The sequence below is a fragment of the Rothia sp. HMSC078H08 genome, from assembly GCF_001808955.1.
Taxonomy (GTDB): domain Bacteria; phylum Actinomycetota; class Actinomycetes; order Actinomycetales; family Micrococcaceae; genus Rothia.
This window is the reverse complement of record NZ_KV795254.1, coordinates 57,672-103,402: the sequence shown is the minus strand read 5'-3', so window position 1 is coordinate 103,402 and position 45,731 is coordinate 57,672. Positions and strand designations below refer to the sequence as shown.

Here is a 45,731-nt window from a genome sequence, read left to right as displayed (position 1 = left end):
TTTTTCCCCCCCCCCCCCCCAAAAAACCCAGACATGTAAACCTTCAAACACGCGAGCGGCGACTCCTCCCCTACGGGAAGAGCCGCCGCCTATCTATACCGCGCATCTACGCGTGTCTATGCAGTGCCCCCACTGGGACTCGAACCCAGAACACAAGGATTTTAAGTCCTCTGTCTCTGCCAATTGGACTATGAGGGCGTATCCCGAACAGTTCGGGGCACAAACACCTATTATTCCACGAAAACGCACCCGAGCCTAAGCAGAAACACATTTCAAACGGCTCCTCACGCTCAGCCACAGCAATCACCACGCAAAAGCACTGGTGGGTGGCTAAACTGGGTAGCTAATGAGTTTCCGGGAACGCAAACGGGCGGTGCAGAAGACCGAAGTCTTCCACACCGCCCGTTACTTTATCTCAGGTGCACTATCTCAGGAAGATAGACCCCAAGTCAGGCTATTTTAGAGCTTTGCCTTCTGGCGTGCCGGTGCGGTACCGGTTGCTTCCTGGAATGCCAGGCGCGGGGAGCGCTGGTGGCGGATCGAGGAGGTGTCGCGACCGAAGATCTGGTTCAGAGCCCAGGTGGTCATAACGCGAACGGTGCGCTCGGTGGTGGGGATTGCAGAGCCGTGGTAGCCACGGTGCATGATCCATGCCAGCGGGCCGCCAATGGTCTTGCCCTTGAAGTTTGCAACGCCCTTCCACAGGCCCAGACCTGCCACAACACCAATGGTCTCGTGGTAGTAGTCGGTCAGGGGCTCGCCGCGGCGAGCAGCCAGCAGGTTCTTAGCCAGAACAACAGCCTGGCGGGAAGCGTGCTGAGCGTTGGGAACGCAGAAGCCGCCCACGCCGCCACCGGAGAGATCCGGAACAGCTGCGTTGTCGCCTGCAGCCCAAGCACCCTCAACCACGCCGTCGTCGCCGGTGACGCGCAGGTCTGCGCTCACGCGAACGCGGCCACGCTCGTCAATCGGGAAGTCGGTGTTCTTCAGCATCGGGGATGCTGCCACGCCTGCGGTCCAAATCAGGGTGTCGGTCTTGATCTCGCCTGCGGGGGACTTGTCAGCCATGTTAATCAGCTGCAGGTTACCATCGGTTGCGTCGGAGAGGGAGGTGTTCAGCAGGATTTCGATGCCGCGCGCACGCAGCTCTGCAACGACCTTCTCTGCACGGTCTGCGGGAACCTCGGGCATGATGCGCGGTGCAGCCTCAATCATGACGAAGTGCAGGTCGGAAACGGAAAGACGCTCGTTGCGCTCAACAGCAACGCGTGCCATGTCCTCGAGCTCGGAGATGGTCTCAACGCCAGCGAAGCCACCACCAACAATGACGAAGGTCAGGGCACGGCGACGTGCCTCAGCATCACTGAGCATGGATGCAACCTCAATGCGGTCCAGAACCCAGTTACGAACAGAAACTGCCTCTTCAATGGTCTTCAGACCGATAGCAACCTCTGCCAGACCCGGAATCGGGAATGCACGGGTCACAGCGCCTGCGCCGAGGACGATCTCGTCGTACTTCAGCTCGAAGGGCTCACCGTTGTCGGTGGGCTCCACAACAGCGGTGCGGTTTGCGTGGTCGATGGAGACAACACGGCCCGGAATCAGCTCGGTGTCGCGCAGGTGCTGGCGCAGCGGCACAGTTGCGTTACGGCCTTCCATGGAACCTGCTGCAACCTCGGGGAGGAAGGGCTGGTAAGTCATGTAGGGGTTCGGCTCAACGATGGTGACAACGCCACCGGTCTCCTTGATAGCCTTCTGAATCTTCTTAGCAACGGTGAAGCCGACGTAGCCGCCACCGACGATCAGGACGCGAGGACGGTCCTGTGCCACCTTAGTGAATGCCATTTTGTTACTTCCTAGTCTTTAGGTACCGAGGTTCGGTAGCCCCGGTAGGGTGGTATGCGTAACTTTCGGCTCGTTCCGAAAGCTCCCCTGACGAACAAAGCGGCCCGCTCTGGAAGTCCTTACGCAACGCGAAGTGGCTAGCAGCACGAGCCTGTCTATCACATACCTGTTATCTTCTATTTTACGCCTTTGTTTAGGTAATTTCGCACTTATGCCGTCTCAGGGCGCACCCTAAGTTAAAAGTTTTGCGCATCTGAACGGGGTTCACCCCTTAATGGTGGTTACGGTCAAAAACACCCTTTCCGATTTTTACGCGACGTGTTCGATATTTTCGTTTATTACTGCCTGTCCCGCCAGAACCCCCACCCCAAACAATAAAACCCGGGGCCAACTCAAAAGTCAGCCCCGGGCGAACATATAAAGCTTCCATGTAGGAGAAAAACACCAGCAAACAGTACTAACGAGAGGTCCGGCGAGCACTCTTCCGTGCAGCTTCTTGAGACTTCTTCGACACGCGGCGAGTACCCCGATGAGACCCCGGATGATGCGCCGCCGCACGAGCCATCCGCGTAGCCTGCCCCGCGCTCACATGCATCCTGTGCAAACGATGCACCGAACCAGCCGTAATAATCGTCAGCCACAACACCAGCGCCGCCAAAATCACCGGCGGCAACCAGCCACGATCCTCCGGAGGGCGACGCGCATCCGGCGCAGCCGCCTTCACAATGCTCTCACCCTCCTCATGGACCGGCGCAGCATCGCTAGGAGTCGGATCGCTCACCTGCTGCTTACGGTGCACAGCAATCCACTCAGAAATCGAACCCAACGGATTAGCCGTCACCGTAGGCGCCGCCAAAGCCATCGCATCCTGCGGATTGAAAATACCGTAACCATACAAAGGGTCACGGCCCGTCGCACCAGCATCATCAGCCGAAGCAATCAAACGCTGAGCCAGCTGAGCCGCAGACTCCTTCGGATACTTCTGCTTCAACAACGCCGCAACACCCGTCACCAGCGGGGCAGCAGCCGAAGAACCAGACCAAATCATGTACCCGTTACCCGGAGCAGCCGCAATCATATCCGTACTCGGAGCAACCACAGCAATCGAAATGCCCTGAGTCGACGACCCCTCAGCAACAGCCTTCTTCCGGTCAATACCGCCCACGGTCAGCACGCCAGGAATCGTCGCCGGAGCACCAACCTGCGTCAAGCCGCTACCGCGGTTACCCGCAGCCGCAACAATCAGCACGCCCTTCTGCTCAGCGTAGGCAAACGCCTCATCCCAGCTCTGCGGCCAGCTCGTCTTATTCGAGCCAATGGACATGTTAATAATCTGAGCCCCATTATCGACCGCGTAACGCACCGCCGCCGGGATCTGCTCATCAATACTCTTACCACCGGTCGTACCCATATTCAGCGAAATCGGCAGAATCTTCGCCTCGGGAGCCACACCAATCACACCGGTCGGCCTACCCGGCTGACCCGCAATCGCAGAATAGCCCTGCGTATCGTGACCGTGACCGGCAATCAGAGAAGCGACCTCCGTACCGTGCATCGGCTCAGCACCCAGGCCCTTCCAGCCGTCCTCGCTACCCACGCCCGAGGCGTCATAACCACGCAGAACATTACCCTCAAGATCCGGGTGAGTACCATCCACGCCCGTATCAATCACAGCAACCGTCACGCCCTTACCCGTAGCCTGCGACCACAAGGACGTAATACCGTACTCCTTCAGCCAATACTCACGCTGACGAACATCATCACCATTCGTAGTCGACGTGCCCTTACTCGGAGTCGCAGAAGTCTTCGGCACCGCAGTAGCCGACGGCGAAGGAGTCGCCGTCACCTCCCGCTTCGGGCTCGGGGAAGCAGAAGGGGTCGGGTCCGTCGCCCAAGCGGCAGGCGCCAGCGGAGTCCACAACGGCAGAAGAGTCAACGCGGCACTGGCACCCAAAGCTGCACCTTTACGGATGCGGCGAGTAGCGCCTCGGTCAGAACCAACCGAAGCGCACACACCAAATACACGAGACGCACAGGCGAAAGACGGCGCAACAGACCAGCCGGTCAGGGGTATACCTCGCCGACGCTCAGAATGGAACATTAAAACTCCTCAAGCTGAGCCGCGCCGTGAACCACCATCGGTTCACGGCGCGAGCGCTCAAGCCTACAGCTGGGACAGAGCGATACCGTCCAGAATGTCATGCTCGCTGACGGTCACCGAATCCACGGCACCATCAGTCATCTCATTCAGACGGGTCAGGATACGGGCGTAAATCGTCGCGCCGGCACCAATCACATCCACCCGACCGGGGTGCATGTAGCCGAGCTCCTCACGCTCAGTACGGCTCAGCGAAGCCAACCAGCGGGCAGTCTTCTGAACGGTCTCTACGGAGAAGCTTTGAGCGTTAATAGCCTCAGAATCGTAGCGGTCCAGACCCAGCGCAGCGGCAGCCACAGTGGTCGCGGTGCCAGCCACAGCCACCACACGGCGTGCATCCTGCAGGGGCACAGTCTTACGAGCCACCTCGAGAGCCTCGTCAGTATCAGCCTCAACACGGGCAATCTGCGAGTCAGTCGACGGGGCGCTCATCATGTGACGCTCAGTCAGACGCACACAACCAATATTGACGCTGCGGGAAGCCTTCACACCCGACTCGTCACCGAGCACGAACTCAGTCGAACCGCCACCCAGGTCGAACACCAGGGTATCGCCATCACCGTAACCGACAGCGCGCACCGCACCAGCAAAGGACAGAGCAGCTTCCTCATCACCGCTGATAACCTCGGGCTCAATACCCAAAATCTCGCGGATACCGTCCACAAACACCTGACGGTTACCCGCATCGCGAGTCGCACTGGTCGCCACAAAACGTACCGAATCAGCGCCGTGCTCCTTCAGCAACTGCGCGTACTCACGAGCCGCAGCGAAAGTACGGTCCAGCGCCTCCTGCGCCAGCCAGCCGGTCGCGTCCACACCCTGACCCAGACGCACAATGCGCATCTCACGCACAACGTCCTTCAGGACGGTCTTCTCGACCCCGTCCACCACCTCAGTAGTGGAATCAGCAATCAGCAGGCGAATAGAGTTCGTACCGCAGTCAATCGCTCCAACGCGCACGGTGGGTTCCTTTCAGGTCTTCAATACCAATCAGTGCCAAAGGCAACGCGAGCGCCGCAGGCGAAAAATTTTCGCTTTTCGGCGCTCTTTCTTCTATCTATTATGCGCCCGCACCGTCCTTCAAGACGATGCGGGCGCACCAGAATCAATATTTAGGCTTCTTCACGCCACGCGGGGTCGCAGGAGCAGACCTCGGGGGTCCACCACTCGGCGATAGCGTCCAGGCCGCGGTCACCCATCGGGTTCACGCCGCGACCCACCGACAGAGTGTGGCCGATAACAGCGTGCAGGCACTTCACGCGGGTCGGCATACCGCCGGCAGAGATACCGTCAATCTCCGGGACCTCTTCGGTGCCGCTGATCAGGCGGATGCGCTCACGCTCAGCCAGGTAGTTCTCGTGTGCGGCAGCGTACTGTGCCGCCAAGTCGGCGTCCTCAGCCAGCGAGTCGGTCATCTCGTACATCAGGCCGCCCGCCTCCAGGCGGGAAGCCGCAGCGGTAATCACCGGATGCGCCAGGTAGAAAACGGTCGGGAAGGGGGTGCCGTTGCTCAGGCGCGGCGCGGTAGCAGCCACGAGCGGGTTACCGCACACGCAGCGTGCCGGAATCTCAATCACGTCGCGGACCTTACGGCCCAGCTGCGCGGAGAGAACGCGGATGTCCTGCTCGGTGGGGGTCAGGGTTTCAACAGTTACGCCGAAGCCGCCGGGGGTGCGTGCCTTCAGCTCTTCAATGGTGTTTTCGGTGCTCATAATCCTAAGTTTCTGGAACGAGGGGTCACCTCGTCCGCTTATGCCGGGTGCTTGCCAGGGCGGGGGTTCCTGCCGGCAGCTGGGGCTAGTTCTTCTCGAGAGAATTCCAAACCTTCGTGGTCCAGGCTTCCTCGGGGGCGTTCTTCGCATTCGCAGAAGTACCGTCCGCCTTCGTGGAGTCCTCGGTAATGCCGGTGACCACGTAGGGGGTGTCGCCGGGGTTCACATAGTAGAGGCGGCTACGTGCCTGCTGGCGAACGTAGTTGTCGTCGTTCCACCAGGTCTGCTCCGCCTTCAGCTGGGCGTTCTCCTGTTGCAACTGGGAAATGTGCGCGTTGATCTGCTTAATTTCCCGATCCTGGTCAATGTAGGTGACCACCGGGTATGCGGTACCGAGCGCAATCACGCCCACCACAACAGTAGTCAGGAAGCTACGACCGGAGAACATATGAGCCGCCACGGGGGCGTCGTATCCGCCTTCTTCACTGCCCTGCTGGGCTGCGGCGCGGCGGCGGGCGCGCTCCTCACGGCGAGCCTGCGCCTGACGTTCACGCTCGGGGTGGCGCTGGTTCAAGCCCACGCCGAAGAAAAGGGCACTAGCCTTTTTCATCAGGGAGGTGCGAGCTTCCTTCGCGGCGCCACGCGGCGCATTGGAGGAGGCAGCTCCCTGAGCGGGTGCAGTGGAACTCGTAGAGTGCGACCGGGTCTGCTGGTTTGCTCGCTGGCTCATTGCTCTATCCCTCGTTCCGTTCTGTGCCGCTAAACGCTTCCTTCATATTCTACCGGGTTCGGAGGGCTTCCCCAGCTCTATGTTGCAAGCGATACATTCTACCCTGCCACGGCATACCTGAGCTGATAGATCGCGCACAGAGAAGGAGGCGGTGCCACTCCCCTACGGGGTAGCACCGCCTCCTTGACGTCTAACCGCTCACGCGGTCGGATGCTTCAGTAACTTATGCCTTGAAGCGGGGGAATGCGGACTTGCCAGCGTAAACAGCTGCCTCGCCCAGCTCTTCCTCGATGCGCAGCAGCTGGTTGTACTTAGCAACGCGCTCGGAACGTGCGGGAGCACCGGTCTTTATCTGGCCAGCGTTGGTTGCAACAGCCAGGTCAGCGATGGTGACGTCCTCGGTCTCACCGGAACGGTGAGAAACCATGCAACGGTACTCGTGGCGCTGTGCCAGCTCCATTGCGTCGAGGGTCTCGGTCAGCGAACCAATCTGGTTCACCTTCACGAGCAGAGCGTTAGCTGCGCCCTCTTCGATACCGCGAGCCAGGCGCTCGGGGTTGGTCACGAACAGGTCGTCACCGACAATCTGGACCTTGTCACCAATCTGCTCGGTCAGGGTCTTGTAGCCCTCCCAGTCGTTCTCATCCAGGGGATCCTCAATGGAAACCAGGGGGTACTTTGCAACGAGGTCAGCGTAGTATGCGCTCATCTCAGCTGCGGACTTCTTCTGGCCCTCGAACTCGTATGCGCCGTCGTTGTAGAACTCGGAGGATGCAACGTCCAGTGCCAGTGCAACCTGCTCGCCCGGCTTGTAGCCAGCCTTCTCGATTGCCTCAACGATCAGGTCCAGTGCAGCTGCGTTGGACTCCAGGTTGGGTGCGAAACCACCCTCGTCGCCCAGGCCGGTTGCCAGGCCGCGGTCGTGCAGCACGGACTTCAGGGAGTGGTAAACCTCAACACCTGCGCGCAGAGCGTCAGAGTAGTTGTCGAAGCCGATGGGAGCAATCATGAACTCCTGGATGTCAACGTTGGAGTCTGCGTGAGAACCACCGTTGAGGATGTTCATCATGGGGACGGGCAGAACGTGAGCGTTCGGGCCGCCGAGGTACTTGTACAGGGGCAGGTCAGCGGACTCAGCAGCTGCCTTAGCAACAGCCAGGGAGACACCCAGGATTGCGTTTGCGCCCAGCTTGCCCTTGTTGTTGGTTGCATCCAGAGCAATCATGGCTGCGTCAACAGCGCGCTGGTCGGAAGCCTCAATGCCGATGACCTCTTCAGCGATTTCTTCGATAACAGACTTCACTGCGCCCAGAACACCCTTGCCCAGGTATACGGACTTGTCGCCATCGCGGCGCTCAACAGCTTCCCACTCACCGGTGGATGCGCCCGAGGGCACAGCTGCGCGTGCGAAAGCACCGTCTTCGAGCAGAACCTCAACCTCAACGGTCGGGTTGCCACGGGAATCCAGGATCTGGCGTGCGTGAACTGCGGTAATAACAGCCATGAATTGTTCTCCTTATGAGATGTCAAGGATGTGAACGGCTCACCCGGTAGTGGACAAGTCGCGTCCCCTAAATTCTAGCAAAACTCCCACACAAACACACTAGTTGCCACCGCTTTTTTATTGCCTTATTGAAGGTCTAAATAACCCTTAGTCAGGCGCTACAAAGCGGAACAAGACCCACACTCCCCCACATTGGGAGGGTGTGGGTACTCGACCAAAGCACAACATGAGCCCAAATGCCGGGGCATGTGCCACGAGCATCCTCACGGCCGCCCAACACAACCCCAAACAAACAGAAGGCGCTTTGAAACCTCTTATTCCCTCAGAGAACAGATTTCAAAGCGCCTCACAGAAGAACTCAACCAGCGTGTCTAATAGCTCGGCTCATCATGCGTATGCTGAGCAATGTAACGGCGAGTGTACGAACGCAGGGCACGCTCCGGATCCAAACCATTACGCTGTGCGCGGCTCACCAACGCAAAGAGCAGCTCACCGAATTCCTCTTCAGTGTGCATATAGCGCAGGTCGTCCTCCATGCTCGTGGGCTCCGGCGGCAGGATAATACCCGCCTTACGTGCCTTCACAGCAGTCTTCTCAGCCATAGCGAGCGCCGGTAGATGCGGCGGAATACCGTCCAGCGCGCCACGGTCACTCTTCTCCTTCTTCTTCAACGCATCCCACGCCGCCTGCTGCTCAGCCGCGGTGCGGGGCGCCTCCGAAGAGCCCTCAGACTCAGCCGCAAACACGTCCGGGTGACGCGAACGAAGCTTCTGCACCAGGCCCTCAACCACCTGCACAATGTCGAAGCCCTGCGGGTTTGCCGCAGCAATATCGGAATGGAACACCACCTGCAGCAGCACGTCGCCCAGCTCCTCACGCAGCAGCGGCATATTCGGCTCGCCGCCGGTTTCTACCGCCTCGACAACCTCGTAGGCTTCCTCCACTAGGTAGCGGATGAGGGAGGCGTGAGTCTGCTCAGCATCCCACGGGCAACCGCCCGGTGCACGCAACAGCGCCATGGTTTCCACCAGGGTGCCAAAGGCTTCAGCCGCGCGGGCGGCAGTGTCATGAACATTCTGCGCCGCAGAAGCCTCAGGAGTATTAGGGGTATCAGTCATAACAATCTTCCTCATCGAAAAAAGGACAAACGTAGCGCGCCGCGCCGACCCCCACACGGGGAGCCGGCGCGGCGAACCTTACAAGGTTTTAGAGGTTCCAGTGCGAAAGCGCGCTCGTCATATGAGCCGGGATCTTCGAACCCAGACGCGGGAACATACGCAGCTCCTCAACGTAACGCTCAGCATCCAGCGGACGCGGGTAGGTGACAAACGCCTGCTCATTCGCATAATCGAATGCCGCCTGGACCGGTACGCCCGGGGTGAAGGTCAGGCTCATAGCCAGCGGCGAGCCCTCGCCCTCGCTGTACGAGTCGGTCTTCAGCGCCGGAATGTCCAACATGGTTTCGGGAATCAGCTCGAAGGTACGGACCTGCTCCCAGAAGCCGTTGCGGCGCACGTGGGTCAGGGCGTCGTAGTAGGAACCGAGGGCACGTACACGAATCAGCACGGTAGTGGCGTCCTTTGCCGTGCCGTTCTCGCCGAAGAGGTGCTCGACGACCGGAGCCAGGCGCTGAGCGACCTGAGCCTCCGTCAGAACCAGGTTGCCGGCTGCCAGCTGAGTCTCCGAGGGAACCAGCGGGCTTTGCACCGCGGCGGAGGGGATGTCCGGCTCAGCCACGATGGTGGGCAGCTGGTTGAGCTCGCTCAGCGCGGATGCCGAGATGCTGGAAGAGATACCTGCCGGGGTGCTCTCCGGCAGGGCAACCGAGGTGGTCGCCGCAGCGGGTGCCGCCTCTGCAACCGGTGCTGCAGGGGTAACCTGAGCGGTAGCTTCGGAGGCGGGTGCAACCGCTGCGGGAGCCTCAGCAATCTTGGCTTCGGGGGTCACCTCAACGGTCTTGAGCTCAGCGGCCTTCTCGGCGGGCTCTTCCTGAACGCCGGTAGCCTTCGCAGCGGCACCGGCGGTGCCCACTGCGGCAGCTGCGGCAAGAGCACCAGCCAGGCCGGGTGCCACAGATGCGCTCTCAGCGGCAGGCTCAACGTCTACGAGGGCAGGTTCCTCGGCGGGCGCTTCAGCGGAAGCGGCGGAGGTTTCCTTCTCGGGCAGCAGTTCAGAGTCGTCCAAGAACGCGGGCAGGGCGGGTTCTTCGGAGCTCTCTGCGACCGGCTCTTCTGCAGCTTCTTCAACGGGCTGGGTGCGGTCCAGGGTGAAGGACTCTGCGACCACGGGAGCGGCAGCCTTCTGCTCCTCGACAGCCGAAACTTCCTCAGCAGGTGCTTCCTCAGCGTCCAGCTTCTTCTGAGCGTTGGCAACGATGGCTGCCAGGGCGGCTTCCATATCTTCGCCGGGCTCATCAGAGTCCTCGGCGGATACCTCGGTTGCCTCAGCGGCGGACTCTTCAGCCTGCTCAGTTTCGGGTTCTACGGTAGCCGCGCCGAAAACAGGGTCATTCTCGTAGTCGTACTCGAACTCAGCTTCAACCGGCGCAAACTCAGTCTGGTCAGGCTGGACAGGCTCGTCGGAAGCTTCAACAGTTTCCTCTACGTCTTCCTTCTCCTGCGCAGAAGCAACAGAACCAGCCACTGCAGTACCAGCAGCGGCAAGACCTGCAGCAGTCAGCAGACCCGCGGAGGCGCCCTCTTCAGCAGTCTCAACTACAGGCTCTTCAGAAGCTGCGGCAGCTGCCTCAGCCTCGTTCGCAGCCTGCTTCTCGGCGAGTTCCGCCTCAAGCTCACGCTCAATAGCTTCACGTTCAGCCTCAATCGGGTCAACACTCTGAACAGCAGCTTCCTGAGGCTCATCCTGCGAGGTAGCCTCAGCGGCCTCAGCGGTCGCAACGGGCTTAGCCTCAACGGCGGCACCTTCCAGCAGGAAGCTCTCGCTAATAGTCTGACCGTCCACAGCGCCCAGGTACGATGCGTGAACCTCCAGACCGTCACCCAGGCGCGGCTTCAAAGAGACAGCCGCACGGTTCCAGGTTGCGCCGACCTGCTGAGCCTCGGTGTACAGTGCCGCAACGGGTGCGAACCAGTCAACGCCGGGCACGACAATGCCGGTTTCAACCTCACGGCCGCGGTGCAGCAGACGGTAGTGCATATCCTCATCAACCTGGCGCAGTTCCAGGCTCATGGTGCCCGAACCGCGGGTGCGCATGAGCTCCGCGAGGCCGTGGAGAGCGCGCTGCTCGGGGAGAGCGGGCAGGGTTGCCGCACCCTCAACGGGCGCGCTCAGGATGATGGATTCAGCAACCAGTTCAGCCTCGTCTTCGCTGAGCTTCTGCTCAGTGTCCTTCAGCTCAGCAACGGGCTCATCAGCGGACTCTTCACGAGCAGCAGACTTGCGCTTCTCTGCTTCCTTCTTATCGATGCCCTCTGCGGTCAGCGCGACGCTCTGAGAGGTACCCTTTTCGGTCTTCTCCTCAGCCTTATCAGCCTTTGCGGCGGAGGCAACAGCAGCGGCAGCAGCCACGGGTGCAGCAACAGCGGCAAGAGCAGGAGCTACAGAGGAGCTCTCGACGGGCTCGTCGTCCTCAGAACCGGAGCCTTCAGCCGCGGAGTCCTCAATCTTGGTAGCAGGCTCTTCCGTAGCGGTTTCTTCCGCGGTGCTGTCCTCAACAGCGCTTTCTTCAACAGCGGAAGTGTCAAAGATCAGCTCTGCGGTGTTCTCTTCTTCAGCGTCGAAGTCCTCAGCCTCGAGCGATTCAGAGACGGACGCTTCGTGCTTCTCCTCAACGGATACAGCGGAGAGCAGCTCGGTCTCGTCAGAGACCGCGTCTTCTTCCTCAGTAAGTTCAGATGCCAGCAGTTCAGGTGCCTCAACGACAGCCTCAATCGGCTCTTCCTCACCAGCGGCAACAGGCTCTGCAACCTCTTCTACGCCTGCGGTAAGGTCAATGGTCTCCTCGGATTCGAAGTCTTCAGTAGCATCAGCAACAGGTGCGGGTGCCTCAGTGTCTTCAGCAGCTTCAGTGGACTCGGGTGCCTCAGTGTCATCAGCAGATTCAGCGGACTCTGCTTCCTCAGCAACTACCTCATCAGCGGGAGCTTCTTCAGCGATTACCTCATCGGAGGCGACCTCGCCGAAAGTCTCCTCTTCGCTATCGAGGGTGATGCCCAGGCGAGCAGCGTAGGCTGCCGCCAGGTCGTCCAGGCCGGCGTTCTGTGCCTCGGTGACAGCGGCGCGGGTGCGGGCAGTCTTCAGGTCTTCTGCGGTCAGGGAGTCTTCAGCACCTGCAGATACGTCCTCAGCGGCAGATGCAGAATGAGCGTTCTCAGACTTGTTCTCAGTAGCTTCTACAACAGCCTCGACAACCTCGGGCTCTTCGCTACCTTCTGCCTCGTCTGCAGTCTCCTCAGCGACCTCAGCGGCAGTATCTTCGACATTCTGGGCACGCAGAGCACGCAGGTGCTCTTCAAACTGGGAACGTGCATCCGCTGCGACGTCCTTAGGCTCCTGCGCCTCGATAGATGCGTCCTCAGCTTCGGACTCTTCATCATCGCGCAGGAACGCGGGGGTAGCGGGCTGAGCAGCCTCAGCAACCGGGGCGACTTCTTCTTTAACGTCCTGGTCCTCAGCAGCCTGCTCGACCTCAACAGGCTCCTCAGATTCCTGCGGGAAAGCACCAAGCGCAGCCAGCAGGCTACGACGCTCCTGCTCCTCCGCCTGTTCCTCGGTCAGCTCCTCAGCAGCGGAAGATTCTTCAACCTTCTCATCGCCGTGCAGGAGGGCACGCTTGAGATCCTCAACAGCGCGGTGCTCTTCATTCTGCTCTTCGTCGTGGTTCTGGTGGCGTGCGCTTTCAGACTTCACGAAGCGGCGCAGGGAGTCCTCCCACTGCTGCTGTTCCATAATCTTTTCGCTCAGTCGCGCGCTCTTAGGAGCGTCTTCGCTTGCCTGTTCTTTCTGAGCCTTAGCGGTTTCGGCGCTCTGTTCTTCGCGCGACTGTTCATCCAACTTCTTCTTGCCGATTCCAAAGAAGCTCATTGGGTGTCCTCCTCCGGCGTGCGCCGTGTGATGGTGCGCCATCTCCTTCAACCCCCGCAGGTGTGTGGGCACGGAGTCGGGAACATGACGCAGATGTCCTCATAATCCTTTTAATTCTATCGTGTGCATAGAGTTTCACCCCGCTACTCGGTGAGAGGTAACGGGGTGAAACTTGTACAGTTTTCAAGGCTTGATGCGGCTATATAGTCGTACTTTCAAGCCTGACTTATAAGCTTTCGAGAAGCTCTTTAGCGTGCCTCATCGCGGATGGGGTTCGCAGCCTTCGCAGCCTTCGCCAGTTCAAAGCGGACGGCGCGCAAGGCGGTTGCCGCCATGACGCGCACACCAATGCCGATTGCCTGCTCGCTCGGGGCGTAATCGCCCTGATGCAGATCATAGGTGGGGTCGCCGGGGGCACGGGTACCCAGGCGGAACATGGAACCGGGAACTTCCTGCAGCATCCACGCGAAGTCTTCGCCACCCATGGACTGCTCGACCAGCACGATGGAGTCCTCGCCCAGCTCGGCGCGGGCTGCGTTCTCGAGCATGGTGGTTTCCAGGTCGGTGTTCACGACCGGGGGCACTCCGCGGATGTGCTCCACACGCGCGGTCACGCCGAAGGGTACGGCAACCTGCTCGATGACTTCATCCAGCATGTTGCCTGCCTGACGCCAAACCTCAACATCCAGGCAACGCATGGTGCCCGCCAGGTAGCCCTCGGCGGGAATAGCGTTGGGAGCAACACCAGCACTGACCTGGCCCCAGGCGACCAGCACGCCCGAACGCACGTCGGTACGGCGGGTCAAGACTGCGGGAACCTGCACAGCAATCTGGCTCATGGCGTAGATGAGGTCCTCGGTCAGGTGCGGGCGGGAAGTATGGCCGCCGTGACCGCTCAGATGAATCTTGATGGTGTCAGATGCGCTGGTAATCGCGCCGATGCGGGTACCAATCTGACCCAGGTCCACCTTCGGGTCGCAGTGCAGGGCAAAAGCACGCGGAATGTCCTTGAGCAGACCCTGAGCAATCATCTGCACGGCACCGCCGGGAAGCTGCTCCTCAGCGGGCTGGAAGAGAATGCGGACGCTACGGCCCAGCGGGGTCTTCTCGTTCAGCTCGTGCAGTGCCAGCGCCACACCGAGCATGACGGTCTGGTGAATATCGTGACCGCAGGCGTGCATCACGCCGGGCACGGTAGAAGCATAGGGCAGGTCGGTCTGCTCAACAATGGGCAGAGCGTCAATATCGGCGCGCAGAGCCACAGCGAAGGGGCCGCTCCCGATATCTACGTAGCAGCCGGTACCTTCGCAAGCAACGGGGTTCATGCCGGCTTCTCGCAGTCGATTCATGAGGCGCTCAGTGGTCACCACCTCGCGGAAAGAAAGCTCCGGGTTGGCGTGCACTTCGCGGCGGAACTGCACGAGGGTACCCATCATGCGCTCCACCCAGTCATCGAAGACGGGGGTGGACAAATCGTAGCGAGAATTAGCAAAAACCATACACAGTAGAATAACGCCGCTCGCCGGGGTTTACCTACCCGTTCCCTCTTTCTGACAGCCCTCGAGAATATCTATGACTTTATGACAGATTGTGAAGAGTTTTTGTGCGCGCCCGAGCCCCCGAAAATGCTCTGCCCCATCATTTCCCTCAGCCCTTTTCTGTCAAACAATTCAAGCCGCCACCCGGTGTGGGTGACGGCTTGAATCGTCAATGCTGTATCAGCTGATACCGCGTACTCAGATTAGAGCGAGCGGCTCAGGATTGCCTGCTTCACCTCGGCAATAGCCTTGGTGATCTGGATGCCACGGGGGCAAGCCTCGGTGCAGTTGAAGGTGGTACGGCAACGCCATACGCCTTCCTTGTCGTTGAGGATCTCCAGACGCAGGTCGCCTGCATCATCGCGCGAGTCGAAGATGAAGCGGTGTGCGTTCACGATAGCGGAGGGGCCGAAGTACTGACCGTCGGTCCAGAAGACCGGGCAGGACGAGGTACATGCTGCACAGAGGATGCACTTGGTGGTGTCATCGAAACGTGCACGGTCCTCAATGGTCTGCAGGCGCTCACGCTCAGGCTCGTTCGAGTCGTTGATGAAGAACGGCATGATTTCGCGGTATGCCTGGAAGAAGGGCTCCATGTCAACAATGAGGTCCTTCTCGCAGGGCAGACCCTTGATGGGCTCAACGGTAATCGGCTTGGACAGGTCAAGGTCCTTCAGCAGGGTCTTGCAAGCCAGGCGGTTACGGCCGTTGATGCGCATTGCGTCCGAGCCACAGATGCCGTGTGCGCAGGAGCGGCGGAAGGAGACGGAGCCGTCTACTTCCCACTTGATCTTGTGCAGAGCATCCAGCACGCGGTCGGTGCGGTACATGGTCAGCGGGAATTCATCCCAGTACGCCTCGGAGGAAACTTCCGGGTTGTAGCGACGAATCTTGATGACCACATCGTACGTGGGGATGGAGTCGGAGTCGCCGCCGGTCATACCCTCAAACAGCTTGACGGATTCCGGTTCGGGGAGTTCGTTTTCAGCCATTTTAGTACTTACGCTCCTTCGGCTCGTAGCGGGTGTAGACAACGGGCTTGGTTTCGAATCGCAGGCCCTTGACACCCTCAAACTCGGATTCGGGGTCGAGGTAGACCATCGAGTGCTTCATGAAGTTGACATCGTCACGCTTGGGGAAGTCCTCGCGGTAGTGACCACCACGGGATTCCTTACGGTGCAGCGCGCCAACGGACATGACCTTTGCCAGCTCAATCAGGAAGCCAAGCTCAACAGCCTCAAGCAGGTCGAGGTTGAAGCGCTTGCCCTTGTCCTGGATGGAGATGTTCTTGTAACGCTCTTCCAATTCAGCGATGGTTGCCAGTGCTGCGCGGATGGTCTCGTCGGTACGGAACACCTGCATGTCAGCTTCCATAGCCTTCTGCAGGTCTGCGCGGATAGCGCCGACCTTCTCGGTGCCCTTGCCTTCGAGGATGCCGTTGAGCATGTTGAGAACGCGATCTGCTGCGTCGTCCGGAACCGGTACGAACTCAGCGGATGCTGCGTACTCTGCTGCCTTGCGGCCTGCACGCTTACCGAACACGTTGATGTCCAGCAGGGAGTTGGTGCCCAGACGGTTTGCACCGTGGACGGACACACAAGCAACCTCACCAGCTGCGTAGAGGCCGGGGATGGTCTCTTCGCTGTTGTGGTAGACCTCGGTCTCGTTGTTGGTGGGGATACCGCCCATTGCGTAGTGCGCGGTGGGGAACACCGGGATGGGCTGGTGGTGCGGTTCCACTGCCAGGTAGGTACGAGCGAACTCGGTGATGTCCGGCAGCTTCTCGTCGATGTGCGAGGGCTCCAGGTGGGTCAGGTCCAGCAGCACGTAGTCCTTGTGGGGACCGCAGCCGCGGCCTTCGCGCACCTCGTTTGCCATTGCACGTGCCACGATATCGCGGGGTGCGAGGTCCTTAATGGTGGGTGCGTAGCGCTCCATGAAGCGCTCACCGTCAGCGTTACGGAGAATACCGCCTTCACCACGAGCACCCTCGGTGACGAGAATGCCCAGGCCAGCCAGGCCGGTCGGGTGGAACTGAACGAATTCCATGTCCTCCAGGGGCAGGCCTGCACGCAGTGCGATAGCCATGCCGTCACCGGTGAGGGTGTGTGCGTTGGAGGTGGTCTTGAAGATCTTGCCACAACCGCCGGATGCGAAAATCACGGACTTAGCCTGGAAGACGTGGACCTCGCCGGTTGCCAGGTCGTAGGAGACGACGCCTGCGGGGCGGGGCTTGCCCTCTTCGTCCTTGACCAGGATCAGGTCGAGAACGTAGAACTCGTTGTAGAACTCCACATTGTGGCGAACGCAGTTCTGGTAGAGGGTCTGCAGAATCATGTGGCCGGTACGGTCAGCTGCGTAGCACGCGCGGCGCACAGCAGCCTTACCGTGGTCACGGGTGTGACCGCCGAAGCGGCGCTGGTCAATGCGGCCTTCGGGGGTTCGGTTGAAGGGAAGGCCCATCTTTTCCAGGTCGAGCACAGCGTCAATAGCTTCCTTAGCCATGATTTCTGCTGCGTCCTGGTCAACCAGGTAGTCGCCACCCTTGACGGTGTCAAAGGTGTGCCACTCCCAGTTGTCCTCTTCAACGTTAGCCAGAGCGGCGCACATGCCACCCTGTGCTGCGCCGGTGTGGGAGCGGGTGGGGTATAGCTTGGTCAGTACCGCGGTGCGAACTCGCTGGCCGGCCTCAATGGCGGCACGCATACCTGCGCCACCGGCACCGACGATCACTACATCGTACTTATGTACCTGCATGATGTTCTTTCTGTGTTTTAGATGTTTTCGTTTGTCTCGGATACGTCGCCGTTAGCGTGCCGAGCAGAAGCTGGGAAGCAGATTAGCCGCTGCGCCCGAGGGGCAGGGGTCGAATGCGAAGATGGTGAGGGTACCAACCAGCAGGACGAATGCGCATGCTGCGAAGAGGATGACCTTCAGCCAAATACGCAGGCGGTCCTTCTCAGCGTAGTCATCGATGATGACGCGGATACCGTTAGCACCGTGCAGCATAGCCAGCCAGAGCAGCAGCAGATCCCAGACCTGCCAGAAGGGGTTCGCCCACTTGCCGCCCACGAAGCCGAAGTCGATGGCGTGGATGCCGTCGCCGACCATGAGGTTGGAGAACAGGTGACCGAAAATCAGCACGACGAGTACAACGCCGGACAGGCGCATACCCAGCCAAGCGAACATCTCAAAGTTGTTGCGCTTGGAGGAGGAGCGGTTGTACTTCACACCGTCGATGCGGTTGTCACGCAGACGGGGTACATAGGTGCGGGACTTAAGCGGAGTAGCCATAGTTTAGTGACCTCCCATGTGCGAGAAAACGATCGGCAGGTGACGTGCGGCAAAGCCAGCAACGGTGATTGCCCAGAGGAAAAGCACAACCCAGAGAATCTTGATGTGCATGTAGGTTGCCTTCTGGCTGATTTCGACGTTGCCATCCTTGTTCTTCGCCTGGATGTGCTCCACGTGCGAGTTGGTTGCCTTACCCCAGAAGTCAATGAGGATAATGCGAATACCGTTGAACGCGTGGTAGACGATGGCGGCGACAAGGGCGGTCTCGCCCAGGCCCATGATGGGGTTCTTGTACAGGCTCAGTACACCGTTGTAGGCCTCCGGGGAGATACGCACGACGGCAGTATCCAGGATGTGTACAAGAAGGAAGAAGAAAATCGCGATACCGGTAATGCGATGAGCAACCCAGGACCACATGCCCCAGCGGCCGCGGTAGAGGGTTCCTTTAGAACCATTCAACACTGAATAACCTCCTGCTGCGACGGCGAGCGTCTGGGTTCTGGTACCGCATTTTTAGGCTCCAGCTTCCAGGCACAGCTGTGTGCTCACCGACTGCTTTTTGTTCGTCTGTTACTTCCAAGATATCAGGTAAATTCACAGCTTACTGACACCCTGTTTAGGGTTTTTTTACAGGTTCTAAAAGGGAATTAGAGCATGTTTTTATTGCGATATCGCCTACTTCCCTGTGTTTGTGCGGGACTTACCTTAACCTAACCTCAAACATCGCCTAAATGAGAGCCATCTGACACTTTTTGTTTAAACCCTAAAAGAATTCGATATATGACAAATTGACCCGCTATTCTTGAAGCGATGAATACTGCACTCACTCGATTCCGCCCGCTTATTCCCGCCGGCGGTGTTGGCTCGCGTTTGTGGCCTCTATCCCGCGCGCACGCCCCGAAGTTCCTGCTCGACCTCACCTCGTCGGGCAATTCCTTGTTGCGTGACACCTACGACCGTCTCATCGATCTCAGCAATGGTTCCGTCATGGTGGTTACCGGTACTTCGCACGCCAATGCGGTCACCCAGCAGATTCCTGAACTGCGTGCCGCTGACCTGGTACTGGAGCCCTCCCCCAAGGATTCGGCTGCAGCTATCGGCCTGGCTTGCGCTATCATCCACCGCCGCGAACCGGACGCCATCATTGGCTCCTTCGCAGCTGACCACGTGATCAGCCCCGTGGATGAATTCCACCGTGTGGTGACCGAAGCTGTCATCACCGCGGCAACCGGCAAGATTGTCACCATCGGTATTACCCCCACCGAGCCCTCCAGCGCGTTTGGCTACATCCACGCCAGCGAGTCCCTGGGTATTGAGGACGCCCCCAACGCTCAGGCTGTGGACACCTTCGTGGAGAAGCCCGATGCCGCTACCGCACAGAAGTACCTGGACTCCGGTGAGTACACCTGGAACGCAGGCATGTTCGTGGCACCGGCGGCTCTGATGCTCAAGCACCTCGAGGCGAACGAGCCCGAGCTGTACGCGGGCATCATGGAAATTGCTAACGCTTGGGACACCCCCGAGCGTGAGGCTGTTATGGACCGCGTCTGGGAGACCCTGCCCAAGACCGCTATCGACTACGCTGTGGCTGAGCCCGCTGCGGCAGCGGGCGACGTTGCAATGGTTCCCGGTTCCTTCAGCTGGGACGATGTGGGAGACTTCGACGCTGTGGCACGCCTGAACACCGAGAAGAGCGGCGAAGAGCTGACCATTCTCGGCGAGAAGGATAACGTTATCAACCACGGGTGTTCCGGCATTATTGTCGCGAATACCGACCGCAAGATCTCTATCCTTGGCCTCGACGATATCGTTGTGGTGGACACCCCCGACGCCCTGTTGGTCGCTCCGCGCTCCAAGGCACAGGCTGTCAAGGATGCAGTGGGTGAGGTCAAGGCGCGAGGCCTGAACAACCTCCTCTAAGTTTTTAGCCCTAAATGTTTAGCTCCGAGTAGGCGCTTGAACCCTACTCGAGCAAAAGACACCTCTAGAAACCGGCTCTCTTCTTTTCGGAAGGGAGCCGGTTTTTTATGCCCTGATGAGCCATTTCGCGAGTCGATTCAAGGCTTTCACCTAGTGGGGGCACAACAGGACACTTCCTTCGGCTGGGCAGGGGCAGAATACCTTACACACCCCGCGCAGATTGCACTTCCAGACTCTGATACGAGCCAAGGATCAACCACTATAGAGAACCATTCTCATGTTAATCTTGGTACATGCACATGACCCGTAAGTTTTTCCTCACCCGTGCCGGCGCACTCGGCGCAGTAGCCGCACTCGCCCTGACCGCATGCGGCTCCCAGACCACCCAGAACGCCCAGACCAGCCCCAGCGCCTCCACCTCCGCGAGCGCAACCCCCGCCCCTATCACCGAAGGCAAGGGCGCGGCAAGCCGCGTCGCCATCACCTACGACGGCGGCGTGCTCGTTTACGACGCCAAGGACATGAAGCTGCTCGCAGACATCCCCAAGGAAGGCTTCCTGCGCCTCTCCGACGCTGGCGATAACCGCCACCTCGTCGTTGCAGACGGCAACAGCTACACCTTCCTGGACACCGGCGTATGGTCCGTAGCGCACGGCGACCACTCGCACTACTACACCACTTCCCCGTCGCTGTCCTCGCTGTCTCTTGCAGCTGACCACACCGGTCACGTCATCAAGGACAACGGCAAGGTCGCGGCATTCGCCGACGGCACCGGCTCCTTCGCCGTGTACGACCCGGCGAAGCTGACCCACGACAAGCGCACCGCCTCCTCCCTGGAGACCACCACCGTCACCCTGCCGAAGCCTCACCACGGCTTCGCAATCCCGCTGCCCAATGACCAGTACCTGGTAGCGGTCGGCGACTCGAAGACCCGCACCGGCGCCGCTGTTGTGGATGCGCAGGGCAAGACCGTCACAGAGAGCCCCGCCTGCCCCGGCGTTCACGGTGAAGCCATCGCTAAGGACGGCGCGTTCTCCATCGGCTGCACCGACGGCGCGCTGGTCTACAAGGACGGCAAGTTCACCAAGATCACCAACCCCGAGGACCCGTACTCGCGCTCGGGTAACCAGGCCGGTAAGGCTGACTCCCAGTACGTTCTGGCGGACTACAAGACCGACAAGGACGCTAAGCTGGAGCGCCCCGAGAAGTTCTCCATTATCGACACCGTTGCGGCAACTCGCACCGTCTACTCCCTGCCTTCTGGCGTGAGCTACACCTTCCGTTCGCTGGCTCGCGGTCCCCAGGGTGAGGCGCTGCTGCTGACCACCGACGGTAAGCTGCGCGTCTTCGATCCGGCAACCGGCACTGAGCTGGGATCCGTACAGCTAATGGAGGCGTGGACCGAGTCTGAGACGTGGCAGGATGAGCGTCCGGCACTGTGGGTGGACGGTAAGACCGCCTACGTGACCGACCCGGCGACCAAGAAGCTCATTGCGGTATCTCTGTCGAACCCGGCAGCGCCGAAGGAGCTGATGAGCGTGGAGCTTCCGAAGACCCCGAACGAGATTCTGGGTGTCTCTTCCTCGAACGCTGCACCGGTTGAGGCTGAGGCACACGGCGCTGAAGCGCACGGCTCTGCTTCCTCCTCGGCTTCCGCTGATGCGCACGAGTCTGGCGAGGCTCACGAGGGCCACTCCCACTAGGGATCTCACGCTGAGATAAACCTAGTGAAAGCATAAAGAGAGATGCGACCGATAACCTATCGGTCGCATCTCTCTTTATGTTTTCCAGGTTGATACGCCTGCTCCTAACGCAACGGCAGAACCGTCATCTCTTCCCAGTCCTGCCCGTCATAGGAGTAGCAGTGTAGGTGATCCACGGTGAAGGTGCGCTGCTCGGCGGGCAGAGCATCAAACACCTCACGGGCGTTCGCCACCTGCTCTTCCGTGAGCCCGTGACCCAGGGTCACGTGCGGCACATAGGGGAAGGACGCCGCGCCGGCACCGAATAGCTCAACCAGCTTCTGGTGAATCTGCTCGAACTCGGCCCTACCCGCCTCCAGGTTCAGGTACTCCACCTCGGTGACCGGGCGGAAGGAGTGTACCGAACCCCAGCGCGCCTCAAAACGCGGCGTGTCCAGCGCCTCGCGGAACTGCGGGGAGTGCACCTCAGCCATTAGAGACTCGTTCAGCTCCGTCAGGTACACGGTCACGTGGGTGCTGATAGGCGCCACCGCACCACCGGCTACCGCGCGCTTCCACTCTTCCAGGCGCTGAACATTCTCACCGCTCACGTGCGCAATAACGCTCAGGTAGCGGCGACCGGGTTTCAGGGTCGGGGATACAGGAGCCGTCGTGGGGCTCGAAGAGTTCTCTTGTGCTGTCATCTCAATCGTGCAGGTAATGCGGCGTCTCAGCCGGGCAGGCTGAACAGCGCGCTAGATTGCGGCGGCAGGCAGGAAGCCAACCTTCTTGTACACGTTCTCAATGGTGACGGTAGCGATCTCGCGGGCAGCGGATGCGCCCACAGCCAGCAGGCGGTCCAGCTCGGCGGGGTCGTCCATCAGCTCGAGGGTACGCTCACGCACCGGGGTGAGGCGCTCCACCACAATATCGGCAAGGTCGACCTTCAGGTGGCCGTACATCTTGCCCTCGTAGCGTGCCACGATCTCGTCGATGCTCTCGCCGGTCATTGCCGAGTAGATGGAGAGCAGGTTGGAGACGCCGGGCTTAGCCTCGCGGTCGTAGGCGATGACGGAGCCGTCATCGGTCACGGCGGACTTAATCTTCTTCTGGGTGACCTTGGGGGTGTCCAGAAGCTTGATTAGGCCCTTATCGGATGCCGCAGACTTGGACATCTTCGAGGTCGGGTCCTGCAGGTCGTAAATCTTAGCGGTTTCCTTCAGAATCACCGGATCGGGCACCACAAAGGTCTCACCAAAGCGGGAGTTGAAGCGCTGAGCCAGGTTACGGGTCAGCTCCAGGTGCTGACGCTGATCCTCGCCCACGGGCACGCCGTCCACCTGGTAGAGCAGGATGTCGGCAGCCATCAGAATCGGGTAGGTGAACAGGCCCACGGAGGCGTTCTCGGCGCCCTGCTTCTGGGACTTGTCCTTGAACTGGGTCATACGGGAGGCCTCGCCGAAGCCGGTGAAGCAGTTCAGAACCCACGCCAGCTGGGCGTGCTCGGGCACGTGCGACTGCACGAACAGCGGGGTGCGGGTCGGGTCAATGCCGGAGGCGATATACTGCGCCGCGGTCAGGCGGGTACGCTCACGCAGCTCCTCGGGGTTCTGAGGAACGGTGATGGCGTGCATATCCGGGATAAAGAACAGACATTCGTTATTCGGGTCGTCCTGCAACGCCACCCAGTTGTTCACGGCGCCAATGTAGTTACCCAGGTGCATCGAATCAGCCGACGGCTGCGCACCCGAGTAGATACGTGCCTTCTGCTGAGAGGCGTTAGGGATGAGGGACTTATCCTGCTTCTTTTCGTCTGCCATAGTTATTTCCTGTGCAGTTCTTCCTGTGCGGTGCTGCGGACGGTGCAGCACATCTTCAAAAACTTATCTGTAGGTGGGTCCGCGTCTTACTCACCGATGCGGTAGTCAACCACGAGCGGCGCATGATCGCTGAAACGCTCATCGTAGCTTGCCGCGCGGTCCACGACCGCCTCCACGGCGCTTTCGGCGAGCGCCGGGGTCGCCATGTGGTAGTCGATACGCCAGCCTGCGTCATTATCGAACGCCTTACCGCGGTAAGACCACCAGGTGTAGGGGCCGGGCACCTGACCCGCCAGCTCACGAGCCACATCGCGGTAGCCGATATCGCCGAAGAAGCGGTCAAAGTAGGCGCGTTCCTCCGGCAGGAAGCCGGCACGCTTCTGGTTAGCCTTCCAGTTCTTAATGTCCAGCTCGGTGTGGCCCACGTTCAAATCGCCCACGATGAGCACGTGGTCCGAGTGCTTTGCCAGTTCAGGCATGCGCACCAGCATGCGCTCCAGGAAGCGGTACTTATCGTCCTGCTTCTGGGTGCCGACCTCACCGGAGTGAACGTAGGCGCTGACCACGGTCAGGGTCTTACCGTTGGGCAGAACGTAGTCCGCCTCAACCCAGCGGCCCGAATCGTCAAAGTACTCTTCGCCAATATTCGAGCGGGTCGCCACCGGCTGATTCTCCAGGACTTCACCGGCCGAGTTCGGGGTGCGGCGGGTCGCCACCAGTACACCGGCGCGGCCCTTCGCGGCAGCCTCCGCGTGCAGAATATGCCACTGGGATTCGTCCAGCAGCTCACGCACGATAGCGTCGGGGGCGCGCACCTCCTGCAGGCAGAGAATGTCGATGTCACGGCTCGCCAACCACGCCGCCATATCCTTCTTGTAGGCGGCTCGGATACCGTTCACATTCACGCTCGCCACGCGAAGCAGACCGCTCGGGCGCGGTGCAGGGGTGTTAGAAAAATGCATAGTCTTAATTATGCCAGTTTGAAGGAAGAGAAATTTTCACTCGTGCGCGTTTTTTCTCTGGCTGAACGGTAAACTATTGGGTGATGAATTCACACTCCTCACAGACCACCGACCACGGTACCCCCTCACATTCTGCGGGCACCTCCGCCTCCGAAAGTACCGCTCACAACACTGAGAGCCGCTACGAGCTACCCCCGATTCCCGGCCCGAAGTACGAGCAGGTCATCCACTACATTGAGCAGCGCTACATTATTCCCGGCAAGCCCGGCGATAAGCTGCCCACCGAACGTATGATTCAGCAGAACTTTGGGGTGAGCCGCCAGACGGTTCGTAGCGCCCTGAAGGTCCTGATTGAACGCGGCCTGCTCTACAACGTGCAGGGCTCCGGCACCTACGTTGCCGAGCGCACCGACGCCACCTACATTCCGCGCGTGGACACCTTCGTTGACGATATGCGCCGCCGCGGTTTTGAGGGCTCCACCCGCATGATTGCGACCCGCTGGGTGGACGCCACCGAAGAGATTTCCACCCACCTATCCGTGCCGGTGGGTGAGCAGGTGCTGTTCGTGCGTCGTCTGCGTCTTGCCAACCACGAAGTCATCGGCTTTGAGCGTTCCTACTTTGTCAAGGCCGCCGCAAGCAGCATCCTGGACGCCATGATGGCGGAGATGTCCGGTGCGATGAGCTCGCTAGACCAGCTTGCCGACACCCCCAACGCGATTAAGCACGCCCGCGTACGCACCAGCGCGGCGCTCTTCACCGACGCCGACGCCGAGGCGTTCAACCACCAGGTTCCCGTGGGCGAGGCGGCGTTCAAGGTCTGCGCGACCGGCTACACCGAAGAAGGTAGCCCCGTAGAGTACGCAGAGACCCTGTACCTTGCCGATGCCTACTTCTACGAGATGATTCTCTAGCATCTGCCTTTTCTTGTGATGACAGTGTGAAGGGCGGTGCCCCGGTAGATTGTTCTACCGGGGCACCGCCCTTTTGAGTTATCAGCCCTGAAATGTTGCGAGCCTTACGCCGCCTGACGCTCCGCAGTCTCAACCACGTTCACCAGCAGCTCCGCGCGGGTCATCGGGCCCACACCGCCGGGGTTCGGGGAAACCCAGGACGCCTTCTGCGCAGCCTCCGGGGAGACATCGCCGAATAGCTTCTTCTTGCCGGTCTCCGGGTCCTCAGCACGGGAAACACCAACGTCCAGCAGGATTGCGCCGTCCTTGACCTGGTGAGCCTTCAGCACGTGCGGAACACCCACAGCGGCAACAATGACGTCAGCCTCGCGCAGCACCTCGTCCAGGTTCTCGGTACCGGTGTGCGCCAGGGTTGCGGTTGCGTTCACCTCGCGGCGGGTCAGCAGCAGACCCAGCGGGCGGCCCACGGTAATGCCGCGGCCGAGCACCACAACGTTCTTGCCGTTCCAGTCGATGCCGTGGCGCTTGACCAGCTCAATGACACCGTTGGGGGTGCAGGGCAGTGGGGAGTCCAGCGGCTCAGAAACGTTCAGCACGAGCTTGCCGAGGTTGGTCGGGTGCAGGCCGTCAGCGTCCTTCTCGGGGGCGATGCGCTCCAGCACGCGGTTGGTGTCCAGGTGCTTGGGCAGGGGCAGCTGCACAATGTAGCTGGTGCACGCCGGGTCGTTGTTCAGCTTGTCGATCTCTGCGTCGAGCTCTTCCTGAGTGATGTCACCGGGCAGGTCCACACGGATGGAGTTAATACCGATCTCTGCGCAGTCGCGGTGCTTAGCGCCCACGTACGAGCGGGATGCGGGGTCGTCACCGACCAGCACGGTACCCAGGCCGGGGGTAATACCCTTAGCCTTGAGCGCCTCGACGCGCTCCTTCAGCTCTTCCTTGATGGCTGCGGCGGTTGCGTTACCGTCTAGAATCTGGGGCATTGTTTTTCCTTCCATAGATTGCGGCGGGTTCGCCGAAACGAATGGTCTGTGTGTTGAGTTCTAGGGTGTGTGCCTAGAGGCGCCACTCCCCCGCTACGTCCCTCAACGGATGTAGCGGGTAGAGAGGCAAAAAGTAAGAGGGCGAAATAACCCCGCCCGCTCAGCACCCACGAAGGGATGTTGAGCGAACGGGGTCATTCATGGGTCTACCAGTTCTCGCTGCCCTGGTAGAGGGGGTACTTGGCGCACAGTGCCTCAACGCGGGCACGCAGCGCAGCGATGTCCGGGTTCGGCAGCAGTACGGAAGCGATAATGTCGGCAACCTCGGTGAAGCCCTCGGCGTCGAAGCCGCGGGTCGCCAGAGCAGGGGTACCGATACGCAGACCGGAGGTCACCATCGGCGGGCGGGGGTCGTTCGGCACAGCGTTACGGTTGACAGTAATACCGGCATCGTGCAGCAGGTCTTCTGCTTCCTTGCCGTTGAGGGCGTGGTTGCGCAGGTCAACAAGCACCAGGTGAACGTCAGTACCGCCGGATGCGATGGAAACGCCGGCGTCCTTCACATCCTGCTGCAGCAGGCGGTTCGCCAGGATCTGTGCGCCCTCAACGGTGCGCTTCTGGCGGTCCTTGAACGCGTCAGATGCGGCGACCTTGAACGCGGTAGCCTTCGCGGCAATCACGTGCATGAGCGGGCCACCCTGCTGGCCGGGGAACACTGCGGAGTCAATCTTCTTCTTCAGCTCCTCGGTGCAGAGGATGAAGCCGGAGCGGGGACCGCCCAGAGTCTTGTGTACGGTGGAGGAGACCACGTGTGCGTGCGGGACGGGGTTCGGGTGCAGACCCGCAGCCACCAGGCCCGCGAAGTGGGCCATGTCCACCCACAGGTACGCGCCGATTTCGTCAGCGATCGCGCGGAACGCAGCGAAGTCCAACTGACGGGGGTACGCGGACCAGCCGGCGATAATCAGCTTGGGGCTCTCAGCCAGCGCCAGTTCACGCACCTGCTCCATGTCAACGCGGCCGTTCTCGTCCACGCTGTAGGCGACAACGTTGTACAGCTTGCCGGAGACGTTCAGCTTCATGCCGTGAGTCAGGTGGCCGCCGTGTGCCAGGGACAGACCCATGATGGTGTCGCCGGGGTTCAGCAGTGCATGCATGACGGCGTTGTTCGCCTGCGCGCCGGAGTGGGGCTGAACGTTTGCGTGCTCAGCGCCGAAGAGTTCCTTCACGCGGGAAATAGCGAGGGACTCAACGATGTCAACGAATTCGCAACCGCCGTAGTAGCGGCGGCCGGGGTAACCCTCAGCGTACTTGTTGGTCAGCACCGAGCCCTGGCTTTCGAGGACGGCACGGGGGACGAAGTTCTCGGATGCAATCATCTCGAGGGTGTTCTGCTGGCGCTTGCGCTCCAGCTCAATGGCTTCTGCAACCTCGGGGTCGAGGTCGGCGAGGGGCATCTCGAGGATCTTCTGCTCGGACATTACGCTCCTGGGAGTGTTTTTGCGTTATCTTCGGTCGCTCATCATCGGGGTTTCCGCGGCGTATGCCGGGCGTTCTTCAGGAGGCGGCGGGCGCCTCCAACTGAAAACCCCGAATGAAAAAAATATGAGCTACACCTCATAATACCGTAAAGCCCGCTTTCCTTCGAGAAGGAAAACGGGCTTTACCAAGCATCACGATGAAGTTTTCACGGTGTCTGCGCGAGTCCGGCGCGGGGCGCACAACACACCCCGGCGGGCTTATTGGCGGCAGTTTACGCAGGTCTGTGCGCCCTACGCCTGACGCAGAATAGCGGAAGCGTACTCCAGGTACGCCTCGCGAGCGCTCTCCTTCTTACCGCCAGCCACCAGCTGGGTCTGCACCACGTAACCGGTCAGCACCGACAGCACCGCGGCACCGATAACGGTCAGCCACTCTTCAAGCTCTTCTTCGGTGAAGTCCAGCTCAGCGGCACCCCAGGCGCGGTAGCGTTCCAGGGACTGATCGCGCAGGTAGCTCAGCTGTTCAGACACCACGGTCGCCAGCTGCGGCATTGCCACAGCCTCGCCCCAGGTGACGAGCAGGTGACGGCGAATCTTGGGGGTGTCCAGCACCTTCAGGCACCCGAACACGTAGTCCCAGGGCTGTTCGGCGCGGATGCGGTCGAAGGGCGCCATGTCCATGCGGGCTGCCGCCAGGATAATCTCATCCTTGGAGGAGAAGTGGTTATAAATCGCTCCAGCAGACAGGCCAGTGGCCGCAATAATCTCGCTCATCGAAGCCTTCTGATAACCCTGCTTGATGAAGCATTCGCGGGCGGTCTCTACAATCTGAGAACGCCTGTTCTTTTTGTATTCTTCGCTGACTTTAGGCACACCCTAATCCTAGCGAACTTTTAGCCAATCCGTGCGCATCCTGGTCGCTGTTGACGCGCCCTCATGCGCAAATCCGGCGCAAAATAGAGCAAAAATTCTATAAATACGACTGCCCACAATACGGATGCTCCACCGCAGATGTTCCAACACGAATGTCCCAGGTGGAGAGTATGAAAAAGCGGGGCATCCCAGGCTCACCAGAAGGTTCACCCTAGAATGCCCCGCTCACAGCGGGCAGCTCAGCGCAGGCTGAGCCCGCTACACATTTTTAGTGGAAGAAGTGGCGGGTACCGGTCAGGTACATGGTCACGCCAGCAGCCTTAGCCGCCTCGATAACTTCCTCGTCGCGGATCGAACCGCCCGGGTGCACGACGGCACGCACGCCGGCGTCCAGCAGCACCTGCAGGCCGTCAGCGAAGGGGAAGAACGCGTCGGATGCGGCAACCGCACCGCGGGCACGCTCGTTACCTTCACCGCCGAGAGTGTTCGCGCGCTCCACCGAAAGCTTGCAGGAATCCACGCGGTTCACCTGGCCCATGCCGATGCCCACGGCGGCACCGTTATCGGCAAGCAGAATAGCGTTGGACTTGGGCGAACGCAGTGCACGCCACGCGAACTCGAGGTCACGCAGGGTTGCCTCGTCAGCCGGCTCACCGGCAACCAGGGTCCAGTTCTTCGGGTCGTCACCCTCAGCCTGTAGGCGGTCAGCCTCCTGGAAGAGTGCGCCACCGGAAATGGGGCGGTACTCGATAGCCTCGCGGGCAAAGTTCTCGGGCAGAACCAGCAGGCGCAGGTTCTTCTTCTCACGCAGGATCTCCAGCGCCTCGGGCTCGAAGCCGGGAGCCACGATCACCTCGGTGAAGATGCCCTTGACGGTCTGAGCCATAGCGGCGGTCACCGGGCGGTTAGCGGCAATCACGCCACCGTATGCGGACAGCGGGTCGCAAGCGTGCGCCTTCGCGTGAGCGTCCGCAATCGGGTCAGCCGCGCCGGGGGTTGCCACAGCAATACCGCAGGGGTTGTTGTGCTTGATAACGGCAACAGCCGGCTCGTCGAAGTCGTAAGCGGCACGCAGAGCGGCATCAGCATCAACGTAGTTGTTGTAGCTCATCGCCTTACCGTGCAGCTGCTCCGCCTGAGCAATGCCGGGGGCAGCGGCGGGGTCAACGTACAGGGCGGCACGCTGGTGCGGGTTCTCGCCGTAACGCAGGGTCTCGCTGCGCTCGAAGCCCAGGCCAGCGTACGGGGGCCAGAAGTTAGCGTCCTCATCCTGCAGGAACTGGGATGCAGTCCAGGTGGCCACAGCGGTGTCGTATGCGGCGGTGTGGGCGAATGCGCCGGCAGCAAGGCGGCGGCGCTCGTCCAGGGAGAAGCCACCGTTCTTAGCGGCCTCAACGGTGCGCGCGTAGTCGGCGGGGTCCACAACAATAGCGACGGCGTCGTGGTTCTTCGCGGCAGCGCGAACCATGGAGGGGCCACCAATGTCGATCTTCTCGATGATGGCGTCCTGATCGGCACCGGAGGCAACGGTCTCAACGAAGGGGTACAGGTTCACAACCACCAGGTCGAATGCCTCAACGTCCAGCTCTTCGAGGGTGTCGATGTGCTCCTGCTTGCGGCGGTCCGCCAGAATACCGGCGTGGATGCGCGGGTGCAGGGTCTTCACGCGCCCTTCGAGGCACTCGGGGAAACCGGTAACTTCGGTGACCTCGGTGACGGGTACGCCTGCTGCCGCGATGGTGGATGCGGTGGAGCCGGTGGAGACCAGCGCGACGCCAGCCTCGTGCAGGCCGCGGGCGAACTCCTCCAGACCGGTCTTGTCGTAGACGGAAATGAGGGCGCGGCGCAGGGGCACGCGATCGAGCTCAATGAGAGACACAAATACTCCGATGCTTTAGACGTGCGCGCCGGTTCTCGACGGCACAGCTGGTGGATGGACGTAGCCTGCCCGGATAGACAGGATATGTGTGGGGGTATTCCCCGCCGCTGTGCACCTTCCCCTCAGGGGTACTCGGGTGCCACAACGGAACGTGTGTGGGCGGCGGGGTTTGAGCTCGGCTCATTCCGCCGCAAAAAATTTAGTGGGCGGAATTAGCTGTCAGATGCAGCGCCGCGGGATTCAGCGCCGTCAGATGCAGCACCGTGGGATTCAGCGAGAGATGCGATGGTCTGCACGAGCAGGCGGCGCTCCTGCACCTTAATGCGTTCGTGCAGGGTCTCTTCGGTATCGTCGTCCAGAACGGGCACTGCCGCCTGGGCGAGGATGGGGCCGGTGTCAACGCCCGCATCCACAAAGTGGACGGTCAGGCCGGTAATCTTCACACCGTGCGCCAGGGCGTCACGCACGCCGTGCGCACCCGGGAAGGAGGGCAGCAGGGCGGGGTGGGTGTTAATAATGCGGTTGCTGAAACGCTCGACCAGCTGCGCGTCAACAATGCGCATGAAGCCGGCGAACACAATGTAATCGGGGTCGTAGGAAGCGATCTTTTCTTCCAGCGCGCGGTTCCAGGAGGAGCGGTCGGCGTAGTCGCCGGGCTGAACCAGGAAGGTGGGTACACCCACCGCCTGGGCACGTTCAATGCCCAGACAGGGCTTGTCGGCGCCCACTGCCGCAATGTCGAGGGGAAGCTCGCCCGCTGCTACAGCGTCGAGGATGGACTGAAGATTCGTTCCGGAGCCGGATACCATAACCACAATTCGCACCCGACTAGTATAACCCGTCTCACACCCTTATCCAAAGGGGGTAAGAGGTTCACAACGCACCCAAAGGCCAAAGGTGAGCACAAAGAAACCCCGGCGGGACAAATCCTCACCGGGGTTCACTGGAGTTCATGGGGGTTCATGGGGGTTCACCGGGGTTTGCTGGGCGCAAACTCAACGGGTCACGAACTCAATAGGCCGCATACTCAATAGGTCGCGGGCGCACGGGACGGTACCCTTATAGGTATGTCTACTCCCCCGCAGAACACTCCGAACGACACCCCGCAGCAGCCCACCCCGAGCAACGGTGCACCGCAGAACCAGCAGGTTCCGCCGCGAGCGCCGCAGCAGGCACCGCAGAACATGATGCCGCAGCCTCGGGGACCTCAGGGCAAGAAGCCGCGCAAGCCCATCGACCCCGTCGAACAGCAGAAAGCGAATATTCGCACCTCGCTCATGCTGATCGTTGCCGCGCTGGTGATTTTTGCGGCGTCCTCCTTCGTGCTCTCCACGATGCCGCTCTTCTTGGCGCTCTTCCTCTTCGCGCTCGCCGGCATCACCTTGAGCATTATTGCGATTGTGCGCACCGCAATCTACCGCGGCCCCTGGTTCTTCTACATTGCCGCGGGCGTCAGCATCATCTACGGCGCCATGACTCTGCTCGGCGGCATTGGCATCGCCTTCATGCCCGGCGCGCAGGAGTACCGTGAGTGCCGAGCCTCCGCGCTGACTCAGACCGACATGTCCACCTGCGACGAGAAGTTCCAGGGCACGATGGACAAGCTCACCGGCGCGTCCAGCTCTTCTTCCCCTCGCTAAGAATGCAGTGCGCTAGTTCTTCTTACGCGGGTTAGAACCCTGGGCGCTAGAACCCTGGGACTTCGAGGAGATGACATCCAGCGGGGGCAGCTCCACGGTAGACGCCTCATCGGTCACCAGCGGAAGCACACCGGTCTGGCTACGAACCTCAAAGATGCGCTTCATCGCCTGATCAGCAGAGAGGACATCCAGCTCGCGATCCACAAAGTCGCGCTCTGAGTCCTTCTTCTGCTTCTTGCGTGCCGCCTTAGCTGCCTTCTTCACCTCGCGCTTCTGCGCACGCTCACTAGTACGATCATCGCCGGCGCGGTCCTGCACGGCGGATTCAGCGCGGGCGGCATCAGCCGAGTTATCCTGCGTTGATTCATCCTGCACTGAGTCATTCTGAGCTGCGGCGGGCTGCTCAAGACCAAAACCGAAGTACGCCATAATGCGGCTCGCGCGGCCCTTCGAACGCGGTGCCTGCTCTGCGGGCTCTTCGACAGCGCCCTCACGCTCAACAGGTTCAGCAGCTTCGTAGACGGGCTCCTGAATCAGCTCGCGGGTCTGCTCATCGGAGGGGTCGTGAGCGTACAGGGCGGGCTCATAAGCAGTGTGTTCGTATGCAGCGTGCTCGTTGGAGGCAGGCTCAACAGATGCTTCGATACTCTCGTAATCCTCAGCATGCGCAGAGTCAGCGTGGGCAGAGTGCAGGTAATCGACCTGCTGAACGGCCTCAATCGGCTCGTACTCCTCAGCGGAGCTCTCTTCAGTAGTAGCTTCTTCGGAAACAGACTCCTGAGTAGCGTCCGCAGTGGATTCTGCTACTACAGGCTCTTCAGCCGCCTCTTCGCGCTCTGCAACAATCTCAGCGAAAGCATCCGCCGCCGCACGCTGCGCCAGCTGCTCAGTCGCCTCCACCGGGACGGCAACCACAGGCTCCTGCGGATGCACCGGAACGTGACCGGTCGCCACCTCAGATACAACAGACTGCTCAGATGCTACAGACCGCTCGGGCTCAGCAACGTGCTCGGAAGCCTGCGCACGTGCCGCCTCCTCAGCTTCACGCTCAGCGGCTTCACGCGCAGCCGCCTCTTCAGCTTCACGCTCAGCGGCTTCCTCAGCCTCACGCTCCATACGCTCCGCACGCGCCTGTGCACGCTGCTCACGATGCTGTGCAAAGCGTTCGCGGCTCTGGGCAAAACGCTCACGGGTCGAGGCAGTAAAACTCATCAGACGCTCACCCAGGTTCGGGCGCTCATCCGCAAAACGAGGCAGCTCACGGCTGCTATCCGGCACCAGGGCGCGGCTCAGCAGCATACCGAAAGTCACGCCGGCACCCACCGTCAACGCGGTATGCGCCGCAAAAGTCAGCGGCTCAGCACCAACCTCCGTAAAACGACCAATACCCAGAGAGCCGTACGAAATCCAGCCCAGCCACAGGGCACCAAACGACGTCATAATACCGGTCATCACGCCCAGCACCACCGCAGAAATCAGCGCAGACAGCGGACGGAACGGAACCTTCAGGGCAACCCACTCATCCAGGTGATCCTCGCCCTCACGCAAGAACCACCAGCCAGCAATCGCACCGGCACCCAGCGGCACCAGCAGACCCACCAGACCAAACGAGCCCATCGACTCGGGCACAGCACCCAGAATCGGAAGCATCGGCAAAGTACCAACATCGCTACTGGTCAAGCCAACCGAGGTACCCGCACCAAAGGAGAAACCGGCACCGGTCGACCACGCAATCGCATAAATCACCAGGTTCGGCAAGAAACCCAGCTGCAGCAAAGTCACCGCAGTATCACCCACAGCGCCCGCATGCAGCTCCTGGTAGGTGGCAACAATCTGCGACCAGCCCGCCAAAATACCGATACCCAAAAGCACCGCGCCCAGACCGACCAGCGCCACAAAAGCAACCACCGCGGCACGCACCACAGCCCAGGCATACGAACCCGCCCACCGCGAATACTGACTCATCTGCGAAATCTGCTCCGCAGTATCAACACCCACCATGCGCGAGAGCGAACGCGCCTCACGGTAGCCACCCCACATCAGACCAGCCACCACAATACCCAAAGGCACCAGGGCAGCATTCAACGCCTGAAGAGGCTGCGGATGCGGGCTCGCCCAACCGTACATCGCCGAACTAATCAGCGCATAGGTCACCGAACCGGACAGCACCGGAATCAAAAACTCACCCTCATACGAGGCGCGCGCCAGGCGACGACCCGAACGGTAACAGAGCAGCAGAGGCAGAATACTCAAACCCAGCGGCACCAGCGTCATCGTGCCGGCAGAAGCACCAAAAGCAGCCGCAAGATCCAAAGGAACACCGTGAATCAGAAGCCACAGGTGCGCCGACATGGCGGCCACGGAGGAGAACTCCATGTCGCCAAAACCCTTGGTCGCCCACACGGCAGACATCGCCGCAAACACAGCAAGCGCAGAGAACAGGGCAGTAACAATTAGCTCAACAACACCCTGAAGCCACAGAGGCATGGGCATGGAATAACGCGAGATAGGTGAGGTGCTTTTCATCGTCCTTCAATCATGCCACGAATTAACGACGAAACCCGCCTCCGATTAACACTCGAAAGCGGGTTCTCACAACTATTCACACAGGTATTCATCCAGACGCGCACGCGAGGGCGCGTATCAGGCGAAGTTTTACTGCTCAGTCCACGGGTTGGAAGCCTCAACACCCCACGCCCGGTACACCTGCGCCTTAGAAGAAATCAGCTCCAAATCATAGGCGCTCGCGCTCGCCGCCATCAGACCCTCCAGGGCGGCGGTAGGCAGCGGACCGGCATCATCACGACCCACGGCATGCACACCGAGCGGCGCCTGACGACCGGCCCACTCGAGGCTCACATGCGCATCCACATTAATAACGTGGTCGCCAAAGCGCTCAAGAAGTTCGGTAATCCAACGATCAGTTTCCGGGTAGGGGTACAGGCCCTTCAGCTCACCAATACTCAGCACGGAAATGTACATGTGTCGGAACGAGCGGCGGCGCAGAAAAGCGACCACGGCGGGATCAGGATCCGCCTTACGGATCTCCGCAAGAACGTCGGAGTCCAGGAGCATACCGGAGAAATTCATACCCCTAATGCTACGCTACGCGCAGACCGGCGTACTGAATAGCGGGGATGCCCTCGGGGTTCGGCAGAAGAAGGAAGTTCAGGAACTCGTCGCGCTTAGAAGAAATGCGGGAGTAATCGTCAATGCTGACTGCGGTGTATCCGCCTCGCGCGGGGACAGCTGCGGCACGCAGGCTTTCCTGGTAGGAGCGGGAGGGGTTCAGAGAGATTGCTGCTTCGGTTGCAGAGCCGTTGTACATGTGACAACCTGCGCCGTGAGTGGCGCGATCCTTTCGCGTTGCTCTTGTCTGTACCAATTACCACCGGTTATTCCGGTGGTGAATACAAACCGCTTCGTCATCCGAGCCACCCGTGAACATGGGGTTGGCGTTCGACCATAGTCGGAGCTTATCAGTCGAAACTCTTGAAGCTGGGTTTAGCTTACAGCATTTTCTCAAGTTAAGTAAAGCGTTTTTTGAAAGAGATTTAGATTATTAGCATTTTGGCTTGTGGGAAAGTTTTAAATGGGGTGAATTTTTGATACTGCGCGGAATATCTTATGTGAATACCGGTGTTTTTATGCGTTAAAAACTCCCCCACCACAAATACGGAATACACCCCAAACCACCGCTCAATAGTCGCTCCAGCAGCCAGTCTGACAGCCAGCCCGGCAGCCGCCAGCAAATGACCGGCGACAAGGCGCAAGCCCGCACAATACGCGATAATGAGCTGGTGAGCGCCAACAACCCCTTCCCCGAAATTCCCATCACCGTACCGCAGATTATTCGCCAGGCCGGGCACCGCACCTACCAGCGCGGTGTCGCCTACCAGCGCAACCGCGAAGTCATCCGCTACAGCTACGACGAAGACGAGCGAACCCTCACCGGGCTCGTCAACGGAAGCACCATCATCCCCTACGAAGTGACCATTCGCTTCTTCCCCGCCGTCAGCGGCTCCGCAACCTTCACCGCCCGCTGCACCTGCCCCGTGCTCACCGACTGCAAGCACGCCGTAGCGCTCATGCTCACCGCGCTCGACCGCGCCTCCGTAGCGAAAAAGGCACTCAGCGAACACCCCGGACCGGTCGGCGTACCCGGTGCCGTAACGAAGGCTACCGCTGCGAAGGGTGCGACAGACGCAAAGGGATCAGCAATAAAGGAATCCACAGATTCAAAGAGCGCGGACGTTGCGGAGGCGAAGAAGTCCGCCGACCCGCTCGCGGCGCTACGCGCCTCCGGTGCACTCACCACCGCGGCGAACCTACCCGCACCTGACGCGGAGACTGTCGAGCCCGAAAACCCTCAGGGAAGCTTTGCGCTCAACGAGCTAGGCTCTTCCCCCACCGTGCTCGATGGTTCCACCTCCAAGATTTCTGCCTGGCGGCGCGACCTCTCCTCCGTTCTTTCCGCACGTCAGGACCTTGCGGGCATTGATTCGATGCGCGTGAGCGGCGCCCTGGATTTCTCGCTGAGCGTCTCCGGATCCTACGCACGCGGCCGCAATATGCCCGGCGCAACCCCCAACATTAACCTGCTCGCCCGCCCGCTCATGGCGTCCAAAACTGGGCGCTGGATCAAGGGCGGCCTCAGCTGGGAAACCTTCGCCTCCAGCGTTGGCGGGCCCGTCGGACGGCACGAAATCTACCCCGAACACGAACGATTCTTCGCCGAGCTCTACTCGATTGCCCGCCCCTGGCAGAACATGTATTCCTCGCACCGCGACTGGATTTCGATTAGCGCATCTGCCTCCACTCTGCTCTGGGATGTACTCGCCCGCGCGGAGGATATTGGCCTGCCCCTGCTGATCAACGGTCGCGAGGTGAACTACGCCGTGCTGAGCCCGGCACAGGTGCGCCTGCACGCCAGCGCTGAGAAGCACGCAGAAGGCGCCGGCCTGCAACTTCAAGCCGCGCTCAGTTGGGAAGGACGCGAAGGCGAGCTGCTACGCCAGCTCTGGCTGCCCGCCGCGCACTGCCACCCCATCGGCACCCCGCGCACCGGCTTCTTTGCCCTGGGCGGGCTCGCCCAGCAGGAGTACGAGCAGGCGGCAAAGGCGGTGCACTGGAAGACCGCGCGCCCCGGCGCACTGGATGAAGTGGGCCGCGAATCTTTCGTGCAAAAGGACGCGCTGAAGGCGCCGACTGAGGAAGCCGAGAATAGCGCACCGACGATTGCCCCAGTACAGGGTGAGCGGGTGCGCTACTCCCCCGCCGTGCCCGAACTGCCCGAGGGCGTGGAGCTGGCGCTCATCCCCCTGGTCGAGCCGCTCGATGCCGCCTCCGAATCGCTCATTAGCGCCGGAACCGTGCACATTCCCGCCGCGGAACGCGCCACGTTCCAGAAGGAGTATCTGCCCGCGCTCAGCCGTTCCATTCCCTCGCTGACCCCCGATCCTGCGCTGGCGCTGCCGCGCGTGAAGCCGCCGCATCTGGTGCTTGAAATCAGCTTTGACGAGCAGGTACGCCACGACGCGCAGCTGAGCTGGCACTGGGAGTACCCACTGAACCCCTTCGCGGAGGACAGTGCAGAGGAGGCGAGCGCGCAGGATTCTGCGGGTGCCTCCGATGTGTACTCCCTGCCCGTTTTCGGTTACCCCGGTGAAGAGGGCGGCGAGATTCGTGATGAGCGTTTTGAGGCGCGCGTACTGCGTTCGGTGCGCGCCATTCTTGCCGCTCACCCGGCGCTTTCCGGGCTGGAGGAGCGCCGCATCGAAGGCTGGGAAACCCGCGAGCTGCTCAGCGCGATTCTGCCGAAGCTTCGCCGTGTTTCCGCTGTTCAGGTGCGTTTTAACGGCACCCCACCGGAGTTCGTGAAGGCAACCGACGCGCTGATTGAAATCACCGTGAGCGAGGGCAATTCTCGCGACTGGTTCGGCCTGGGCATTACGGTGAAGGTCAATAATTGGACCGTGCCGTTCGCACAGATTTTTGAGGCGCTCGACCGCGGGGCGGACCGTATTCTGCTCGGTAACGGCACCTATTTCTCGCTGCGTCGACCCGAGTTTAAGACCCTGCGCACCCTCATCGCGGAGGCTCGCGAACTCGACGATGCGGGCGGCGAGCTGCGCATTAACCGTCACCAGGCGGGGCTGTTCTCTGAGCTGGAGTCACTGGCGGCGAGCGTGCATACGACCGCACGCTGGGATGCTCAGGTGCGTTCGCTACTGGAGCTGGTTGAGGGACTGGAGGATGCCGAGGAAAGCACCGAAGAGAACTCTGAAAAGGGCACTGAAAAAGCACTCGACAAGGGCACTCAGGGGTTCCCCTCACCTCAGAAGGCATCCCGTCGGGTTATCGCTCAGCGCCCGGTACCCACCGGCCTGCAGGCAACCCTGCGCCCCTACCAGGTGGAGGGTTTCCAGTGGCTGTCGTTCCTGTATGAGCAGCGTCTGGGCGGTATTCTCGCCGACGATATGGGTCTGGGTAAGACCGTGCAGGCTCTCGCCCTGCTCGCCCACGCGATTGAGGAGCATCGTGCCGCCTCCGAATGTGCCGCCGAGCGCGGTGAGAGCGTCGAGCCGTTCGCGCCCTTCCTCGTGGTTGCGCCGACCTCCGTGATTACCAACTGGGCGGCGGAGGCGGAACGCTTCCTGCCCGAAGCGAAGGTCGTGACCATCACCGAAACCACCGCAGGTAAGACCCCGCTGGCTGAGCGCATCGCCGGGGCGCACCTGGTACTGACCAGCTACACGCTGCTGCGTATGGACGAGGACGCCTACACCGGCTACGCCCGCACGCTAGGCCGTACCGTTGACGATTCCACGGGCGAGCAGTCCGCCCCCGAAGGCTGGGGTGCGCTCCTGCTGGACGAGGCGCAATTCGTCAAAAACACCGGCACCCGCGCCTGGTCCATCGCCCGCGCGATGCCCGCCCGCACCAAGATCGCGATGACCGGCACGCCCATTGAGAACAACCTCATGGAGCTGTGGGCGCTGCTGGCGATTGTGGCGGATGGCCTGTTCCCCTCAGCCCGTGCGTTCCGTGACCTGTACGCTCGCCCGGCGGAGTCCGGTGAGGACCCGGCGCACGCCGCGGCGACGGCTGCTCGTCTGCGCCGGCGCATCCGCCCGCTCATGCTGCGCCGCACCAAGGAGCTGGTGGCGGCGGAGCTTCCGGCGAAGAACGATACGCGCGTGAACCTGCCGCTGGCTCCCGGTCACCGCCGCATCTATGACACGCATCTGCAGCGTGAACGTCAGAAGGTGCTGGGTCTACTGGAGGATATGGACAAGAACCGGTTCACGATCTTCCAGTCGCTGACCCTGCTACGCCGTCTAGCGCTCGATGCCGCGCTGATTGATCCGGAAGCCTACGCCGGGGTGTCGTCGGTCAAGCGTGACTACCTGGTTCAGCAGCTGCCCGACCTGCTCGAGAAGGGCCACCGAGTGCTGGTGTTCAGCCAGTTCACCGGCTACCTCAAGAGCATTTCGGCACGCCTGGCTAAGGAGGGCATCGGTCACCTGTACCTGGACGGTTCTACCCGCAACCGTGCCGAGGTTATCGAGGCGTTTACGAGCGGGCAGGAGCCGGTGTTCCTCATTTCGCTCAAGGCTGGCGGTTTCGGCCTGAACCTGACCGAGGCGGACCACGTGTTCATCATGGATCCGTGGTGGAACCCCGCCGCCGAGCAGCAGGCGGTGGACCGTATTCACCGCATCGGCCAGGACAAGGAGGTGCACGTCTACCGTCTGGTTGCCGAGGGCACCATTGAGGAGAAGGTCATGCAGCTCAAGGAGTCGAAGGCCGCGCTCTTCGATGCGGTGGTCGGTGAGGGCGAGTTCGCCTCCGCGGCGGTGACGGCTGAGGATGTGCGTGAGCTCTTTGCGCCGGCTGTCGAGCGGTAGCCGCCCTCCAATCTGAGCGGTAGCCACCTTCCAGACTGAGCGGTAGACTTCGGGTCTGCTGATATGCCTGACGCCCGTCATTTTTCGTTACTTGGTTACGCCTCGGGCTAGATTCACGCCCGATTCTGCTGTGGCCCTTCTCAACGGGGGCTCTGAGGCGTAACCTGGTACGACTACTTACGGAGGCGCCGCCTCCCCATAGATTCCAAAGGAGCATCATGAGCTACAACGTACCCAACGTAAAGTTCAACGACGGCCGATCCATTCCGCAGCTGGGCTACGGCGTATGGCAGATTGAGGACGAGGTCGCCGAGAAGATTGTGAGCACCGCCCTGGAGATCGGCTACCGCCACATCGACACCGCCGCTAGCTACGGCAACGAGGCGGGCGTGGGCCGCGCTATCGCTAACTCTGACGTGCCTCGCGAAGATATCTTCCTCACCACCAAGCTGTGGAACTCTGACCAGGGTTACGAGAGCGCTTTCGAGGCATTCGAGGCTTCCCTGGAGAAGCTGGGCACCGACTACGTTGACCTGTACCTGATTCACTGGGCCAAGCCTCAGCAGGGCCTGTACCTGGATTCCTGGCGCGCGCTGATTGAGCTGCAGAAGCAGGGCAAGGTCCGCTCGATTGGTGTTTCGAACTTCCCCGAGGAGCAGCTGCGCGAGATTATCGAGGAGACCGGCGTGGTTCCGGTCATCCACCAGGTTGAGCTACACCCCTACTTCTCGCAGGAGGCGCTGCGCGCCGTTCACGCCGAGTACGGCATCGCGACTCAGGCGTGGAGCCCGCTGGGTAACGGCAGCGACCTGCTGCAGAACCCCGTGCTGGCTGAGATTGCAGAGCGCCACGGCGCGACCCCCGCGCAGGTTGTGCTGGCATGGCACCTGGCTAAGGGCACCGTGGCTATCCCGAAGTCTGTGACCCCCTCCCGCATTGAGGAGAACCTGGCGTCGGTGAACGTGAAGCTGACCGCCGAGGACATCGCGGCTGTGGATGCGCTGTCCAGCCCCGAGGGTCGTATTGGCGCTGACCCGGCGAACATCGACTTCTAAGGTGTAGCTCGGGCGTAGAGCTCGAATCGAACCTACATAAAGCCCCGACAGGCACGGATAGTGCTTGTCGGGGCTTTATTGCGTTCTCAGGATTGAGTTTTAGCGAACGCTCGTTCTCGGATTGGAGTTCTCGGATTGGATGGTTTTTGTAGAGCTATCCTTAGCGAGCGCTCCGCAGCTTATCTTTCACCGCTAGTTCTCGTCCTCCACCAGCAGGGAGAGGGAGATGCGGCGGCGTACCGGGTCAACCTCCACCACGCGCACCTGCACAATGTCGCCGCTGCGCACAATATCGTGCGGGTTCGCCACGTAGCCGCGGCTCATCTGGGAGATGTGCACGAGGCCGTCCTGGTGCACACCAATATCCACGAACGCGCCGAATGCCGCCACGTTCGAGACGGTACCTTCGAGCACCATGCCGGGGCGCACGTCCTCGAAGTGCGAGACGGACTCGGAGAAGCGGGCGGTGCGGAAGCTACCGCGCGGGTCCAGGCCGGGGCGGCGCAGCTCGGCGAAGATGTCTTCGACCGTGTACACACCGGCGGTGGCTTCCACACTCTCCAGCACGTGGCTGTCCTGTTCGTGACTATCCTGCACGTAGTCGGCGGGATTCAACCCGGCAAGCGGGTCGGTTCCGTCCGAAGTGCCCAGGGCGCCGGTAACCCAGTGGGCGCCATTGCGTGCCTGCGCGTCGGCAATAATGCGGCGCGCGAGCGGGTAAGCTTCCGGGTGCACCGCGGAGGCGTCCAGCGGCTCCTCACCGCCGCGGATGCGAATGAATCCAGCCGCCTGGCGGAAGGTTTTCGCGCCCAGTCGCGGCACGTTCAGCAGCTGCTGACGGTTCGCGAAGGGGCCGTGTTCGGTGCGGTAGGCGACGATGCGTTCGGCGGTTGCGGTGCCCACACCCGCCACGTGCGCAAGCAGCTGTACGGAGGCGCTGTTGAGGTTCACGCCCACGGCGTTCACGCAGTCTTCGACGGTGTCGTTGAGGGCGCGGCGCAGGGCGGCGGGCGGCACGTCGTGCTGGTACTGCCCCACGCCGATGGACTGCGGATCGATTTTGACGAGCTCGGCGAGCGGGTCCTGTAGGCGGCGGGCAATCGAGACGGCGCCGCGTACGGTCACATCATAGTCGGGCAGCTCGGCGGCAGCCAGCGCGGAGGCGGAGTAGACGGAGGCGCCCGCCTCGGAGACGGTCACCTTCTGGGGTGCTTCGGCGCCTTCCTCACGCAGGGTGCGGATCAGTTCGCTGGCGAGCTTGTCGGTTTCGCGGCTTGCGGTGCCGTTGCCGATGGCGATAAGTTCCACGCCGTGCTCGCGGCAGGCGGTGGCGAGCTCACGCAGTGCTTCTGCCCACTGGTTGCGCGGGGCGTGCGGGTAGACGGTGCCCACGCGCAGCGGCTCACCGGTGCCGTCAACCACGGCGTATTTCACGCCGTGGCGCAGACCCGGGTCCAGGCCGAGGGTGGTCTTGTGGCCGGCGGGTGCGGCGAGCAGAATATCGCGCAGGTTGGATGCGAACACCTCGGTAGCGTTCTGCGCGGCGGCGTCGAGGAGCTGGTGGCGGATGCGTTCGGCGAGGCGCGGGCGCAGGTGGCTGCGCCATGCGGTGCGCACGGTGGCGGCGAGCCAGCCGAGTACGCGGTCTTCGTCGTCGACGGTGTTGAGCACCTGCACGGGGATGCGTAGCGCGGCGGCGACTTCACGCTCGTATGCAGAACGGACGTTCTCGTAATTTTCGGTGGCGGCCTCAGCTTCGGCGCGGGCGGCATCACGCAGGCGGCTGAGCGCCACGGGGGCGGGTGCCACATCCACCTTGAGGCGCACCACGCCGGCGTCCTTGGCGCGGTGCAGCGCCAGCACGCGGTGCGGCGGAATGGAACGAATACGGTCCGAGAAGGCGAAATAGTCGGAGAACTTCGCACCAATGCTTTCCTGACCGGCAATCACGCGGGACTCAATCACGCCGCCTTCACGCAGACGCTTGAGGAGCTTTTCGCTCAGCACCGGGTCGGTGAGGGCGCGGTCAATCAGGATCGCGCGGGCACCGTCGAGGGCCTCTTCGGCACTGTGAATCTGCAGGGCTTCGTCCGCCTCTGCAGCCTCAATGCCCTCGTCCTCATCGTCTTCGGTGCCGTCGGTAATGTAGGCGGCGGCAATGGCGTGCGCCTCGGCGAGGGGCACCTCCAGCAGGTCTTCGACGAGGGAATCAAGCCCGGCGGCACGCGCCATCTGGGCGCGGGTCACGCGCTCGCTGCGGTACGGGGCGTAGATGGCGTTCACGTCTGCAATGGTGGCGGCGTTCATGAGCGAGGAACGCAGCTGCAGCAGGGTGAGCGGGTCGATGAGGCCTTCGTCGGCGCGTTCGGTGAGCGCTTCGAGCACGCGGTTGCGGCGCTCTTCGAGGGCGCGGAGCTGGCCCAGGCGCGACTGGATGGTGCGCAGCTGGGTGTCGGTGAGTGCGCCCGTTGCTTCTTTGCGGTAGCGGGCGATGAAGGGTACGGAGTTGTCGGCGTCGAGCAGCGCCACGGCTGCGCGGATGCGGTGCGGCGCAATGCCGGTTTCTACGGCGAGCGCGTTGATGAGGTGCTCGGCAGGCTGCTCAGTCTTGCCGCCGGTTTCGTGTTTTTCGCGGTGTGCGGCGCTACTGGGCGCGGGGTCTGCAGCTCGATTCGCGCGCGGGCGGATGCTGCTTGGAAGGGGGTGTTCGCTCATCCTTCCAGTTTCGCATATTTCGCCGCGGCTCATGGGTTGAGCGGTGGTGCTGAGGATAGAGTCAGCGCGGGGCGTATTTTGCTCGCCTGTGCGGGTGCGGGTAAGCGTATTTTCTATCGCATCTTCTAGTGCAGATTACGAGTCTTTACGCACATTTTGCCCTGTGGGTGCGCTAAACATTGTCATCTTTCCGTAAGAAACCGTGTTAGGGGTTCACGTATTTGAATAGTGCTTAGTTTCAGCGATAAATTTAGATAAAAGAGCATATTTTTTGAAAAATATCGCTTATTCATGCAGATAAGGGGTGGCCTCACACCACGCAAACGCCCTTGTCTGCGTGCACACATTCAGGGTTTCGGCGGCACGGTACGACGATGTGCCGCCCACCTGCAGAGGAAAGAGGGACCCATGCGCGAACGCACCGCGCTATCAAACGCGCCGGAGGGCTACTTAGATTTTCACGACGAGTACGCGGAACTCATCGCCGAACTCGCCGCGCTGGGGTTCACCCCTACCCAGGTTCTCCGCCGCCTCAACTTTCTGTACCCGCACATCAACAAGAAGTACCTGAACTATGCGCTGAGCTCCGGCATCTGGCAGTTTGGCCCGGTCACGGCAGACGCCCCGAGCTACACGGTGCTCGCCTGCGGCCTCTGGTACGTTTTCGCGGAAGCCTACGATCTGCCTCCGGAGCCCGAGTACGCGGCGCTAATTCTTGATTGCGATATTATTCACGACCTGCCGTCCGCGCTGGAGGCACGCCACTTCAACAATGAAGACATTGCGCACGTTCTGGCGAAGATTGGCGCAACGCTCAAGTACCTTGCCGCACACCCCTACTCCCAGCTGGAGGAAGAAGCCTACGCGCAGACTCTCGAGGACATCAGGCATCGCGGCGTGAAAGAAATCGGCACCGAGGGCGGTAGCCTGTACACCCTGCTCGCCTCCAGCATGGAGGGCGAATCCGCGTGGCCTGCCCCCGCACAGACGGTCAACGATTACCTCGGCGACGGCGACTGGTCCCTGGGCATGCTCCGCACCGGCATTTACCCGGCGGAGGCGCTCGAGAACGAGTGGTATATCGACGCCGCGGCGGTACCCGAGGATTTTGCGCCGAAGACTCTGAGCCTGTTTTTGAGCTATTGCGCCCGCTACGACCGCGAGCCGACGGCGCTGAACTACGGCTACTGGTCGACCATTCCCACTCTGATTGGTGAGGTGCCGCCGCTGGGTGCGGTACGCGCCAAGTTCGGCTCCTGGCAGACGACTCTGCATCGCGGACGCACGCAGATTGCCCGCGAGCTGCGCCTGTGGACGAAGAACGAAGCAAACGCAGCTGCTGTGGAGGCGAGCGCCGCTGAGTCGGATGAGGCCGAGTTGAGTGCCGCTGAGGAGCTTGAGCTCCTCGATGCTGAGCTGACTAACGCTGAGTTGGCTAACGCTGAGCTCACCGAAGCAGAACTAGCAGAGTTGGATGCCCCGGACGGCGGCTCCCCTGCGGACGCTCCCGCAGAACCGGCAGAGCCCGCGCGTCTGAGCGCCCGCGAACTCACCGAGCAGGGCATCGGCGTGGTGCAGACCGCCCACACCGACCTGGCGGCGTACCACCGCACTCGGTGGGAGCAGACGGTGGAAGTCTTCGGTGAACGCCTCGCGCAGCTTGCCTGGAACCGCCGCCTGAGCACCTACTACTTCTTCGACGGCGCCTGTCTGGAAGACGCCGACCCGACCCCCGTGGTGACGGTCTTCCGTTCCCCCACCGGTTTCCTCTGCGAGCTCGAACCCACCGCCGAGGCGCTACCCGCCTTCGACCCCGAGTTTCTGCAGGAGCACGGCTGGAGGCGCCCGGTTCCGGTGCATGCTCTGTGGAACCTGCACGCGCTCGACCCGTTAGAGGCTGCTGCCGCCGTCATCGAGGCGATGCGTTCCGGTTGCGGTTGTGAACGCTGGGATTTCTACCGCACCGACGATGATGAGGACCCGCTGGCCGAAGAGGCGGAGACGGCATCCGTCTAAGCGCGCACTCCGCGCGCCTCTCAGGTTCGTCTATAGAGATAACGAAAGCCCGCGTCC

Annotated in this window: 32 protein-coding genes, 1 tRNA gene and 1 riboswitch; of the genes, 7 read left to right on the top strand and 26 right to left on the bottom strand. The window is 61.2% G+C overall.

The window, feature by feature from the left end; translation table 11 throughout:
• Positions 1 to 124 precede the first annotated feature (124 nt).
• From HMPREF2528_RS04025 to sdhC, 14 genes are all read right to left on the bottom strand, one after another.
• Positions 125 to 198, bottom strand: a tRNA-Leu gene (locus tag HMPREF2528_RS04025).
• 261 nt (positions 199 to 459) lie between these two features.
• Positions 460 to 1,845, bottom strand: coding sequence for an NAD(P)/FAD-dependent oxidoreductase (locus HMPREF2528_RS04020; RefSeq protein ID WP_005506850.1), 1,386 nt, complete (start codon positions 1,843 to 1,845; stop codon positions 460 to 462).
• 457 nt (positions 1,846 to 2,302) lie between these two features.
• On the bottom strand, positions 2,303 to 3,946 hold the full coding sequence (locus HMPREF2528_RS04015; protein WP_070542611.1) for a S8 family peptidase: 1,644 nt from the start codon (positions 3,944 to 3,946) through the stop codon (positions 2,303 to 2,305).
• Between the two features lie 63 nt (positions 3,947 to 4,009).
• Positions 4,010 to 4,963: a Ppx/GppA phosphatase family protein gene (locus tag HMPREF2528_RS04010; protein WP_005508954.1), complete on the bottom strand. Its 954-nt coding sequence runs from the start codon at positions 4,961 to 4,963 to the stop codon at positions 4,010 to 4,012.
• A 152-nt stretch (positions 4,964 to 5,115) separates the two neighbouring features.
• Complete coding sequence (locus tag HMPREF2528_RS04005) at positions 5,116 to 5,715, bottom strand: DUF501 domain-containing protein (protein ID WP_049341514.1); 600 nt, start codon at positions 5,713 to 5,715, stop codon at positions 5,116 to 5,118.
• A gap of 85 nt (positions 5,716 to 5,800) precedes the next feature.
• On the bottom strand, positions 5,801 to 6,445 hold the full coding sequence (locus HMPREF2528_RS04000) for a septum formation initiator family protein (protein ID WP_070542608.1): 645 nt from the start codon (positions 6,443 to 6,445) through the stop codon (positions 5,801 to 5,803).
• 223 nt (positions 6,446 to 6,668) lie between these two features.
• On the bottom strand, positions 6,669 to 7,949 hold the full coding sequence (gene eno, locus HMPREF2528_RS03995; protein ID WP_005506838.1) for a phosphopyruvate hydratase: 1,281 nt from the start codon (positions 7,947 to 7,949) through the stop codon (positions 6,669 to 6,671).
• Between the two features lie 371 nt (positions 7,950 to 8,320).
• Positions 8,321 to 9,067: a nucleoside triphosphate pyrophosphohydrolase gene (locus tag HMPREF2528_RS03990; RefSeq protein ID WP_070542604.1), complete on the bottom strand. Its 747-nt coding sequence runs from the start codon at positions 9,065 to 9,067 to the stop codon at positions 8,321 to 8,323.
• Positions 9,068 to 9,155: 88 nt separating this feature from the next.
• Positions 9,156 to 12,992, bottom strand: coding sequence for an ornithinee aminotransferase (locus tag HMPREF2528_RS03985; RefSeq protein ID WP_070542601.1), 3,837 nt, complete (start codon positions 12,990 to 12,992; stop codon positions 9,156 to 9,158).
• 248 nt (positions 12,993 to 13,240) lie between these two features.
• Complete coding sequence (locus HMPREF2528_RS03980) at positions 13,241 to 14,491, bottom strand: amidohydrolase (protein ID WP_070542598.1); 1,251 nt, start codon at positions 14,489 to 14,491, stop codon at positions 13,241 to 13,243.
• 242 nt (positions 14,492 to 14,733) lie between these two features.
• Positions 14,734 to 15,522 (bottom strand): succinate dehydrogenase iron-sulfur subunit, encoded by a 789-nt coding sequence (locus HMPREF2528_RS03975; protein WP_005506828.1) that lies wholly within the window; start codon positions 15,520 to 15,522, stop codon positions 14,734 to 14,736.
• 1 nt (position 15,523) lies between these two features.
• Entirely contained in the window at positions 15,524 to 17,287 is a 1,764-nt protein-coding gene (sdhA, locus tag HMPREF2528_RS03970) for a succinate dehydrogenase flavoprotein subunit (protein WP_070542594.1), read from the bottom strand.
• 51 nt (positions 17,288 to 17,338) lie between these two features.
• Complete coding sequence (locus HMPREF2528_RS03965; RefSeq protein WP_070542591.1) at positions 17,339 to 17,824, bottom strand: succinate dehydrogenase hydrophobic membrane anchor subunit; 486 nt, start codon at positions 17,822 to 17,824, stop codon at positions 17,339 to 17,341.
• 3 nt (positions 17,825 to 17,827) lie between these two features.
• A complete protein-coding gene (sdhC, locus tag HMPREF2528_RS03960; RefSeq protein WP_005508964.1) occupies positions 17,828 to 18,286 on the bottom strand; it encodes a succinate dehydrogenase, cytochrome b556 subunit in 459 nt (152 codons plus the stop codon).
• Positions 18,287 to 18,634: 348 nt separating this feature from the next.
• Between sdhC and HMPREF2528_RS03955 the strand changes: the two genes are divergently transcribed.
• Together HMPREF2528_RS03955 and HMPREF2528_RS03950 are read left to right on the top strand one after the other, a co-directional pair.
• Positions 18,635 to 19,744 (top strand): mannose-1-phosphate guanylyltransferase, encoded by a 1,110-nt coding sequence (locus tag HMPREF2528_RS03955; RefSeq protein ID WP_012904083.1) that lies wholly within the window; start codon positions 18,635 to 18,637, stop codon positions 19,742 to 19,744.
• Between the two features lie 299 nt (positions 19,745 to 20,043).
• The gene (locus tag HMPREF2528_RS03950) at positions 20,044 to 21,447 is read left to right on the top strand and encodes a hypothetical protein (protein WP_246823875.1); all 1,404 of its coding nucleotides are present in this window, start codon (positions 20,044 to 20,046) and stop codon (positions 21,445 to 21,447) included.
• 104 nt (positions 21,448 to 21,551) lie between these two features.
• Here the strand turns inward: HMPREF2528_RS03950 and HMPREF2528_RS03945 are convergent, their stop codons facing one another.
• The 3 genes from HMPREF2528_RS03945 to HMPREF2528_RS03935 all read right to left on the bottom strand — a co-directional run bounded on the left by HMPREF2528_RS03945 (position 21,552) and on the right by HMPREF2528_RS03935 (position 24,208).
• Positions 21,552 to 22,130, bottom strand: a complete 579-nt coding sequence (locus tag HMPREF2528_RS03945) for a 2'-5' RNA ligase family protein (RefSeq protein ID WP_049359268.1) — start codon at positions 22,128 to 22,130, stop codon at positions 21,552 to 21,554.
• A gap of 51 nt (positions 22,131 to 22,181) precedes the next feature.
• Positions 22,182 to 23,246 (bottom strand): tryptophan--tRNA ligase, encoded by a 1,065-nt coding sequence (gene trpS / locus HMPREF2528_RS03940; RefSeq protein WP_070542584.1) that lies wholly within the window; start codon positions 23,244 to 23,246, stop codon positions 22,182 to 22,184.
• A gap of 86 nt (positions 23,247 to 23,332) precedes the next feature.
• Positions 23,333 to 24,208 carry an exodeoxyribonuclease III gene (locus tag HMPREF2528_RS03935; RefSeq protein WP_005506814.1) on the bottom strand — a complete coding sequence of 292 codons (876 nt, stop codon included), beginning with the start codon at positions 24,206 to 24,208 and terminating at the stop codon, positions 23,333 to 23,335.
• Between the two features lie 80 nt (positions 24,209 to 24,288).
• Between HMPREF2528_RS03935 and HMPREF2528_RS03930 the strand changes: the two genes are divergently transcribed.
• A complete protein-coding gene (locus HMPREF2528_RS03930; RefSeq protein ID WP_070542580.1) occupies positions 24,289 to 25,122 on the top strand; it encodes a GntR family transcriptional regulator in 834 nt (277 codons plus the stop codon).
• Positions 25,123 to 25,226: 104 nt separating this feature from the next.
• On the opposite strand, the gene HMPREF2528_RS03925 is transcribed toward HMPREF2528_RS03930, so the two are convergent.
• From HMPREF2528_RS03925 to purN, 5 genes are all read right to left on the bottom strand, one after another.
• Positions 25,227 to 26,105 (bottom strand): bifunctional methylenetetrahydrofolate dehydrogenase/methenyltetrahydrofolate cyclohydrolase, encoded by an 879-nt coding sequence (locus HMPREF2528_RS03925; RefSeq protein WP_005508973.1) that lies wholly within the window; start codon positions 26,103 to 26,105, stop codon positions 25,227 to 25,229.
• A gap of 206 nt (positions 26,106 to 26,311) precedes the next feature.
• Positions 26,312 to 27,586, bottom strand: coding sequence for a serine hydroxymethyltransferase (gene glyA / locus HMPREF2528_RS03920; RefSeq protein WP_070542577.1), 1,275 nt, complete (start codon positions 27,584 to 27,586; stop codon positions 26,312 to 26,314).
• 291 nt (positions 27,587 to 27,877) lie between these two features.
• A complete protein-coding gene (locus HMPREF2528_RS03915; protein ID WP_049341495.1) occupies positions 27,878 to 28,459 on the bottom strand; it encodes a TetR/AcrR family transcriptional regulator in 582 nt (193 codons plus the stop codon).
• Positions 28,460 to 28,727: 268 nt separating this feature from the next.
• Positions 28,728 to 30,338 (bottom strand): bifunctional phosphoribosylaminoimidazolecarboxamide formyltransferase/IMP cyclohydrolase, encoded by a 1,611-nt coding sequence (gene purH / locus HMPREF2528_RS03910; protein WP_012904095.1) that lies wholly within the window; start codon positions 30,336 to 30,338, stop codon positions 28,728 to 28,730.
• A gap of 212 nt (positions 30,339 to 30,550) precedes the next feature.
• Positions 30,551 to 31,147, bottom strand: a complete 597-nt coding sequence (gene purN, locus HMPREF2528_RS03905) for a phosphoribosylglycinamide formyltransferase (RefSeq protein WP_049362024.1) — start codon at positions 31,145 to 31,147, stop codon at positions 30,551 to 30,553.
• A gap of 258 nt (positions 31,148 to 31,405) precedes the next feature.
• On the opposite strand from purN, the gene HMPREF2528_RS03900 reads away from it, so the two are divergent.
• Positions 31,406 to 31,978, top strand: a complete 573-nt coding sequence (locus HMPREF2528_RS03900) for a 4-hydroxyphenylpyruvate dioxygenase (RefSeq protein WP_070542574.1) — start codon at positions 31,406 to 31,408, stop codon at positions 31,976 to 31,978.
• Between the two features lie 12 nt (positions 31,979 to 31,990).
• On the opposite strand, the gene HMPREF2528_RS03895 is transcribed toward HMPREF2528_RS03900, so the two are convergent.
• The 3 genes from HMPREF2528_RS03895 to HMPREF2528_RS03885 all read right to left on the bottom strand — a co-directional run bounded on the left by HMPREF2528_RS03895 (position 31,991) and on the right by HMPREF2528_RS03885 (position 35,306).
• Positions 31,991 to 34,504 carry a cell division protein PerM gene (locus HMPREF2528_RS03895; RefSeq protein WP_070542570.1) on the bottom strand — a complete coding sequence of 838 codons (2,514 nt, stop codon included), beginning with the start codon at positions 34,502 to 34,504 and terminating at the stop codon, positions 31,991 to 31,993.
• Between the two features lie 129 nt (positions 34,505 to 34,633).
• Complete coding sequence (locus tag HMPREF2528_RS03890; protein WP_070542566.1) at positions 34,634 to 35,068, bottom strand: PIN domain-containing protein; 435 nt, start codon at positions 35,066 to 35,068, stop codon at positions 34,634 to 34,636.
• A gap of 10 nt (positions 35,069 to 35,078) precedes the next feature.
• Positions 35,079 to 35,306: a hypothetical protein gene (locus HMPREF2528_RS03885; protein ID WP_044150747.1), complete on the bottom strand. Its 228-nt coding sequence runs from the start codon at positions 35,304 to 35,306 to the stop codon at positions 35,079 to 35,081.
• Positions 35,307 to 35,341: 35 nt separating this feature from the next.
• Positions 35,342 to 35,476, bottom strand: a riboswitch (SAM riboswitch).
• A 254-nt stretch (positions 35,477 to 35,730) separates the two neighbouring features.
• On the opposite strand from HMPREF2528_RS03885, the gene HMPREF2528_RS03880 reads away from it, so the two are divergent.
• Positions 35,731 to 39,888, top strand: a complete 4,158-nt coding sequence (locus HMPREF2528_RS03880) for a DEAD/DEAH box helicase (RefSeq protein WP_070542563.1) — start codon at positions 35,731 to 35,733, stop codon at positions 39,886 to 39,888.
• Between the two features lie 218 nt (positions 39,889 to 40,106).
• Positions 40,107 to 40,943, top strand: coding sequence for an aldo/keto reductase (locus tag HMPREF2528_RS03875; RefSeq protein ID WP_070542559.1), 837 nt, complete (start codon positions 40,107 to 40,109; stop codon positions 40,941 to 40,943).
• Positions 40,944 to 41,135: 192 nt separating this feature from the next.
• Here the strand turns inward: HMPREF2528_RS03875 and HMPREF2528_RS03870 are convergent, their stop codons facing one another.
• The gene (locus HMPREF2528_RS03870) at positions 41,136 to 43,658 is read right to left on the bottom strand and encodes a helix-hairpin-helix domain-containing protein (RefSeq protein ID WP_246823874.1); all 2,523 of its coding nucleotides are present in this window, start codon (positions 43,656 to 43,658) and stop codon (positions 41,136 to 41,138) included.
• Positions 43,659 to 44,066: 408 nt separating this feature from the next.
• Here HMPREF2528_RS03870 and HMPREF2528_RS03865 point away from each other — a divergent pair, with 408 nt between their 5' ends.
• A complete protein-coding gene (locus HMPREF2528_RS03865; RefSeq protein ID WP_070542556.1) occupies positions 44,067 to 45,674 on the top strand; it encodes a dehydrogenase in 1,608 nt (535 codons plus the stop codon).
• Positions 45,675 to 45,731 lie beyond the last annotated feature (57 nt).

Coding starts and splice junctions, on each gene's coding strand:
- HMPREF2528_RS04020 (WP_005506850.1), bottom strand. CDS start 1,845: ATGGCATTCACTAAGGTGGCACAGGACCGTCCTCGCGTCCTGATCGTC.
- HMPREF2528_RS04015 (WP_070542611.1), bottom strand. CDS start 3,946: ATGTTCCATTCTGAGCGTCGGCGAGGTATACCCCTGACCGGCTGGTCT.
- HMPREF2528_RS04005 (WP_049341514.1), bottom strand. CDS start 5,715: ATGAGCACCGAAAACACCATTGAAGAGCTGAAGGCACGCACCCCCGGC.
- HMPREF2528_RS04000 (WP_070542608.1), bottom strand. CDS start 6,445: ATGAGCCAGCGAGCAAACCAGCAGACCCGGTCGCACTCTACGAGTTCC.
- eno (WP_005506838.1), bottom strand. CDS start 7,949: ATGGCTGTTATTACCGCAGTTCACGCACGCCAGATCCTGGATTCCCGT.
- HMPREF2528_RS03990 (WP_070542604.1), bottom strand. CDS start 9,067: ATGACTGATACCCCTAATACTCCTGAGGCTTCTGCGGCGCAGAATGTT.
- HMPREF2528_RS03985 (WP_070542601.1), bottom strand. CDS start 12,992: ATGAGCTTCTTTGGAATCGGCAAGAAGAAGTTGGATGAACAGTCGCGC.
- HMPREF2528_RS03980 (WP_070542598.1), bottom strand. CDS start 14,491: ATGGTTTTTGCTAATTCTCGCTACGATTTGTCCACCCCCGTCTTCGAT.
- HMPREF2528_RS03975 (WP_005506828.1), bottom strand. CDS start 15,522: ATGGCTGAAAACGAACTCCCCGAACCGGAATCCGTCAAGCTGTTTGAG.
- sdhA (WP_070542594.1), bottom strand. CDS start 17,287: ATGCAGGTACATAAGTACGATGTAGTGATCGTCGGTGCCGGTGGCGCA.
- HMPREF2528_RS03965 (WP_070542591.1), bottom strand. CDS start 17,824: ATGGCTACTCCGCTTAAGTCCCGCACCTATGTACCCCGTCTGCGTGAC.
- HMPREF2528_RS03955 (WP_012904083.1), top strand. CDS start 18,635: ATGAATACTGCACTCACTCGATTCCGCCCGCTTATTCCCGCCGGCGGT.
- HMPREF2528_RS03950 (WP_246823875.1), top strand. CDS start 20,044: ATGACCCGTAAGTTTTTCCTCACCCGTGCCGGCGCACTCGGCGCAGTA.
- HMPREF2528_RS03945 (WP_049359268.1), bottom strand. CDS start 22,130: ATGACAGCACAAGAGAACTCTTCGAGCCCCACGACGGCTCCTGTATCC.
- trpS (WP_070542584.1), bottom strand. CDS start 23,246: ATGGCAGACGAAAAGAAGCAGGATAAGTCCCTCATCCCTAACGCCTCT.
- HMPREF2528_RS03935 (WP_005506814.1), bottom strand. CDS start 24,208: ATGCATTTTTCTAACACCCCTGCACCGCGCCCGAGCGGTCTGCTTCGC.
- HMPREF2528_RS03925 (WP_005508973.1), bottom strand. CDS start 26,105: ATGCCCCAGATTCTAGACGGTAACGCAACCGCCGCAGCCATCAAGGAA.
- glyA (WP_070542577.1), bottom strand. CDS start 27,586: ATGTCCGAGCAGAAGATCCTCGAGATGCCCCTCGCCGACCTCGACCCC.
- purN (WP_049362024.1), bottom strand. CDS start 31,147: ATGGTATCCGGCTCCGGAACGAATCTTCAGTCCATCCTCGACGCTGTA.
- HMPREF2528_RS03900 (WP_070542574.1), top strand. CDS start 31,406: ATGTCTACTCCCCCGCAGAACACTCCGAACGACACCCCGCAGCAGCCC.
- HMPREF2528_RS03895 (WP_070542570.1), bottom strand. CDS start 34,504: ATGAAAAGCACCTCACCTATCTCGCGTTATTCCATGCCCATGCCTCTG.
- HMPREF2528_RS03890 (WP_070542566.1), bottom strand. CDS start 35,068: ATGAATTTCTCCGGTATGCTCCTGGACTCCGACGTTCTTGCGGAGATC.
- HMPREF2528_RS03885 (WP_044150747.1), bottom strand. CDS start 35,306: ATGTACAACGGCTCTGCAACCGAAGCAGCAATCTCTCTGAACCCCTCC.
- HMPREF2528_RS03880 (WP_070542563.1), top strand. CDS start 35,731: ATGACCGGCGACAAGGCGCAAGCCCGCACAATACGCGATAATGAGCTG.
- HMPREF2528_RS03875 (WP_070542559.1), top strand. CDS start 40,107: ATGAGCTACAACGTACCCAACGTAAAGTTCAACGACGGCCGATCCATT.
- HMPREF2528_RS03870 (WP_246823874.1), bottom strand. CDS start 43,658: ATGAGCGAACACCCCCTTCCAAGCAGCATCCGCCCGCGCGCGAATCGA.
- HMPREF2528_RS03865 (WP_070542556.1), top strand. CDS start 44,067: ATGCGCGAACGCACCGCGCTATCAAACGCGCCGGAGGGCTACTTAGAT.